General features: G+C 65.5%; 52 protein-coding genes and 5 pseudogenes (2 of these 57 only partly in view). 12 read left to right on the top strand and 45 right to left on the bottom strand.

What is annotated here, in order from left to right:
• Positions 1-629, top strand: partial view of a hypothetical protein gene (locus A3E1_RS0116715; protein ID WP_157631562.1) — the final stretch only. Its footprint begins 766 nt before the window's first position; only the last 629 of its 1,395 coding nucleotides appear in the window; its start codon lies off the left edge, out of view; its stop codon occupies positions 627-629.
• On the opposite strand, the gene priA is transcribed toward A3E1_RS0116715, so the two are convergent.
• From priA to hisD, 7 genes are read right to left on the bottom strand one after another with little or no spacing between them, the layout of a single operon-like run.
• Positions 626-1,345, bottom strand: coding sequence for a bifunctional 1-(5-phosphoribosyl)-5-((5-phosphoribosylamino)methylideneamino)imidazole-4-carboxamide isomerase/phosphoribosylanthranilate isomerase PriA (priA, locus tag A3E1_RS0116710; protein WP_020521940.1), 720 nt, complete (start codon positions 1,343-1,345; stop codon positions 626-628). The two genes, A3E1_RS0116715 and priA, sit on opposite strands and share 4 nt — an antisense overlap.
• Before the next feature lie 3 nt (positions 1,346-1,348).
• Positions 1,349-1,660, bottom strand: coding sequence for a hypothetical protein (locus A3E1_RS0116705; protein WP_020521939.1), 312 nt, complete (start codon positions 1,658-1,660; stop codon positions 1,349-1,351).
• A 10-nt stretch (positions 1,661-1,670) separates the two neighbouring features.
• Entirely contained in the window at positions 1,671-2,294 is a 624-nt protein-coding gene (hisH, locus tag A3E1_RS0116700) for an imidazole glycerol phosphate synthase subunit HisH (protein ID WP_020521938.1), read from the bottom strand.
• Entirely contained in the window at positions 2,291-2,491 is a 201-nt protein-coding gene (locus A3E1_RS0116695) for a hypothetical protein (RefSeq protein ID WP_020521937.1), read from the bottom strand. The genes hisH and A3E1_RS0116695 overlap by 4 nt, the downstream gene beginning before the upstream one ends.
• The gene (gene hisB, locus A3E1_RS0116690) at positions 2,488-3,090 is read right to left on the bottom strand and encodes an imidazoleglycerol-phosphate dehydratase HisB (RefSeq protein ID WP_020521936.1); all 603 of its coding nucleotides are present in this window, start codon (positions 3,088-3,090) and stop codon (positions 2,488-2,490) included. Before hisB ends, A3E1_RS0116695 begins: the two co-directional genes overlap by 4 nt.
• Positions 3,087-4,142 (bottom strand): histidinol-phosphate transaminase, encoded by a 1,056-nt coding sequence (locus tag A3E1_RS0116685; RefSeq protein ID WP_020521935.1) that lies wholly within the window; start codon positions 4,140-4,142, stop codon positions 3,087-3,089. The genes hisB and A3E1_RS0116685 overlap by 4 nt, the downstream gene beginning before the upstream one ends.
• Positions 4,139-5,404 carry a histidinol dehydrogenase gene (gene hisD, locus A3E1_RS0116680; RefSeq protein WP_020521934.1) on the bottom strand — a complete coding sequence of 422 codons (1,266 nt, stop codon included), beginning with the start codon at positions 5,402-5,404 and terminating at the stop codon, positions 4,139-4,141. The genes A3E1_RS0116685 and hisD overlap by 4 nt, the downstream gene beginning before the upstream one ends.
• Positions 5,405-5,530: 126 nt before the next feature.
• Here hisD and A3E1_RS46135 point away from each other — a divergent pair, with 126 nt between their 5' ends.
• The gene (locus A3E1_RS46135; protein WP_026208514.1) at positions 5,531-6,214 is read left to right on the top strand and encodes an LON peptidase substrate-binding domain-containing protein; all 684 of its coding nucleotides are present in this window, start codon (positions 5,531-5,533) and stop codon (positions 6,212-6,214) included.
• A 61-nt stretch (positions 6,215-6,275) separates the two neighbouring features.
• Here A3E1_RS46135 and A3E1_RS49170 read toward each other — a convergent pair.
• A pseudogene (locus A3E1_RS49170) lies at positions 6,276-6,839 on the bottom strand (DUF2567 domain-containing protein); the annotation flags it as partial.
• Here A3E1_RS49170 and dnaE point away from each other — a divergent pair.
• On the top strand, positions 6,816-10,364 hold the full coding sequence (gene dnaE, locus A3E1_RS0116665; protein WP_020521931.1) for a DNA polymerase III subunit alpha: 3,549 nt from the start codon (positions 6,816-6,818) through the stop codon (positions 10,362-10,364). The pseudogene A3E1_RS49170 and the gene dnaE overlap by 24 nt on opposite strands.
• Here dnaE and A3E1_RS40640 read toward each other — a convergent pair.
• From A3E1_RS40640 to mraZ, 25 genes and pseudogenes are all read right to left on the bottom strand, one after another.
• Positions 10,365-11,291, bottom strand: a pseudogene (locus A3E1_RS40640) (MinD/ParA family ATP-binding protein); the annotation flags it as partial.
• A gap of 101 nt (positions 11,292-11,392) precedes the next feature.
• Entirely contained in the window at positions 11,393-12,328 is a 936-nt protein-coding gene (locus A3E1_RS40635; protein WP_020521929.1) for a hypothetical protein, read from the bottom strand.
• Positions 12,325-13,251, bottom strand: coding sequence for an RluA family pseudouridine synthase (locus tag A3E1_RS0116650; protein ID WP_020521928.1), 927 nt, complete (start codon positions 13,249-13,251; stop codon positions 12,325-12,327). The genes A3E1_RS40635 and A3E1_RS0116650 overlap by 4 nt, the downstream gene beginning before the upstream one ends.
• Positions 13,251-13,808: a signal peptidase II gene (gene lspA / locus A3E1_RS0116645; protein WP_020521927.1), complete on the bottom strand. Its 558-nt coding sequence runs from the start codon at positions 13,806-13,808 to the stop codon at positions 13,251-13,253. Before lspA ends, A3E1_RS0116650 begins: the two co-directional genes overlap by 1 nt.
• 9 nt (positions 13,809-13,817) lie before the next feature.
• Positions 13,818-14,240 carry a TraR/DksA family transcriptional regulator gene (locus tag A3E1_RS0116640; protein ID WP_020521926.1) on the bottom strand — a complete coding sequence of 141 codons (423 nt, stop codon included), beginning with the start codon at positions 14,238-14,240 and terminating at the stop codon, positions 13,818-13,820.
• Positions 14,241-14,541: 301 nt separating this feature from the next.
• Positions 14,542-16,044 (bottom strand): potassium/proton antiporter, encoded by a 1,503-nt coding sequence (locus tag A3E1_RS0116635; protein ID WP_020521925.1) that lies wholly within the window; start codon positions 16,042-16,044, stop codon positions 14,542-14,544.
• Positions 16,041-16,340: a DUF167 domain-containing protein gene (locus A3E1_RS0116630; RefSeq protein ID WP_020521924.1), complete on the bottom strand. Its 300-nt coding sequence runs from the start codon at positions 16,338-16,340 to the stop codon at positions 16,041-16,043. The genes A3E1_RS0116635 and A3E1_RS0116630 overlap by 4 nt, the downstream gene beginning before the upstream one ends.
• A 23-nt stretch (positions 16,341-16,363) precedes the next feature.
• Positions 16,364-16,975: a hypothetical protein gene (locus A3E1_RS0116625; RefSeq protein ID WP_026208513.1), complete on the bottom strand. Its 612-nt coding sequence runs from the start codon at positions 16,973-16,975 to the stop codon at positions 16,364-16,366.
• Positions 16,976-17,082: 107 nt separating this feature from the next.
• The gene (locus A3E1_RS0116620; protein ID WP_020521922.1) at positions 17,083-17,850 is read right to left on the bottom strand and encodes a DivIVA domain-containing protein; all 768 of its coding nucleotides are present in this window, start codon (positions 17,848-17,850) and stop codon (positions 17,083-17,085) included.
• A 57-nt stretch (positions 17,851-17,907) separates the two neighbouring features.
• A complete protein-coding gene (locus A3E1_RS0116615; RefSeq protein WP_020521921.1) occupies positions 17,908-18,201 on the bottom strand; it encodes a YggT family protein in 294 nt (97 codons plus the stop codon).
• A gap of 24 nt (positions 18,202-18,225) precedes the next feature.
• A complete protein-coding gene (locus A3E1_RS0116610) occupies positions 18,226-18,978 on the bottom strand; it encodes a cell division protein SepF (RefSeq protein WP_020521920.1) in 753 nt (250 codons plus the stop codon).
• Between the two features lie 113 nt (positions 18,979-19,091).
• Entirely contained in the window at positions 19,092-19,820 is a 729-nt protein-coding gene (locus A3E1_RS0116605; RefSeq protein ID WP_407637373.1) for a YggS family pyridoxal phosphate-dependent enzyme, read from the bottom strand.
• 16 nt (positions 19,821-19,836) lie between these two features.
• Complete coding sequence (gene ftsZ, locus A3E1_RS0116600; protein WP_020521918.1) at positions 19,837-20,946, bottom strand: cell division protein FtsZ; 1,110 nt, start codon at positions 20,944-20,946, stop codon at positions 19,837-19,839.
• A 110-nt stretch (positions 20,947-21,056) separates the two neighbouring features.
• Positions 21,057-21,743 (bottom strand): cell division protein FtsQ/DivIB, encoded by a 687-nt coding sequence (locus A3E1_RS0116595; protein WP_157631561.1) that lies wholly within the window; start codon positions 21,741-21,743, stop codon positions 21,057-21,059.
• A gap of 108 nt (positions 21,744-21,851) precedes the next feature.
• Complete coding sequence (gene murC, locus A3E1_RS0116590) at positions 21,852-23,303, bottom strand: UDP-N-acetylmuramate--L-alanine ligase (protein WP_040391003.1); 1,452 nt, start codon at positions 23,301-23,303, stop codon at positions 21,852-21,854.
• A 25-nt stretch (positions 23,304-23,328) separates the two neighbouring features.
• Positions 23,329-24,489, bottom strand: coding sequence for an undecaprenyldiphospho-muramoylpentapeptide beta-N-acetylglucosaminyltransferase (gene murG, locus A3E1_RS0116585; protein ID WP_020521915.1), 1,161 nt, complete (start codon positions 24,487-24,489; stop codon positions 23,329-23,331).
• Entirely contained in the window at positions 24,486-25,757 is a 1,272-nt protein-coding gene (locus tag A3E1_RS40630) for an FtsW/RodA/SpoVE family cell cycle protein (protein WP_083929525.1), read from the bottom strand. The genes murG and A3E1_RS40630 overlap by 4 nt, the downstream gene beginning before the upstream one ends.
• A 44-nt stretch (positions 25,758-25,801) precedes the next feature.
• Positions 25,802-27,133 (bottom strand): UDP-N-acetylmuramoyl-L-alanine--D-glutamate ligase, encoded by a 1,332-nt coding sequence (gene murD, locus A3E1_RS0116575; RefSeq protein ID WP_020521913.1) that lies wholly within the window; start codon positions 27,131-27,133, stop codon positions 25,802-25,804.
• A 5-nt stretch (positions 27,134-27,138) separates the two neighbouring features.
• Positions 27,139-28,251, bottom strand: a complete 1,113-nt coding sequence (mraY, locus tag A3E1_RS0116570) for a phospho-N-acetylmuramoyl-pentapeptide-transferase (protein ID WP_020521912.1) — start codon at positions 28,249-28,251, stop codon at positions 27,139-27,141.
• Positions 28,248-29,588, bottom strand: a complete 1,341-nt coding sequence (locus tag A3E1_RS0116565; RefSeq protein ID WP_020521911.1) for a UDP-N-acetylmuramoyl-tripeptide--D-alanyl-D-alanine ligase — start codon at positions 29,586-29,588, stop codon at positions 28,248-28,250. Before A3E1_RS0116565 ends, mraY begins: the two co-directional genes overlap by 4 nt.
• Positions 29,585-31,045: a UDP-N-acetylmuramoyl-L-alanyl-D-glutamate--2,6-diaminopimelate ligase gene (locus tag A3E1_RS0116560; RefSeq protein ID WP_040391000.1), complete on the bottom strand. Its 1,461-nt coding sequence runs from the start codon at positions 31,043-31,045 to the stop codon at positions 29,585-29,587. Before A3E1_RS0116560 ends, A3E1_RS0116565 begins: the two co-directional genes overlap by 4 nt.
• Positions 31,046-31,095: 50 nt before the next feature.
• Positions 31,096-33,072: a peptidoglycan D,D-transpeptidase FtsI family protein gene (locus A3E1_RS40625; RefSeq protein WP_245571222.1), complete on the bottom strand. Its 1,977-nt coding sequence runs from the start codon at positions 33,070-33,072 to the stop codon at positions 31,096-31,098.
• A 15-nt stretch (positions 33,073-33,087) separates the two neighbouring features.
• Entirely contained in the window at positions 33,088-33,624 is a 537-nt protein-coding gene (locus A3E1_RS40620; RefSeq protein ID WP_020521908.1) for a hypothetical protein, read from the bottom strand.
• A gap of 15 nt (positions 33,625-33,639) precedes the next feature.
• The gene (gene rsmH, locus A3E1_RS40615) at positions 33,640-34,659 is read right to left on the bottom strand and encodes a 16S rRNA (cytosine(1402)-N(4))-methyltransferase RsmH (protein WP_051105050.1); all 1,020 of its coding nucleotides are present in this window, start codon (positions 34,657-34,659) and stop codon (positions 33,640-33,642) included.
• 98 nt (positions 34,660-34,757) lie between these two features.
• Positions 34,758-35,189 (bottom strand): division/cell wall cluster transcriptional repressor MraZ, encoded by a 432-nt coding sequence (gene mraZ, locus A3E1_RS0116540; protein WP_026208510.1) that lies wholly within the window; start codon positions 35,187-35,189, stop codon positions 34,758-34,760.
• 221 nt (positions 35,190-35,410) lie between these two features.
• Between mraZ and A3E1_RS0116535 the strand changes: the two genes are divergently transcribed.
• The 3 genes from A3E1_RS0116535 to A3E1_RS40610 are packed head-to-tail and all read left to right on the top strand — an operon-like array spanning position 35,411 to position 38,008.
• Positions 35,411-36,658: a Mur ligase family protein gene (locus tag A3E1_RS0116535; protein WP_020521905.1), complete on the top strand. Its 1,248-nt coding sequence runs from the start codon at positions 35,411-35,413 to the stop codon at positions 36,656-36,658.
• Positions 36,648-37,358, top strand: a complete 711-nt coding sequence (locus tag A3E1_RS0116530) for a type 1 glutamine amidotransferase (protein ID WP_020521904.1) — start codon at positions 36,648-36,650, stop codon at positions 37,356-37,358. The genes A3E1_RS0116535 and A3E1_RS0116530 overlap by 11 nt, the downstream gene beginning before the upstream one ends.
• Positions 37,307-38,008 carry a TVP38/TMEM64 family protein gene (locus A3E1_RS40610; protein ID WP_020521903.1) on the top strand — a complete coding sequence of 234 codons (702 nt, stop codon included), beginning with the start codon at positions 37,307-37,309 and terminating at the stop codon, positions 38,006-38,008. The genes A3E1_RS0116530 and A3E1_RS40610 overlap by 52 nt, the downstream gene beginning before the upstream one ends.
• A 54-nt stretch (positions 38,009-38,062) precedes the next feature.
• Here the strand turns inward: A3E1_RS40610 and leuS are convergent.
• Positions 38,063-40,231 (bottom strand): annotated as a pseudogene (gene leuS, locus A3E1_RS0116520) (leucine--tRNA ligase); the annotation flags it as partial.
• Positions 40,232-40,269: 38 nt separating this feature from the next.
• Positions 40,270-40,822: pseudogene (locus A3E1_RS49165) on the bottom strand (class I tRNA ligase family protein); the annotation flags it as partial.
• 438 nt (positions 40,823-41,260) lie between these two features.
• On the opposite strand from A3E1_RS49165, the gene A3E1_RS0116515 reads away from it, so the two are divergent.
• From A3E1_RS0116515 to A3E1_RS40605, 4 genes and pseudogenes are all read left to right on the top strand, one after another.
• Positions 41,261-42,268, top strand: coding sequence for an AAA family ATPase (locus tag A3E1_RS0116515; RefSeq protein ID WP_051105052.1), 1,008 nt, complete (start codon positions 41,261-41,263; stop codon positions 42,266-42,268).
• A 3-nt stretch (positions 42,269-42,271) separates the two neighbouring features.
• On the top strand, positions 42,272-43,573 hold the full coding sequence (locus tag A3E1_RS0116510) for a DUF58 domain-containing protein (RefSeq protein WP_020521900.1): 1,302 nt from the start codon (positions 42,272-42,274) through the stop codon (positions 43,571-43,573).
• Positions 43,570-43,938: pseudogene (locus A3E1_RS48425) on the top strand (transglutaminase domain-containing protein); the annotation flags it as partial. The gene A3E1_RS0116510 and the pseudogene A3E1_RS48425, both read left to right, overlap by 4 nt.
• A gap of 79 nt (positions 43,939-44,017) precedes the next feature.
• Positions 44,018-46,015 carry a transglutaminase TgpA family protein gene (locus tag A3E1_RS40605; RefSeq protein WP_020521898.1) on the top strand — a complete coding sequence of 666 codons (1,998 nt, stop codon included), beginning with the start codon at positions 44,018-44,020 and terminating at the stop codon, positions 46,013-46,015.
• Positions 46,016-46,079: 64 nt separating this feature from the next.
• On the opposite strand, the gene A3E1_RS0116500 is transcribed toward A3E1_RS40605, so the two are convergent.
• The 10 genes from A3E1_RS0116500 to A3E1_RS0116455 all read right to left on the bottom strand — a co-directional run bounded on the left by A3E1_RS0116500 (position 46,080) and on the right by A3E1_RS0116455 (position 55,809).
• Complete coding sequence (locus A3E1_RS0116500) at positions 46,080-46,469, bottom strand: DUF3040 domain-containing protein (protein WP_020521897.1); 390 nt, start codon at positions 46,467-46,469, stop codon at positions 46,080-46,082.
• A gap of 45 nt (positions 46,470-46,514) precedes the next feature.
• Positions 46,515-47,720 (bottom strand): DNA polymerase IV, encoded by a 1,206-nt coding sequence (dinB, locus tag A3E1_RS0116495; protein WP_020521896.1) that lies wholly within the window; start codon positions 47,718-47,720, stop codon positions 46,515-46,517.
• A 9-nt stretch (positions 47,721-47,729) separates the two neighbouring features.
• Positions 47,730-48,851 carry an alkaline phosphatase family protein gene (locus A3E1_RS0116490; protein WP_020521895.1) on the bottom strand — a complete coding sequence of 374 codons (1,122 nt, stop codon included), beginning with the start codon at positions 48,849-48,851 and terminating at the stop codon, positions 47,730-47,732.
• Positions 48,848-49,549: a class I SAM-dependent methyltransferase gene (locus tag A3E1_RS0116485; RefSeq protein ID WP_020521894.1), complete on the bottom strand. Its 702-nt coding sequence runs from the start codon at positions 49,547-49,549 to the stop codon at positions 48,848-48,850. Before A3E1_RS0116485 ends, A3E1_RS0116490 begins: the two co-directional genes overlap by 4 nt.
• An 18-nt stretch (positions 49,550-49,567) precedes the next feature.
• A complete protein-coding gene (locus tag A3E1_RS0116480; protein WP_020521893.1) occupies positions 49,568-50,260 on the bottom strand; it encodes a PASTA domain-containing protein in 693 nt (230 codons plus the stop codon).
• A complete protein-coding gene (locus A3E1_RS0116475; RefSeq protein ID WP_020521892.1) occupies positions 50,257-51,450 on the bottom strand; it encodes a chymotrypsin family serine protease in 1,194 nt (397 codons plus the stop codon). Before A3E1_RS0116475 ends, A3E1_RS0116480 begins: the two co-directional genes overlap by 4 nt.
• A gap of 116 nt (positions 51,451-51,566) precedes the next feature.
• Positions 51,567-52,916 (bottom strand): glycoside hydrolase family 6 protein, encoded by a 1,350-nt coding sequence (locus A3E1_RS40600; protein ID WP_020521891.1) that lies wholly within the window; start codon positions 52,914-52,916, stop codon positions 51,567-51,569.
• A gap of 47 nt (positions 52,917-52,963) precedes the next feature.
• Positions 52,964-53,809 carry an AEC family transporter gene (locus A3E1_RS0116465; RefSeq protein WP_020521890.1) on the bottom strand — a complete coding sequence of 282 codons (846 nt, stop codon included), beginning with the start codon at positions 53,807-53,809 and terminating at the stop codon, positions 52,964-52,966.
• A gap of 26 nt (positions 53,810-53,835) precedes the next feature.
• The gene (locus tag A3E1_RS0116460; RefSeq protein WP_020521889.1) at positions 53,836-54,744 is read right to left on the bottom strand and encodes a proteasome assembly chaperone family protein; all 909 of its coding nucleotides are present in this window, start codon (positions 54,742-54,744) and stop codon (positions 53,836-53,838) included.
• Positions 54,745-54,783: 39 nt separating this feature from the next.
• Positions 54,784-55,809: a CapA family protein gene (locus A3E1_RS0116455; protein ID WP_020521888.1), complete on the bottom strand. Its 1,026-nt coding sequence runs from the start codon at positions 55,807-55,809 to the stop codon at positions 54,784-54,786.
• Positions 55,810-55,866: 57 nt separating this feature from the next.
• Between A3E1_RS0116455 and A3E1_RS0116450 the strand changes: the two genes are divergently transcribed.
• Positions 55,867-56,469, top strand: coding sequence for a TetR/AcrR family transcriptional regulator (locus tag A3E1_RS0116450; RefSeq protein WP_026208507.1), 603 nt, complete (start codon positions 55,867-55,869; stop codon positions 56,467-56,469).
• A 12-nt stretch (positions 56,470-56,481) separates the two neighbouring features.
• Positions 56,482-57,671, top strand: partial view of an alpha-galactosidase gene (locus A3E1_RS0116445; RefSeq protein WP_020521886.1) — the 5' portion only. The gene runs 853 nt beyond the window's last position; only the first 1,190 of its 2,043 coding nucleotides appear in the window; the start codon lies at positions 56,482-56,484; its stop codon lies beyond the right edge, outside the window.

Here is a 57,671-nt window from a genome sequence, read left to right as displayed (position 1 = left end):
GGGAACTTCCCGGATTCCGGTACGGCTCAGCAACGGCCGTAGGCGTCGACGTTCACTTCGTCGCCGTCACTGACGCGGGAGTGTTTCACACCGCGCGCAGCAACGACGGGAACTGGCTCGGCTGGACCCATGTCTTGCCGCGCAACGATGTTCACCGTGTCGCCGTCGCCGGATCCGGCGATGTCCTGCACCTCAACGTGCTCGCGGGCGGACGGTTGCTGCACGCCACCCGTGAGCACAGCGGTGCCTGGAGCGGATTCGGCGATGTGCTGAACCAACTGGGCAACGGCAACCACATTGGCGTGCCCTCCGACGTCTCCAGTGCCGCGACGGGTGGTCTCATGCAACTCGTCTTGGCGACCGATGGCGGACGCCGTCAGTTCCACATCGTGCGGCGAGGCGACGGTTCCTGGGTGGGCGCGGGCGATATGCAGCTTGTCAACGGCTACATGGGGCCAGCGGCCGCCATCTCCACCGCCAATGTCAGCAGCGATCTGCACGTCACGTTTGTTTCCGTTGACGGCTCGGTCTGGCACACGATCCGGTACGGGGACGGGACGTGGCAACGGTCCGGGCAGGTGCCGGGTGTTCCCGGATCCGCCAGAACCGTTGCTACAGCGGGAAACTAACGGACCGCTTCGAGCGCTTCCTGAACCGTGAACGCCCCGGCGTAGATGGCCTTGCCGGTGATGACACCCTCGACACCGATCGACTGGAGCCCGGCGAGCGCGCGCAGATCGTCCAACGTGGACACTCCCCCGCTGGCGATCACCGGTGCGTCAGTCGCGGCACAGACGTCGCGCAGCAGATCCAGGTTGGGGCCCTGCATCGTGCCGTCTTTGTTGATGTCGGTCACGACGTAACGCGCACAGCCCGCTTTGTTAAGCCGCTCAAGCACTTCGTAGAGATCGCCGCCGTCACGGGTCCAGCCGCGGGCACTGAGCGTGCGGCCCCGGACATCGAGCCCGATCGCGACCCGGTCACCGTATTCGCCGACGATCCGGTCACACCACTCAGGATTCTCCAGGGCGGCTGTGCCGATGTTCACGCGCGCGGCACCCGTGGCAAGCGCGGCGACAAGCGAAGCGTCGTCGCGAATGCCGCCCGACAGCTCCACCTTGACGTCCAGTTTGGAAACGACGTCGGCGAGCAGAGCCGCGTTGGAACCCCGGCCAAAGGCGGCGTCGAGGTCAACGAGATGGATCCACTGCGCCCCCGCCGCCTGAAAGTCCATCGCCGCGGCGAGCGGATCGCCATAGACGGTCTGTCGCGCGGCGTCACCTTGCACCAGGCGGACCGCCTGGCCACCGGCCACGTCCACCGCGGGCAGCAGGTCGAGAGCCATCTCTTACGCACTCCTCTTGTCGAAAATCAGGATCACCAGCACCGGAAGGAACAACAGCACCAGGCACGTCAAGGCAATGGCCAGCGCGACCGACTGCGTGAAATACCAGACGATCGTAAGCAGCGCCAGGCCAAGCACGGCGATGAACACACGCTCACCACGGCTGCGGCGCGCCAGCTTGCCACTGCTGCGCTGCCTCGCCTCATAGAACGAAACCTTGCGCCACAAGGCATGCCGCTGCTTGCGCCGGGCCGCCCTCCTCGCTTCCAGCTCCTGTGCCTTGCGCGCTTCCAGCTCACGCTGGGCCCGCTTCACGGCTCGCGTCTTAGCCAAGGCCGCGTACCCAATTGCTCAGCAGCCGGGCACCAACGGCACCCGACTTCTCCGGGTGAAACTGGGTCACCGCAAGCGATCCGCGCTCGGCGGCAGCCACAAAAGTCGCGCTCTCGTGTGTCGAGGTGGTGACGAGCGCGACGCCATCGAGGTCGCCATTCGGTGTCACCGCATAGGAATGCACGAAATAGGCCCGCGCGTCAGCGTCGATTCCCTCGAAGAGCACCGACCCGGCCGGCGCGTCGAGCAGATTCCAGCCCATGTGCGGCACACGCTTGGCGGCCAGCTTCGTCACACTCCCCGGCAGCAAGCCGAGTCCTTTGGTGACAATGCCGTGCTCGTCCCCGGAATCGAACATCACTTGAGCACCAACACAAATTCCCAAAACCGGTCTTCCAGCGTGCACTCGGTCCGCTATCACCGGCCCGGCCTGAGCCGCCTCAATCCCAGCCATGCACGCCGCGAACGCGCCCACGCCAGGAACGACGAGACCGTCCGCCTGTGCTGCCGCTTCGAGATCGGGCGTCACCGTCACGTCCGCCCCGGCTGCGGCCAGCGCCCGCTCCGCCGAGCGCAGGTTGCCCGACCCATAGTCGAGCACGACTACCCGCTTCATGCCGAACCGCCTTGCGGCGCTTCGCCTGCCGACGCGGCCGCGTGGAACGTGAGCGCGGCGAAGGTTTGCGCGGGGAAACCGGCCGAGCCCAAAGCGGCCGCAGACAAGCCGGCCGCAGACAAGCCGGCCGCGGGAAAGGCGGACGCGGGGAAAGTGATCGCCGGGAAGGTGGGCGCGGGGAAGGTGGGTGTCCTCATAGGACGCCCTTGGTAGAGGGGATGCCGCCGCCGGTAATGGCGACCGCGTCCCGTAGCGCACGGGCGACCGCTTTGAACTGGCCCTCGACGACGTGGTGCGCGTCGGGGCGCTGGCCGGGGCGGGACGCGCGCAACACGTTGACGTGCAAGGTGATGCGGGCCATCTGACCGAACGACTCGAAGATGTGCCGCGTCATGCTCGTGGGGTAGACCGGCCCGATGTAGGGCGCGAGATCGAGCGGCTCCTCGTGCACGATGTAGGGCCGGCCGGACAGGTCGACCGCCGCTTGCACGAGCACCTCGTCCATCGGGATGACCGCGTCTCCGTAGCGCCGGATGCCGCTCTTGTCGCCGAGCGCCCTGGCGAAGGCCTCACCGAGCGCGAGAGCGGTGTCTTCCATCGTGTGATGCGCGTCGATCTCCAGGTCGCCTTCGGTGTGGACGGTCAGGTCAAACCCGCCGTGCCGGGCGATCTGGTGCAGCATGTGGTCGAAGAAGCCGATGCCGGTGCTGATGTCAGCCTGCCCCGTGCCGTCCAGGTCGATCGAGACCTTGACCGAGGTCTCCTTGGTGACCCGCTCAACGCTGCCTTGCCTCATCGGAGTTTCTCCATAGCCTCTAGGAAAGCCGTCGTTTCGTCGGGAGTGCCAGCGGTGACGCGCAGCCAGCCGGTGAGCCCAACGTCCCGCACGAGTACACCCTGATCCAAGAGTGCCTGCCAAGCCAGTTTCTGGTCGGCGAACTCCCCGAACAAGACGAAGTTGGCGTCAGAGTCAGCCACCGTGAAACCGGCGGCGCGCAGCGACGTGACGATCCGGTCGCGTTGCTCTTTGATCGTGTTGACAGTCCCGAGGAGCAGGTCGCTATGAGCCAGCGCGGCCCGGGCGGCAGCCTGGGTCAGCGCGGACAAGTGGTAAGGCAGCCGCACTAGCTGGATATCGTCCACAATCGACGCGTCGGCGGCCAGGTAGCCGAGCCGTGCTCCGGCGAACGCGAACGCCTTGCTCATCGTCCGGGTGACGATCAGGTGCGGGTAGGCGTCCAGTAACGACAGGGCGCTTGGCGTCTCGGGCCTTCGGAACTCCGCGTATGCCTCGTCGACGACGATCAGCCCCTGCTGCTCCTGCAACGCGGCTTCGACCACGTCGAGCGGAAGCGCTGTGCCGGTCGGATTGTTCGGCGAGCACAGGAACGTGATCGCTGGCTGGTGCTTTCGGATCTGCTCCACCACATGCTCAGCCGAGAGCGTGAAGTCGGGCAGGCGGCCACCGTCAGCCCACGGGGTCGCGGTGCCCAGGGCGAGCAAGGGATGCATTGAGTAGGAAGGAACGAAGCCGAGCGCTGTGCGGCCCGGCCCGGCGAACGCCTGCAACAGTTGCTGCTGCACCTCATTTGACCCGTTGGCCGCCCAGACCTGTTCCGTGCGCACGCCGAGGTAGGCCGCGAGGGCGTCCCTTAGCTCCACCGCGTCGCGGTCGGGATAACGGTTCAGTCCTCTGATCTCAGCTGACAGCGCTCTTTCGATCGCGGTGGCGAGCTCATCTGGTACACCATAGGAATTTTCGTTGGTATTCAAGCGAACCGGCACGTCGAGCTGTGGTGCCCCGTAGGCCGACAGCCCTTGCAGATCGTCTCGTAAGTAGGAACTCATGAGAACCTCACGGAGACGGCCTGACCGTGCGCGGGCAGATCCTCCACTGTGGACAGTGTCACGACGTGTGGCGCGACCTCGCGCAAAGCCTCTTCGGTGTAGTCGACGATGTGTACTCCGCGCAGGAACGTCTGCACGGAAAGACCGCTGGAGTGCCTGGCACAGCCGCCGGTCGGCAGCACGTGGTTGGACCCAGCGCAGTAGTCACCGAGCGAGACGGGCGAGTAGGCACCGACGAAAATGGCCCCAGCGTTGGTAACCCGCATGGCGAGCGCCCGGGCGTCGCGCGTCTGGATCTCCAGGTGCTCGGCCGCGTAGGCGTTAGCCACCTCGAGACCTTGCTCCATATTGGACACCAGGACGACACCTGACTGCGGCCCGTTCAGCGCCGCGTGAATCCGTTCCGCGTGCTTAACCTCTTGCGCCGCAATGGCTTTGTCCACCTGATCGGCGAGGTCCTCGGAGTCGGTGATGAGCACGCTGGCCGCCAGCGGGTCGTGCTCGGCCTGGCTGATGAGGTCGGCGGCGACGTGACGGGGATCGGCCGTGTCGTCGGCGAGGATGGCGATCTCGGTCGGACCCGCTTCGGCATCGATGCCTACCACGCCACGCACCAGGCGTTTGGCGGCGGTCACCCAGACGTTGCCCGGCCCGGTGATCATGTCGACCGGTGCGCATTCGTCAGTGCCATAGGCCATCATCGCGATCGCCTGAGCGCCGCCCACGGCGTAAACCTCGGTGACGCCAAGCAGAGCGCACACGGCGAGCACCCGCTCGTCGGGCAGCCCGGTCTCCTTCTGCGGCGGGCTGCAGACCACGAGCTCCTTGACCCCGGCGATCTGGGCCGGGACGACGTTCATGATGACCGTCGATGGGTACATGGCCAGGCCACCCGGAACGTAAAGCCCCACCCGGTTGACTGGGATCCAGCGTTCCGTGACCGTCCCGCCCGGCACGACCTGGGTCGTGACATCGTGGCGCCGCTGGTCCTCGTGCACCTTGCGGACGCGCTTGATCGCCTCCAGGAGCGCGGCTTTGACCTCAGGCTCCAGCGTGGCGCCGGAGGGCGATACCCGAAGCTTGGTCAGCGTGACGCCATCGAAGCGTTGCGTGGCCTCGATCACCGCGGGGGTGCCATGATGCCGGACCGCCTCCACCACCGGGCGGATGCTCTCCACCGCCTCGGAAACATCGAGCTGCGCACGTGGCAGCACCTTCCGGGGGTCGGTCGCGGAATCCCGCAGATCAATCCGGCTCAGCACCCTATCCGCCTTTCGGGGCGCGGCGGCTCGCATCACGAGGCCGCCGCGGACAAGAAGGACAAGTCTAGTTCGCGTCTGTTGGGCGCCGGGCCTGGAGCCCAGGCACTGGGACAGTACGCTTCCTTTGTGACCGGCACCCTTCCACTCTTTCCCCTGGGGACAGTGCTTTTCCCCGGTTTGGTGCTGCCGCTGCACATCTTCGAGGACCGCTGGCGGTCGCTGGTCCGGCACCTGCGCGACTTGCCTGACGGGACGCCCCGCGAGTTCGGGGTCGTCGCGATCGACAAGGGCCTGGAGGTTCTGCCTCCGCCCGAATCAGGCATCGCGGCCACCGAGGTCGTCGTCCACGAGGTTGGCTGCGTCGCCCAGGTCAGGCAGATCACCGAGCACTCCGACGGGCGCTTCGACCTCGTGACCGTTGGCGACCGGCGGTTTCGCATCACGGGCTTCCTGGAAACCCCGCATCCTTACCCCGTCGCGGGCGTCGAATGGCTGCCTGAACCAGCGCCAGACGCGCTCGCGAACGCTCTGGCCCCACAGGTGCGCGCGGCCTACACCACCTATGCCGAGCTGGTCCGCGGTGGCCTAGCGGATGATCTTCCAGAAGACCCGGTCGTGCTCTCGCACCTCGTGGCGGCCACGTCCATGCTGTCCATAGCTGACCGTCAATCGCTGCTCAGCGCGGCTGATCCGGCGAGCCGTCTTCGGTCCGAGCTGAAGTTCCTGACCCGGGAGACGGCTCTTCTGCGCGAGGTACGGGCGGTTCCGGCGTCTCTGGATCAGCTGGGTCCCAAGCCATCGACGAACTGAACTCCTCGTCGTCATCTTCTTCTGGCTCGGGCCGCAACCCGGGCCAGCGGGACCAGCCCGCGAGGACGGCATAGCTCAGCGCGGAGCCAAGGGCCGGAAGATAGACGATGCCGGCATAGGGCCAGCCGTGGAAACGCTTGACGACGGTGATCTTCGCGGGGCTATCGACCACCTGCTCGATGGCGGCGGCCTTCATCGCGGCGTCATATTTCGCCTTCTCCAGCGATTCGCCGAGTTTGATGGCTATCACTCCCGCCGCCAGCGCGCCGAGCACCAGCCCGGTCAACTGAAGCGGACCGCGAGCTTTGCGCAGAATCGCCCAAACGACGATCGTGAGCAGAATCCCGAACGCCATCGCGAGGATCGCGAACCAGCCGTCCCCGGCAATGGGCTGCTCAGGGTCTGGTTCGGTGTAGGTGTAGCCACCCTCGACTTTGCGCACAGGCAGTGGCGGCGCGATCACGTACCAGAGCCAGCCCAGGCCAAACCCCAGCACCGCGACAACGGCGGCCACCCCGCCGGCCCAGCCCAGCTCCTCGATCTTCCGCACGGGGCTGATCCTCTCATCTGTTCTGTCAGACGGCTCAAGTAGGCTGCCAGAGTGCCGGATCGGTCGTTTGTTCATCTCCACGTCCACACCGAATACTCCATGCTGGACGGTGCCGCACGGCTCAAGTCTCTGTTTTCGGAGACCGCCCGCTTAGGCATGCCCGCGCTGGCGATGACCGACCACGGCAATATGTATGGCGCCTATGACTTTTACAAGCAGGCGACCGGAGCGGGTGTTAAGCCGATCATCGGCGTCGAGTCCTACGTCACGCCCAACACCTCGCGTTTCGAGAAGTCGCGTGTCCGCTGGGCCGATGGCGGTGAAAACGATGTCTCCGGTGGTGGCGCCTACACCCACATGACGATGCTCGCCGAAAACGCTGACGGGCTGCGCAACCTGTTCCGCATGCAGTCTTACGCCTCGCTTGAGGGCTATTACTTCAAGCCAAGGGCCGACCGCGAGCTGCTTAACCGCTATGGCAAGGGCATCATCGCGACCACGGGCTGCCCGTCCGGCGAGATCCACACGTGGCTGCGCATCGGCAACTTTGAGAAGGCGTGCGAGTCGGCCGCCGAGTTCCAGGACATCTTCGGCAAGGACAACTTCTTCCTGGAGCTGATGGACCACGGCCTCAACATTGAGAATGTGATCCGCAAGGACCTCATCGCGCTCGGCAAGCGCTTGGGGCTCAAAGCCATTGCCACCAACGACTTGCACTACACCTATCCAGAAGACGCCGACGCGCACGAGGTGCTGCTGTGCGTCCAAAGTGGATCGACTCTGGCTGATCCCAAGCGGTTCAAGTTCGACGCGCGCGACTTCTATCTCAAGTCACCCGAAGAGATGCGCAAGCTCTGGGATGACGAGGTCGCTGACGCGTGCGACAACACGCTGCTGATCGCTGAGCGCATCGGTGATTACAAGGAAGTCTTCGCCTCCCGCAACCTGATGCCCTCGTTCCCGGTGCCCGAGGGCTACACGGAAGAGACGTGGCTGCGCGAGGAAGTCCACCGCGGTCTTAAAGAAAGATTCCCTCAGGGGGTACCAGACGACCGCCTGAAGCAGGCCGATTACGAGCTCGACGTCATCTGCAAGATGGGCTTCCCGGGTTACTTCCTCGTGACCGCCGACCTGTGTGCCTATGCCCGCCGCGAAGGCATCAGGGTGGGCCCTGGGCGTGGATCGGCCGCCGGTGCCCTGATCGCCTACGCGCTGCGCATCACCGAGCTCGACCCGATGTCGCATGGCCTGCTCTTCGAGCGGTTCCTCAACCCGGACCGCGTGTCCATGCCCGATATCGATATGGACTTTGACGAGCGCCGGCGTGGTGACATGATCCGCTACGCCACTGAACGCTGGGGCGAGGAACGCGTCGCGCAGATCATCACCTACGGCACGATCAAGGCCAAGGCTGCCGTCAAGGACGCGGCCCGTGTGCTGGGCTATCCGTTCGCGGTCGGTGACAAGATCACCAAGGCGATGCCGCCACCGGTGATGGGTAAAGATGTTCCGCTGTCAGGCATCTTCGACGAGAAGCACCCGCGCTACTCCGAGGCCGTCGAGTTCCGCTCGCTCTATGAGTCCGATCAGGATGTTCGCAAGGTCGTCGACACGGCCAAAGGTCTAGAAGGCCTTAAGCGCCAGGTCGGTGTGCACGCGGCTGGCGTCATCCTGTCGGGTGAACCGCTCGTTGACGTGCTGCCGATCTGGCGGCGCGATCAGGACGGCGCCATCATCACCCAGTGGGACATGGGCGCGTGTGAAAACATCGGCCTGCTCAAGATGGACTTCCTGGGCCTGCGCAACCTGACCGTCATGGACGACTGCCTGGAAGGCATCAAGGCCAACCGCGGCATCGACATCGTCCTGGAAGACCTTGCGCTGGAAGACAAACCGACCTACGAGCTGCTAGCCCGCGGTGACACGCTCGGGGTGTTCCAGCTCGACGGCGGGCCGATGCGGTCGCTGCTGCGCTCCATGATCCCGGACGGGTTCGAGGACATCTCCGCGGTGCTCGCGCTGTATCGCCCCGGGCCCATGGGTGCCAACGCGCACAACGATTATGCCGACCGTAAGAACGGCCGCAAACCCGTTGTCCCCATTCATAAAGAGCTCGAAGAGCCACTGTCGGAGATCCTCGGCGACACCTACGGCCTGATCGTGTATCAGGAGCAGGTTATGGCGATCGCGCAGAAGCTCGCCGGATACACCCTCGGCGCCGCCGACTTGCTCCGTCGCGCCATGGGTAAGAAGAAGAAGGAAATCCTCGACAAGGAATACATTCCGTTCTCCGATGGCATGCGCGCCAACGGGTATTCCGACGCGGCGATCAAAACGCTGTGGGACATCCTGGTTCCCTTCTCCGACTACGCCTTCAACAAGGCGCACACCGCCGGTTATGGGCTGGTGTCGTTCTGGACGGCTTATCTCAAGGCCAACTACCCGGCCGAATACATGGCCGCGCTGCTCACCTCCGTCGGTGATGACAAAGACAAGTCAGCGGTGTACCTGGCCGAATGCCGCCGCATGGGCATCAAGGTGCTGCCGCCAGATGTCAACGCTTCCCGTGCCCGGTTCTCCGCCGTCGGCGATGACATCCGCTTCGGCATGGCGGCCGTGCGCAACGTCGGCGTCAACGTGGTTGACGCGATTGTCCGCGCCCGCAAGGAACACGGTGCCTTCACCGACTTCTACGACTTCCTGCGCAAGGTTGACGCGGTCGCGTGTAACAAGCGCACGATCGAGTCGATGATCAAAGCCGGTGCCTTCGACTCCCTTGGCCACACGCGCAAGGGCCTGCTCGCGGTGCACGCCGACGCCATCGATTCGTTCCTGAGCCAGAAGCGCAAAGAAGCCGAAGGCCAGTTCGACCTGTTCTCCGACGTCTTTGGCACGACCGATGACGCGCCCAGCATGATCGTGACTCCGTCCATTCCGGACAGTGAGTGGGAAAAGACGGATCTGCTCGTGTTTGAGCGTGAAATGCTCGGGCTCTACGTTTCCGACCACCCGTTGTTCGGTCTCGAGCGCGTGCTGGCCAACGCCGCCGACTTCTCGATCGCCGCGCTCAACGAAGAAGGCACCGTCGCTGACGGTCAGGTCGCCAACCTCGCCGGCATTCTCTCGGGAGTGCAGCGCCGGATTACCAAGCAGGGCAAGGCCTGGGCCTCAGCCACGCTCGAAGACCTCGATGGCGCGGTGGAGGTGCTGTTCTTCCCCAACACCTATGAACTCGTCGGGCAATACATCGCCGAAGACGCGATCGTGGTCGTGAAAGGGCGGATCGACCGCCGCGACGATCAGGCGCGGGTCATGGCGATGGACATGTCCCTGCCCGACATCAGCACGGCCAGCGCCACCGACGGTGGCGCGCCGATCGTCGTCACGCTTCAGGCCACCCGGTGCACGCCGCCAATCGTCAGCAAACTCAGCGACGTCATCAACGCTCACCCGGGTGCCTGCGAAGTGCACCTCAAGCTGCTCGCCGGGGCTAAGGCGACGACTTACCGCCTTGGGCCACAACGGGTTGACGCGAGCACAGCGTTGCTCGGTGACCTCAAGGCACTGCTCGGCGCCGGCTCGGTCAACTTCGGCAAATAGCTAGGACTGCTCCATCATCGCGGTCGCGGCGGTGAGCCAGGCGCGCTTGGTCATCGGTTGCAGCGCGGCATAGTCGATGGAAGAACCCGTCTCCAGGGACGGGTCAAACGGGACGGTCACGACACTGCGGGTCCGCGTGGCGAAATGCTTGCGCAGGTCGTCGAGCATCTGCGACGGGCCAGGCGTGGCACACGACAGCAGGGTGACGGCATTGTTGGCCAGCTCGCCCAAGCCGATCTCGTGCAACAGGTCGATCATCCAGTCAGCGGTGAAAGCGGCGTCTTCCCGGGGCACGGTGGTGATCACGAGCTGATCGCAGGCCCGCAAGACGGTTTGCCAGTTGGGGCTTTCGACATTGTTGCCGGTGTCGACACACACCACATCGTGGGTGCGGCAGAGCAGATCGAGCACCCGTCGCACCGTGTGCTGGTCAAGACGCTGAGCGAACCGCGGGTTCTCCTCGCCCGCCAGCACGTCATAGGTGCCGTCTGAGGCGTGCCGAAGATAGTCATCAACCCGGTCAGCCAGCTCGGGCATCGGGATGCTTTCAATCTCGATGAGATCAGCCAGCAGGTGCCGGATCGTGCGGGCATGCCTGGCACTGCCGGCTCGAAGGCCGAGGGTGCCCCGCAATTCGTTGTCGTCCCAAGCGATCACGCCACGGCCGCGAGCGTTGCCGATCGTGGCCGCCGCCAAGACCGTCGCCGTGGTCTTGTGCACGCCACCCTTGGGGTTGGCGAACGCGATGATCCTCGGCCGGGGCAACTGCTGACGCAGGACGGACAGCTCACGGTCGGCATCGGACTGCGGCGCGGCGGCCCGCCACTCGATCTGGCCGGGCACGGCACCGGGTGACGCTGGGGCCACGCGGGCGCGGTCAAGCAGCACCCGCCAACGGGGCGTCGGCTCTTGTTGCCAGCCACGCTCCACCGTCTGCGCCCTCCCACCCCTCATTTCCGTTGCTGCCGCACCACCCTATGTGTAACTGGCGGCCCAGGCATACCCCTGTTTCGCGCCCCGTTACGGACTCAACGAAGCGGTTCGATACTGCGTGTCGGTGTGGGAGCCGGTGATGACACGGACGGGGAGGGAGTCGGGCTCGGTGCCGGTGGCGACGCTGTGGGCGAGGGCACAGGCGGGGTCGATGGCTGAACCGGTGTCGGTGAGACCGGCGTGACCGGCTGCTCCGGCAACGGCGCCAGGAATACAGCCTGGTCCAGTCGTTGCACCTCGGGCGCGGGATCGACCGCCCGCACTTCCGGCCGGCTCGCGATCTGGTCCAGGGCGACCGGAACCGCTCGCACGACAGCCGCGTAAACACAGGTGCATCCGCTGCGGTAAGCAGCCGCTTCAGCCATCGCGGCGGCGGCACCAGCCAGGTAACTATCGCGCAACTGGCCCTCGGCGGAGTCGGTTTCGCTCAGCTTGGCGGCAAGCTCACGAAACGAATCCGCCTCGGCTTCCTTGCGGTCAGCCAGCTGTCGCATGCCCGACACCACGTCCTCCGGGATGCGGAACGCCGGAATCTTGACGATCTGCGACTGGCCGTTGGGGGCACGGGCGTAAACCTCGGCCACGGCGACCCCGCCAAGCACGGGCGTCAGCCGGTCCGGCGCGAGGTAACCCTTGAGACTCACCAGCGCATACACCTCTGGCGATGCCTTCGGTGCCTGCTCGACCAGGGACTCCAGCTCGGTACGGCTGGTCGCCACGTAACCCGGGATCGATTGTCCTTGCGCCACACCGACGTGGACCACTGTCCCGGCCGGACCCTCGCCGGGGCGGGGCTTGGCCTTCTCATGTGTCGCGAGAACAGCCGTCACGATGACGCCAGCGGAGGCTATGAGCCCAGCCGCGGTAAGGAATTTGATGCGCCCAGGACGCCCGCCAACGCGAGTGAAGAACTGAGCGAGGGCCGGGATGATGGCCCGGTCCAGATGACGCAGGAGCCTGCCTGATGTCATGCCTGTTGCAATACCTCTAGTGCGTGCGCGAGATCCGGCGGGTAGTCGCTGACGAACGTCACCTCGTCACCTGTAGCCGGATGCGAAAAGGACAATTGCCGGGCGTGCAGCCACTGCCGCTGCAACCCCAGGCGGGCCGCTAACGTGGGATCGGCCCCATAGGTCAGGTCACCCACGCACGGATGCCTAACGGCGGAAAAGTGCACCCGGATCTGATGGGTGCGCCCAGTCTCCAGCTTGACATCAACCAGGCTGGCAGCCGGGAAAGCTTCAAGCGTGTCGTAGTGCGTGATGCTCGGCTTGCCGCCCGACATCACCGCGAAGCGGTAGTCATGGGTCGGATGCCGGTCGATGGGAGCGTCGATGGTGCCCCGCAATGGATCCAGCTGTCCCTGCACCACGGCGTGATAGCGCTTGTCGACCTCGCGTGCCTTGAACGCTCGCTTCAGCACGCTGTAGGCGTACTCGCTTTTCGCCACAACCATGACACCAGTGGTGCCCACGTCGAGGCGGTGCACGATGCCCTGACGTTCGGCCGCTCCGCTGGTGGCGATGGTGTGCCCCATCCCGGCCAGTCCACCTAGGACGGTCGGGCCGGTCCAGCCCGGGCTCGGATGTGCCGCCACGCCAACGGGTTTGTCCACCACGACGATGTCGTCATCGCTGTAGATGACGTGAAGGCCCTCAACGGTTTCCACCACGACGGCAGGCTCCGAAGGCGGCGAGGGCAGAGTGACCTCAAGCCAGCCACCGGCCGTGACCTTGTCAGATTTGCCCCGCGTCACACCGTCAAGCTGAGCGTCGCCTGCCTCGACCAGCGTCGCCGCGGCGGTCCGGGACAAGCCGAACAACCGTGAGACCGCCTGGTCAAGACGCATCCCGTCCAGCCCATCCGGAACCGGAAGGGACCGCCTATCCGGCATCACTTGTCCTTTTTGGACAGCCGGCTCCCGTCACGCTGCCGTCCAGTGAGTTCGAGGAGGACGAGCAGAATGACCCCAAACGTCAGTGCCATGTCGGCGACGTTGAAGATCGGAAACACCTGGCCGTGCGGATCGAACAGGCTGAAGAAGTCGACCACGTGCCCGTGGAACGGAGACGGCGCCCGAAACAGCCGGTCGATCAGGTTGCCCAACGCCCCGCCGAGCACAAGCGCCAGGCCAATCGCCCACGGAATCGAGCGCAGGGTCCGGGTCATCCACAAAATCCAGGCGGTCACGGCCAGGCCGATGATCGGGAAGATAAAGGTGGAGTCCTTGAACATGCTGAAGGCCGCACCGGAGTTGCGGGTCAGCGACAGGTAAAGCGCCCCGCCGAGCAGCTTGACCGGCTCATAGGGATCAAGCGTCTTGGTCGCGATCTCCTTAGTGACCTGATCCAGCAGAATCGCTAGGCCGCAAACAGCGGCGAACAACGCCAGAGCACGCCCGGCCGGGCGTACCTTGCCGGTTTCGTGCTCTTCTTTCTCCTGGATCTCCATCACCACGGCTCAGCGACGCTCCTCAAGTTGCTTGCACGACACACATAGGGTCGCCGACGGGAAGGCCGCCAGCCGCTCGACCGGGATGGGGTTGCCACACCGCTCGCACCAGCCATAGCTTCCCTCATCGAGACGTTCCAATGCCCGCTCCACCTGGGTGATGCGCTCAAGGATGCCGTTGGCCAGCGTAATTTCCTGTTCGCGCTCGAAGGTCTTGGTGCCGGTGTCCGCCTGGTCATCACCGGCGGAGTCGGTGAGCCGATCGCGCTGCAACTCAGCGAGCTCTGCCAACGTCTGGTCGTATTCCTCTTGCAGCTCGTCACGGCGAGAGGTGAGCGCTTGCCGGATCTTCTCGGTCTCAGCCGCGCTGCGGGAGCCCTTCTTCGCCGCCGCGGTCTTCGTCGCGGGCTTCGATTCGGCAGGTTTGACCATCGTGGCTCCAGCTTTTGACGTAGGTGGTGGTGCCGCTCGTAAGTCTTGCTCGCCAGAGGCGATGGACTTCTTTGCTGAAGTCTTCAGTGGAGCTTGGTGCTTCGTTGCGCTCTTGCTTCCGGCTGTCCGCTCTACCATGGCATCCCCCACATGCAAAACGCCGTGCGCGGCTCTCGCCGCGCACACGTAAGTAGGGTGGCAAGAATACGGAACGTATGAACGCTCCACAAACCTGCCACGCTCGGTCCGTTTTAATTGGTGTGCAAATTACGCCCAGTAATGGGCAAAACGAACATATCACCTAATTGTTTAACTCGGCACCTTCTTCTCCGAACCACCGGGCTAGGCGGCCACGACGGCTGACGGCCCGCAATCGGCGCTCCGTTTCGTCCCGGACATCCTCTGTCGCAACGATCAGCAAGCTGTCGCCCGCGATGAGACGAGTGTCTCGTACCGGCACAAAACCGGACCCATCTCGCAGCACCATCGTGACCACGGCACCGACCGGCAGGCGCAGTTCGTCGAGGTGCACCCCGGCCAGCTGTGAGCCCTCGCGGATGTCGAGCTGCAGCATGTCGGCACGCATCCGCTCCAGCGGCGCGATCTCGACCCGGACCTCCGTTGGCTCGTTCGGCGCGCTGACCCCGAGGAGCTTGGCCGCGGCTGGCAACGTGCTCGCCTGAACCAGCGTAAAGACGATCACTAGCACGAAGACCACGTTGAACAGCCATGGCGCATTAGTTACCCGTCCAGCGAGCGGAATAGTCGCGAAAACGATCGGGACCGCGCCGCGCAGGCCTGCCCACGATAAGAACAACTTCTCGCGGACGGTCCACTTAAAGGGAGCCAGCGAGACGGCGACGGAAACCGGGCGGGCGATGAAGGTCAGGGCGGCGCCAATAAGTAGGGCCGGAATCAGCACGCCGGGCAGCCCGGGCGGGGACACGAGCAGGCCGAGCATGACGAACAGTCCAATTTGGGCAAGCCAGGCCACGCCGTCGGCGAAACCCACGATCGCCTGGCGGTGCGGCAGGCGGGCGTTGCCGAGGATGACCGCGCAGACATAGACCGCCATAAACCCTGATGCGTGGGCGACGACTCCGCCCGAGTACGCGAGGATCATCAACGCCACAACCGCGAGCGGGTAAAGACCCGCGGCGGGAAGTGCCGCCCGCTTGAGCAGGGCCATGCCCATGACGCCAGTGAACACACCAATGAGCAGACCGGCGACCAGCTCGTAAATGAGCAGGAGCACCACGGACCACCACGGGCCCTGGGTGTCAGGGGTGCTGGAGAACAGGATGACGAGCAGCGCGGCGGTCGGATCGTTCATGCCGGACTCAGACTCAAGGACTGACTTGATCTTCGGCCGGATCGAAAGACGGCGGAAGACGGAGAAGACGGCGGCCGCGTCCGTGGAGGAGATGACGGCACCCATAAGCAATGAGGTCTGCCAGTCTTGCCCGAGCGCGTAGTGCGTGAAGACCGCGACAACACCCACGCTCACGAGCACGCCCGCCGTGGCCAAGGCGACCGATGACGGCAGCACTGTACGCATCCGGCTCCACCGCTCGCCCAGCCCACCCTCGGCGATGATGAGCACGAGAGCCAGGAAGCCAAGCTGGCGGGTCAATTCGGCGTCGCTGAACTCGACACCGATGAAGGACTCTCCTAATAGGACACCGATGGCGAGATACACCAGCAGTGTCGGCACCCCGATCCGGGTCGACCAGCGCACGGCCGCCACGGAAAACAGCAGCACGAGCATCGCGAACAGAAGTGTCACATCGCTGAAGGCGCTCATGACTCGTCCCGTAGCCGTGCCACGCGACTGTCCAGATCGGACGGTGGATCGGAGATGACGAAGAGTTTGTCCCGCGCGGCCGCACCGGTCTTCAGCGACACACGAGCGGCGGGAATGTCCAGGGCTGAGGCGAGCGCCCGCCGGGCGGCCTCCGTGGCCCGGCCGTCGACTGCGGGCGCTTGCACCGCAACGATCAAGGCCGGGCCATGTGGCCCGTCATAACTTCCCCCAGCACGGGTCCGCGACGCACCGGGCTTAACCCGGATCGCGACAATCGCAGAGCGTCCTGGAGGCATTCCTCATTGTGGCAGACAGTTGATCAGACCCGTCGTGCGTCGGCGAGCAGGGCGCTGTCCGGTTCGCACAGCCCGCAAGGGCTAAATCCGAGATCAACTGCTTCGGACACGGGCAACGGCTCGTAAGGGCGGCCGAGCAAATGCACGCATCCTGGTACGTGATATCGAGGCCGGCCATCAATGACCAGCACCTCGGATCCCATCCGGGCGACCCTTGCGGCGTCAGCCGCGGTCACCCGCTGGGCCACCGGCTCATCCGGCGGATCCTCATCGTCGAAGTCGTCCTGGATCGGACGCTCATGCAGAGCCTGAGCCGGCACAGAAAGGCCGGCAGGCGCAGCAGGTTCGTCGTCCCAGCTGGAAACTGGTGGGACCGTGGCCCGCGCCTCCTGGCGCACCGGCCGGTGGGCCCACTCGTCACCCTCGTCACCGTCAAACTGCTCGTCCTCGTCTTCATCATCGAGGCCGGCCGCGGCACGCGCGGCTCCTGCCTGGCGCACGCCAACCACAAGGGCGACAGCGGCCAGAAGGCTGGTGCCAATCGAACCCACCAGCAAACCGCTGGATCCGTTCAATAGCCCCAGAATAAGCAGCACGACGGCGCCGAGGATGAGCACGAGACTAGCAACAATCACAGCTCACCCCCGCCACATCGGCATCCAGGTGTCATCAATAAAGGTGACTACGTTCCTGCCGCCCGCGATGCGCTGAGGGGGGACGAGCGGCAGGGTCTTCCGGGTTATTAACGCCCGTTGTAGGCGCCGGTCGCGGCTGCGGCCAGACCGCCTCCGCCCGCACCCTCGCGGCCGATCTCGGCTTCGAGGGTTTGGCCACGGCCTTCCAGGTCGCGCAACTGGCTCTCCAGGTAGGCCTTGAGCCGGGTCCGGTACTCCCGTTCGAACTGCTTAAGCGTGTCAATGTGCTGCTGAAGCGCGGTGCGCTTGGCGTCGAGGCCAGAAATCGCCTCTTGGTGGCGCTGGCGCGCGTCACGCTCTAGCGCTTCGGCCTTGGCCCGCGCGTCGCGCGTGACCTCTTCGGCCTTGGAGCGGGCTTCACCAAGAACCTTGTCGGCCTCGCGGCGCGCGTCCGAAACGTGATCGTCAGCGGTCCGCTGTGCCATCATCAGCACCCGCAGCGCCTGCTGCTCACCATCTGGACCCGTGATCGGGCCGCCGGCGACGCCACCGCGAAGCTGCTCGAGCTCCGCTTGCATGGCGCGAGCGGCCTGCTCGGTCGAGACCTTGTCCCGCTGCACCCGGTCGAGCTGCGCCTTCAATTCGTTGAGCTCCGCGGCGAGACGCGGATCCGGGCCGCCAGGGCCGGCTGGAACGACGCGGCCGCCGCCCCGCTCGACCTGCATGCGCAGCTCGGAGTTCTCTTCGATCAGACGGGCGAGTTCGCGCTCAACCTCGTCAAGGAAGGCGTCGACCTCCTCCTCGTCGTAGCCCCGTTTGCCAATCGGGGGCTTCTTAAAGGCCACGTTATGAACGTCGGCCGGGGTGAGCGGCATCGAAACTCCTCGGGTCAGTCACGGCCGCGTTGAGGCCTCAGCCCGTAGTGGGGGTCACTACGTGATCAGGCGCCCAACGATCCACTGCAGCACAAACAAGATCAGGATTAACAATATGGAGGACAGGTCGAAGCTCACGGTACCAAGTCGCAACGGTGGGATCACACGCCTCAACGCTTTCAAGGGTGGATCAGTGACGCTCCACACGACTTCGAGCGTGGCGGCAGCACCGCGGGCGGGTCGCCAGCGGCGTCCTCTTGTCAGCACAAAGCTCATAATGAACCGGGCTATCAGCGTCAGAAGAAAAACTTCCAGCGCTAGGTAGACCAGCTGTAGCGAAATCGAGTACACGACAGTGGCGGTCCCTCGCTAGGGCTAACTGTGGTTCAGGAACCTGCCCTCAGCGATCTTCGCCTTGTCTTCCGCGGTGACCTGGACGTTGGCCGGCGAAAGCAGGAATACCCTGTTCGTAACGCGCTCGATCGTACCGCGCAACCCGAACGCAAGTCCCGCGGCAAAGTCAACCAAACGCTTCGCGTCTGCCTCGTCCATTTCCGTGAGGTTCATGATGACCGGCGAACCGTCACGGAACCGCTCCCCGATTTGCCGTGCCTCGTTGTACGTCGTGGGATGCAGGGTAGTGATCTGTGGCCTGCTGTCGGTGACCTCGGCGGCAGGAGCGTTTCGCTGCACCGGCTGCGGGGCAAGAGCAAGATTCTCCCGTGCCGGAGGAGCCGACGGGGCCGATGTCGCAACGGGCCGGGTGATCGGCCGGACTGTCGACCGCTCGGTGCGGGCCTGCTCGAGCCGGGACTCAATGCCACCATCGACGCGGCCGTCCAGTCGCGACGGCGTGCGCGGCACGGTGATCTCGCGGTCTTCGGTAAGGCCAAGACGGCCACGGCCGGTCTGCCGCGCCCGGGTCACCGGGGCGATGTCGTCTACCTCGTCGTCGTCTTCAAAGTCATCTTCGTAACGGTCGCGACGCGAATTGCGAACCTGCTCAGCACCGCTCGCCCGGTAACGCGAATGCGGCCGGTCATAGGCTTCAGCGGAGTCGTCGTACTCGAGGTCGTCTTCATCTTCGACCAGCCCGAGCCAGACCCCCGCCTTCCGTAGTGCGCCCATTGCCGCGCCCCTCCGTCCGCCGTGCGGCATTGACCCCCGCCATGTGCCGCTCTGTCGCGCGTGGACACCAAAACCGGTAACCACACCCATGTAATTCGGTGCCCGCCGCCAGGCTATCGCAGCGCGGCACGCTTTCCGAGCAACGCGCTGCCTATACGCACATGTGTCGCGCCAAAAGCAATAGCCGCGTCCAAATCGTCGCTCATTCCAGCGGACACGATTGTCGCATTAGGATGTTCCGCCTGGAACAGTGTGCTGTACTGGGCGAGCCGGGCGAAAGCCAGTTTCGGCGGTTCGCCAAGAGGGGCAATGGCCATCAGGCCACGAAGCTTCAAACCTGGCATGCTCTCGACGCTTCGGGCCAGTTCCGCGAGGTCCGCCGGGGGCACTCCCCCGCGCTGCGGGTCCTTGTCCAGACTCACCTGGATCAACACCTGCAAGGGTGTACTCCGTAAAGCCCGCGCGTGGCCGTCCAAGGTGGACGCCAGCTTCATGCTGTCCACGGAGTGGACCATGTCGGCATACGTCACCACGGAACGCGCCTTGTTGCGTTGCAACTGCCCGATGAAGTGCCAGCTGACCTTGCCTCCAGCGGCCGCGACCTCGGCCGCCTTAGGCGCCGCCTCCTGATCGCGGTTCTCGCCTACATCGGTGAGGCCAAGTTCCATGAGATGAAGCACATCCGAGGCTGGATACGTCTTGGTGACCGCGATAAGCGTGATCTCCGACGGATCACGGCCAGCCGCAGCGCAAGCGGTCGCGATGCGTTGCCGCACCGCGACCAGATTTGCCGCGATTTCGTCGCGCCGTTCTTTCTCAAGACCCATTTTTGAGACTGTAATTTCGCTTCCTTAAGAACTAGGACCCGTTCTTAAGGAAGTCGGGAACGTCGACGTCGTCGAAGAGAACCTTGCGCTGACCGCCTTGTGCGGGCGGTGCGCTGGTGGGAGCCGGGTTGCGCAGGGTCGGCGGCTCGACCGGCGGAACCGGGCGGCGCAGCTCTGCTGGCTTGTAAGACGGTGTGCCACCGTCGAATCCGGCCGCGATGACGGTCACGCGCACCTCGTCGCCGAGGGCGTCGTCAATCACCGCGCCGAAGATGATGTTCGCGTCAGCGTGCGCGGCGTCGGTGACGAGCTGGGCCGCGTCGTTGATTTCGAACAGGCCCAGGTCGGATCCGCCCGCGATGGACAGCAGCACCCCGCGTGCCCCGTCCATGCTCTGCTCCAGCAGCGGGCTGGAGATCGCCCGCTCCGCGGCTTCGACCGCGCGGTTGTCGCCGCGGGCGCTGCCGATGCCCATCAGTGCGCTGCCGGCACCGCTCATGACGCTCTTCACGTCAGCGAAGTCCAAATTGATCAGACCCGGTGTCGTGATGAGGTCCGTGATGCCCTGCACACCGGACAGCAGCACCTGGTCGGCCTGACGGAACGCGTCCATCATCGTGATGCCGCGGTCGCCGAGCGCCAGCAGCCGGTCGTTCGGGATGACGATGAGCGTGTCGCACTGGTTGCGCAGCTCCTCGATGCCTGACTCCGCCTGCACCTGACGGCGCTTGCCCTCAAAGGAGAACGGCCGCGTGACCACACCGATGGTCAGGGCGCCGAGCTTGCGGGCGATGTTGGCCACCACCGGGGCTCCACCGGTGCCTGTGCCACCGCCTTCACCGCATGTCACGAAGACCATGTCGGCCCCGCGCAACACCTCTTCGATCTCATCGCGGTGATCCTCGGCCGCGTTCTTGCCGACATCAGGGTTGGCGCCAGCGCCCAGACCCCGGGTCAGCTCCCGGCCAACGTCGAGCTTCACATCGGCATCGCTCATCAGGAGCGCCTGCGCGTCCGTGTTGATCGCGATGAACTCCACGCCTTTAAGGCCAACCTCGATCATGCGGTTGACCGCGTTGACGCCGCCACCGCCGATACCGACGACCTTGATGACGGCGAGGTAATTGTGCGGTGGTGTCATCGCAAACCCTCAACCTCTACTAGAGCCTTAGTGCTATGTCAACTACTGAGCTGCAAGGAAAACGTAGGTGCCGGCGCGGCGTGATCCAAGGACCGTTGCGGCGTGTCCTGTCACTGGATGGTGACGATGGCCGGCACGCTGACGTCGATCTGCTTTTCTTTGCGGGTCAGCAGAGCCGTCGCGACCTTCGCCTTCTTGTCGCTTTCCTCCGCGTCGCCCCAGGTAACCATACGATCTTTCTTCAGCACCAGCAGAATCCCCGCCGGACCAGAGATTTCGAGTCGCACCAATTCGGAGCGAAGTTCTGGCGTGAGCGCTTCGACGACCCTGGCCGCGGCCTTCATGGCCCGGTCAAGTGGCCCTGTGTCGGGAAGTTTGACCTCTACCAGCCCGCCCGGAAGCGATTCCGCGGTCCGGAAGATGACAGCGTTGCTGTCGAAGAGGTGAAACAGGTTATCCCGCTTGACACCCGCGACGGCGGTCCGTTCCTGGATCACGATATGCAAAGTGGACGGTAGCTCCCGGGTTACCTTTACGGCCTGCACAGGCGCCAGTGTGGCAACCTTTTGCGCGACCTCATCGGTGTCCACTCTGGCCAGTGGGCGCCCGTCAGCGAACGCCACAGCCTGCTTCACGTCGACGTCAGTGAGAATGACTACGCCGTCGACCTGGATCGTGCGCACCACGAACACCGGAGCGAAAAGCACCAGCCAGGCCACGAAACCGATCGACAGCAGCACGGCACCGACCGGGATCCACGGGACGTTTCCTAAGCGGGACTGGACTTTCTGTGACATGACCCGCCGCAGGGACCGTGGAATCGCATCGGTCCCCGCCCGCACGAGCCGCCACCGGCGCGCCGGGTTCGGCTCGCGTCCGTCGCTGTCTTCCCCCGCCACAGGCGATTACTCCGCGCCGACAGCGTGCCGTGGGGCATAGCCGCCCGGGTTCGCGGCCCGCTCGGTCAGCGCCTCAATCAGCTCCTCGCCCATAAGGGAAATGGGCGGGGCTCCCATCGTGACGACGACGTCGCCTTCGTGGACTCGCCCGGCGACCTCACCGGGAACGTCCTCCCACGACGCGACAAAGATCTTCTGCCGTGGCGGCAGGTCGATCGTCGCCGCGAGGGCGACACCACCTTCGCCCGGCTCACGGACCTCACCCGGCCCGAAGACCTCCATCACGATGACCTCATCGGCCAGCGAGAGTGCTTCTGCCAGCTCCGCCTGCATCTCCCGGGTGCGGTAGACCCGGTACGGCTGGAACACCACGAGCAGCCGCCCGTCGCCCGCGACTTCCCGCAACGTCTCCAGCGCCTTCGTGATCGACGTCGGGTGATACGCGTACTCGTCGTAGACGCGCACGCCGCCGATGATGCCCTTGAGCTCAAAGCGGCGCCGCACTCCTGGGTGCACGGCCAGCCCCGCGGCGATGACCTCCGGGTCGAGGCCGAGCCGCAGCGCCGTGAGCACGGCCGCGGCTGAGTTCAGGCCCAGGTGACGCCCGGGCACCGGCAACGAGAACTCGCCGAGCGGTTCACCGTCCAAAGTAGCCAGATAGCGTACGCCGGTGGCGTTGGAGTGAACTTCGGTCAGGCGCAGATCAGCGTCGGGGCTTTCGCCATAGGTGTAGACGGTCTTGCCCGCCGCGCGCAGCCGCTCGGCAACCGCTTGCACGCCTGGATCGTCAGCACAGGTGACGACGAAGCCATCGGAGTCGGTCAGCGTTCCAAACTCGACGAACGCGTCTTCGAGCCCGGCGAGATCGCCATAGGTGTTGAGGTGATCGGCCTCGACGTTGGTGATGATCGCCACGTGCGGCCGGTAGAGCAGCATCGTGCGGTCGCTCTCGTCGGCCTCGGCCACGAAGTATTCGCCGCTGCCGTGGTGGGCGTTGGAGCCGACCTCGGACAGCTCGCCACCGATCACAAAGGACGGTGACATTCCGGCGTGCTGCAAGATGAGCGTCAGCATCGACGTCGTGGTGGTCTTGCCGTGCGTGCCGGCGATGGCGATGGTGCGCCGCCCTGTCATCGCGGCAGCCAGTGCCTCGGACCGGTGCAGGATGCGCAGGCCGCGACGGCGGGCTTCCGCCATCTCCAGGTGGTCAGCGGGGATCGCGGTGGAGTAGACGACGGTGTCCACACCGTCCAGATTGGACTCTGTGTGCTGCATGTAGATGGTGCCGCCCAGGGCACGCAGCCCGGCGAGCGAAGGCCATTCCCGAAGCTCGGAACCGGACACCGGAACACCGCGGGTCAGCAGCAGACGGGCGATCCCGGACATGCCCACCCCACCGACACCGATCAGGTGGACCCGCCCCAGGTCCTCTGCCGCGAGCACCCCCGCGGGGATCATTTCCGCCGTCTCCACGGCTTCCTCCTCAACTCTGCTGCTGTGAGACCGCGTTCAGGACGAACCGGCGAAGTTCCTCATCACCGTCGCGACGGCCATAGGCCGCGGCCGCGGTGCTCATCGATGCCAGCCTGGCCCGGTCGGTGACCAGCGGCAGCACGTGCTGTTCGATCCATTGTGGCGTCAGCTCGGCGTCATCCACGATGAGACCTCCACCAGCCTCAACGACCGGAAGGGCATTGCGCCGCTGTTCGCCGTTGCCATACGGCAGCGGGACATAAACCGCGGGCATGCCAACGGCGGCGGTCTCGGCGCAGGTCATCGCCCCACCACGGCACAAAGTCAAGTCGGCGGCGGCGTAAGCCAATTCCATCTCATTGATGAACTTCAGCCGAACATACGGCGCGTCCAGATGGACCGGCAGATCGATGTCTTCGTTGCGGGCGCCGATCACGTGCAGGACCTGGACCCCGGCCGCGGTCAGCGCTTTGGCCGAACCGGCCATCGCGAGGTTGATCGAGCGGGCACCTTGCGACGCCCCGAAAACGAGCAGGGTCGGCCGGTGTGGCTCCAGCCCGAAGTGCGCCCGGGCCCGTTCCCGCCAGGCGTGGCGGTCAAGGTGGGCGATCGCTGGCCGCAACGGGACGCCAACGACGGTGGCCTTGCGCAGGGCAGCCGACTGGATGGGCTGATGCGGGAAGCCGGCCGCGACGTTCTTGGTGAAGCGCATGCCGAGCTTGTTCGCGACCCCCGGCGGCACGTTCACCTCGTGGATGACGATCGGGATCTTCTTGCGCCAGGCGGCGAGGTAGGCCGGCACCGACACGTAGCCGCCGAAGCCCACGACCACTTCGGCCTGCACCTCGTCCATGATCGCGCCAGCCGCCCGCGCGGAGCGCAGCATCCGGTCAGGGGTGCGCAGCAGGTTCATGTTGATCGAGCGGGGCAGCTGATAGGCGGGGATGTGCCGCAGGTCGTAGCCAGCGGCCGGGATGAGATCGGTCTCCAGCCCGCGCGGGGTGCCCAGACAGGTGATCCGGATGCCCGGATCGTGCCGGCGCAGGCAGTCGGCGAAGGCGAGCAGCGGATAGATGTGCCCGCCGGTGCCGCCTCCAGCCAAGACGACAGAGCTTATCGGTGCCCGAGTAGCCTGCCGCCAATCCGCCGGGCCATTCGCCGAGACGCTCATAACTTGGCTCCTTCCTGTGCCTTCTGCCGCTGAGAGGGAAGCGGTGGCAACGGTGCCCACACTAGCTGCACCCACTTCGCCGGTGGCCGGGCGTGCAGGGCCGCGGCCGCCTGAGGCTCGGCGCGCGCGAAGGACGCGAGCATGCCGACCGCCGCCAAGGTCACGACCAGCGCGGTCCCGCCGTCAGAAATGAACGGCAGTGGAAGGCCGGTGATCGGCAGGACCTTGACCACCCCGCCGATGTTGATCAGCGCTTGGCCAGCGAGCCACAGCGTCACGGCGCAAGCGGCCATGCGGCGGAACGGGTCGCCCACGCGACGGGCGATGCGCAGGCCACTGTAGGCAAGCACAGCGAAAAGCGTAAGCACCACAAGGCATCCGACGACGCCGAGTTCCTCAGCGATCACCGCGAAGATGAAGTCGTTGTGCGCGCTGGGCAGCCCGCCCCACTTGGCGACGCCTTTGCCGAGGCCGACACCGAACCAGCCGCCGTCAGCGATCGCGAGCAAGCCCTGTTTGGCCTGGTGACAGGTGACTTCACCCTTGCAGCCGATGATCTCGGCGTCGGACTGGAAGAACGAGCCGAACCGTTCGAGGCGGTAACCGCCTTTACCCGGGGCGACGATGAGCGCCGCGATGCCGAGCAAGCCGACCCCGAGCATGACGCCGAAGAAGCGCATCGGGACGCCGGCCGCCCACAGGAGGCCGATGAACAAAATGATCAGGCACAGCATGGAGCCCAGGTCGGTGTACCCGACGAGGATGAACAGCAGGCCCACGGCTGGGAACAGCGGCATCAGCAGCTCGCGCCAGTGCACGATCCGGTCGCCCTTGCGGGTCAAGACGTCAGCTCCCCAGAGCACCAGGGCGAACTTCGCTAGCTCTGACGGCTGCAGCTGAACCGGTCCAAAGTAGAGCCACAGCGTCTCGGAGCGGATCGGCCCAATCTGCTTGCTGTCCGTGAGGGCCAGGCCGTCCATGATGAGCAGAAGGATCAGCGTGATGATGACGAGCGTTGGCGCGAGCGCACGGAACGTGCGCCGGGGCAGCCGGTGGCACACCCAGAACGCGGCCAGGCCCACCAACGCGGCGGCGGCCTGCTGCATCGTGGTGGCATAAGCGTTGCCGCCGTCGATATAGGCCTCGACACTCGTCGCCGAGAACACCATGGCCAGCCCGATGACGAGCAGCAGGCCAGCGCTGGACAGCAGCAGGTAGTAAGAGGCGAGAGGGCGGTCGAGTAGTCCACGAAGGACCGCCAGCCACATCAGCGGATCGCGGCGTTCACCTTGCTGCTTGTCCGCTGTCGCACTCACAGTCGTCTGACCGCCGTGGCGAACGCGTCCCCGCGATGCGAATAGCTGGTGTACATGTCGAGCGACGCGGCCGCGGGTGCCAGCAACACGGTGTCACCGGGCTGGGCCAACGCGGCAGCGGCAGTCACTACCTCCCCCATGGCTCCATCATCGGTTCGCGACACCTCAACCACGGGGAGGCTGACCGCGTGTCGGGCGAGTGCGGCGATCACTTCGGCGCGGTCGGCGCCGAGAACGACGGCGCCGCGCAGCCGGGAAGCGATGCGGGCGACCAGATCGCTGATGTCCACACCCTTGAGCTGACCGCCCGCCACCCAGACGATGTTTTCGTAGCTGGCCAGTGAAGCGAGCGCGGCATGCGGGTTCGTCGCCTTGCTATCGTCCACATAGGACACACCGTTAACCGTTGCCACAAAAGCATTCCGGTGCGGTTCCGGGACGTAGCCCTCGATGCCCTTGCGGATCGCCTCGTGACTGACGCCAGCGCTGCGCGCGAGCGCGGCAGCGGCCAGCGCGTTGGCGACGTTGTGGAAACCGGACGGCTTGACCATCTCCACGGCACCGAACTCGATCGCTTCACCGTCAGCCGTGCGGTCGACCAGAAGGTCTTCCACGACCCCGAGGCAGCCCTTCGGTGGTACCCCCAAGGTGAATCCAATCTTGCGGTGGGCCGGCACCTGGGCGAGGGCCTTTTCCACCAGAGGGTCGTCGATGTTGCCAATGGCGACACCGCCGCGCCAGACAGCGGTCTTGGCCAGCGTGTACTTGTCGAAGTCCCCGTGCCAGTCGAGGTGATCGTCGGCGAAGTTCAGGATGGCCCCGGCCTGCGGCGCGAGTGTGGACGACCAATGCAGCTGAAAGCTTGATAGCTCAACGGCGATGACGTCAAACCCGCTTTGCGCGTCGACCAGTGGCAGGCCAATGTTGCCAAGTGCGGCGGTCCGCAAACCGGCGGCCTTGAGCATCGACGCCAGCATGGTCGTGGTCGTCGTCTTGCCGTTGGTCCCCGTGATAGCAAGCCAAACCGGGGCGTCCTCGCCGCGCAGGCGCCAGGCCAGCTCCGGTTCGCTGTAGACATCAAGCCCGCGGGCAATGGCTTCGACAGGCACCGGATGCGACGGTGGAATGCCGGGCGCCACGACGACTTCGTCCACTCCGGACAGCAGCATGGCCGGATCAGGCTCGCCGATGATGACCTCGATTCCAGCGGCTTCCAGTGCCGGATCGGCGCTCTGCCGGTCGGTCACGATCACTTCGTGGCCGAGGCGGTGCAACGCCAGTGCGCTCGCCGCCCCGGCGACCCGTGCCCCAAGAACGAGGTATTTCATCAGGTTTAGTTCCCCATGACGCGCAAGAAGTCGTAGTAGAAGATGCCGAGCCCGAGGGCGACGCAGATGCCGCCGATGATCCAGAACCGGATCACGATGTTGACTTCGCTCCAGCCGACGAGCTCGAAATGGTGCTGTAGCGGGGACATCCGGAACACCCGCTTACCGGTCGTCTTGTACGAGATCATCTGGATGATCACCGAGCCCATGAGGATAACGAACAGTCCGCCGATCAGTGGCAGGAGCAGTTCGGTGCGGGTCGCGATCGCCAGGCCACCGATGAGGCCACCGAGACCGAGGGCGCCCGTGTCACCCATGAAAATCCTTGCTGGCGAAGCGTTCCACCACAGGAAGCCGACACACGCACCGGCCGCCGCCGCGGCGATCATCGAGATCTCCAGCGGGTCACGGACCTCGTAGCAGTAGGGAGCCGTGTATTGCCAGTCACCGCACCAGTGCTGGTATTGCCACGCGCCAATGAAGCTGAACGCGCCCAGCACCATCACCGACGTTCCGGTCGCGAGACCGTCGAGACCATCGGTGATGTTCACCGCGTTGCTCGCCGCGATGATCATGAGGATGAAGAGGATGACCGCGCCGACCTTGCCGATATCGGCCCATTCGATGTCCTTGATGAAGGAAATCTTGGTCGAGCCCACGGTCTGCTGGTTCGTGCTCGGGTAGTAGAGCGCGACGATGCCGAACACGGCTCCGACAAGCAACTGCCCGAGCAGCTTGCCCTTCTTGCTGAGGCCACCGCTGTTACGCCGGCGCACCTTGAGCAAGTCGTCGATGAAGCCAACGGCGCCACAGAAGACAAACAGCCCGAGAAGCACCAGTGCCGTGATCGTCGGCGTGATCTGAACGATCTGCTTGTCCGGCAACGTGAGCAACGCGAAGTGACCCACGACGTAGGCGATGACGGTGGCCACGATGAAGACCACCCCACCCATCGTCGGGGTGCCCTTCTTGCCCTGGTGTGGCGGCACCGGCCCGACCGGGGCGTCGGTGCGGATCGGTTGTGCCGCTTTAAGCCTGGTGAAAATCTTGATGGCGAAGGGCGTGCCGAAAAGCGAAACGAAGAACGCTACGACTACCGCGATGAAGACGGCTCTCATGCTGCCGGCGCCCTCAGGAAGTCAGCAACGTCCCAAGTCCGGTACCGGGAACCTTTAACCAGAACCACATCGCCGGGGCGTAACCGGCGTGCCACCTCTGCCACCGCCGCCGCCTGATCGCTGACCAGCACCGACTCACCTTCCCAAGACCGCACCGAGGCCGCGCCGTCGAGGATCGGCGCGGCTGACTCCTCCACCGCGATGAGCACGTCGACGCCGAGTGCCGCTGCTAGCGCACCGACCTCGGCATGCCCTTCCCGCTCAGCCGCGCCGAGCTCGGCGTGATAGCCGAGCACCGCGATCGTCCGGCGGTCCTTGCCCGCCGCCGCCAGCGCGCGTAACGCGGCGGCGGTGGAGGCTGGGTTCGCGTTGTAGGAGTCGTCGATGACCGTGACACCATCGGCACGGTCGAAAACATCCATCCTTCGGGCCGAAATCAGTTTTAGTTCGGCCAGTGCCTGCGGCAGATCTGCCAGCGGCATCCCGCACCGCTGCGCCACAGCGGCAGCGAGCAGGGCATTTCCCGCTTGGTGCACGCCCGTGAGGGCGAGCCGCACCCGCGTGCCGTTTAGGTCAAACGACGGGCGTCCAGCACTGTCGAGCTCCACTTCGCCGGTGGTCACCAGCTTTACCGGCGCTTGTGACACGGCTGCCATAGCCGCCACGGCCGGGTCGTCTCCGTTGAGAACGGCGAATCCGTCCGCTGGGAGTGCCTGGATCAGTTCCGACTTGGCCTTCGCGATCGCTTCCACCGAGCCAAATTCCCCGAGGTGCGCCACGCCAACATTGACGACGACGCCGATCTTCGGTGGGGCGATCCCGCACAGATAGGTCAAGTGCCCTGGTCCCCTTGACCCCATTTCCAACACCAGATATTTGGTACGCGCGTCCGCTCGCAAAACCGTGTGAGGCAGCCCGAGCTCGTTGTTGAACGACCCGGCCGGCGCGATCGTCGTCCCGAGCCGCGACAGCAACTGCCCGATCATGTCCTTTGTGGACGTCTTCCCGGACGAGCCCGTGATGCCGATGACCGTGAGCTCAGGGAGCCTTCCGAGCAATGCCCGGGCTAGCAGTCCCATCGCCGCCCGAGGGTCACCGACCACGACAGTCGGCAGCTGGGGCACCGGCTTGGAACCCAGAACCGCGACGGCACCCAGATCCTTCGCCTTTCCAGCGAAGTCGTGTCCGTCTACTTTGGCGCCCTCGAAAGCCACGAACATTCCGCCCGGCAAGATTTCGCGGGAGTCGAACTCCACGTCCCCGGTCACCGTGACGTCCTGCCCGTGCAGCACACCACCGGTGATCGAGGCGATTTCGCTCAGCCGGAACGCGATCATGCTTTGGCCTCCAGGGCTCGGGCGAGTTCCACCCGGTCGTCGAACGGAAGCTTCTCCCCGTTGATTTCCTGACCCCGCTCGTGGCCCTTGCCCAGCACGGCAACCACGTCGCCAGGCTTGGCGAGCCTGACCGCCGCGGCTATCGCCTCGCGGCGCCCCGGCACTTCAAGCGCACCCGGCGCTCCACTCAGGACACCGGCGCGGATTTCGGCCGGGTCTTCGGTGCGTGGGTTGTCGTCGGTCACGATAAGGATGTCTGAGCCTTGCGCGGCGGCCGTTCCCATGAGCGGGCGCTTGCCCTTATCGCGGTCGCCGCCCGCGCCCAGCACGCAGATAACGCGGCCGTTGCTGGAATTGGCCAGTTCCCGCAAGGCTTTGAGGGCCGCGACGATCGCGTCCGTCTTATGTGCATAGTCGACGACGCCGACGATGTCGCCCGGTGCCTCTACCCGTTCCAGGCGCCCGGGCGGGCCGCTGCTGGCCGCCACGCCATCGGCTGCCGCTTGCGGGTCGACTCCGATCGCGGCCAAGCACGCGATGGCCAGCAAGGCGTTGGCCACGTTGTGCTGACCGGGCAGTCGAACCCCGGCCGCGATGGCTCCAGCGGGGCCGTTAGCGGTGAAGCGCTGGCCGAAGCCGTCTTCACGGATGCCGGTGGCATACCAGGTCGCTTCGCTGTTGCCACTTGCCGAGTAGGTGATCGTGGCGGGCTTGCGCAAAACGTCGAGTGACTTGTCGTCCAGGTTCAGGATTTCCGCGTCGGCGCGGCCGTCGAACAAGCGCGCCTTGGCCGCGAAGTAGTCCGCAGAGTCAGCGTGGAAGTCCAGGTGATCGGCGCCGAAGTTGGTCCAGCCCGCCACGTCGAACGCGACTCCACCGACACGGCCCATCGCCAGCGCGTGGCTGGAAACCTCCATGACCATGGCGGTGACACCCTGTTCGAGCGCATAGGCGAACAGAGCGTGCAGATCGGTGGCTTCCGGTGTCGTGCGCACACTGTCGACGACGGTGCTCCCGAGCCGGGTTTCTACCGTGCCGATCAGGCCGGTGACGTGGCCAGCCCGCTTTAGCCCCGACTCGGCCAGGTAGGCCGTGGAGGTTTTGCCCGCGGTGCCGGTGATGCCGATGAGGGTCAGCCGCCGGGAGGGCGAACCGTAGACCGCGTCGGCGACGTCACCGAGCACGGCCCGTGGGTCATCGACGTGCAGCACCGGAACGCCGACGGCAACGGGCACATTGGACAGAACCGCTATCGCGCCCGCGCGCACGGCCGCCTCAGCGAATTCGGCGCCGTGCCGGTGGGTACCAGGAAGGGCCGCATAGAGGTCGCCTGGCTGCACTTGGTCGCTGGCATGAGTCACGCCGGTAACAGCGGCATCGCCACCCGTTACTGATCCGCCAGTCAGCGCCGCGAGCTCCGAGAGCCGCGTGGGCTGCACGGAGGCGGGGCGGAGCATCTCGACGGACGGCACGCTGCCAGACCTTACCTTGTCGCGGAGAAAGACAGTCACGCGGTAATAACGAACTCAGGGGCTTTGGTGCTGGTCGGCATAACGGCAAAATGCCGCAGCGTGAAACCCATCATCTCCCGGAAGGCCGGTCCGGCCACCGATCCGCCGTGTCCGCCAGGTGTGTGAGCGAATACGCCGATGACAAATCTTGGCTGGTCGGCCGGAGCCATTCCGATGAAAGACGCCACTTCGCCGGGAATGTACTTACCGTCCTTGACCTGTTGCCCCGTGCCCGTTTTACCACAAACACGGTATCCGTCGAGCTTGGCGGTCACACCAGTGGCCCCCTTGACGTTGATCACCGCTTCCATGATCTCCCGCATGCTCGCGGCGTTTTCCGGGCTCATCACGCGATGCGACTTGGGCGTGGAGGCTGGCTCCTGCTTGCCGTCCACCGTGATGAACTCCTTGACCAGGCTCGGCTGGACCCACATCCCGTCGTTGGCGATCGCGGCGTAGGCGGCTGTCATCTGCAGCGGTGACACGGCGATCTCATGCCCAATCGGAATCGAGCCGTAAGACGTGCTGCTCCAGTTGCCCGGTGGCTGAAGCACGCCGTCAGCCTCAGCCATCAGGCCGATCCCCGTCGCCTCGCCGAGGCCGAACTTCTGCTGGTACTCGTAAAGCTTCGCCGCGCCAAGCTGATCGGCGACCTTGATCGTGCCCACGTTGGAGGAGAAGGCCATCAGTCCGGGCAAGGTGATCCTGGTTCCCTCAGGGAAGCTCTTGGAATCCTCGTAGACCTCGGGACCCTTCTTAATCGACGGTCCGATCTCGACGGTCGAATCCTTGTTCAGCACACCCTCTTGCAGAGCGGCGCTAAGCACGATCGCCTTGTGCGTCGAACCCGGGTCGAACACGACCGACGTCGCGACGTCGCGCCACGTGTCCTTCGGGTAGGCCGCTGGCTGTCGCGAGGAAAACGTCGGGTAACTGGCCTGTGCCACGACTTCGCCCGTCTTGGCGTCCATGATCACGGCGGCGGCCCATCTCGCGCCTTGCTTGCGCATGTAGTCGGTCAGGATGCGCTGGGTCATGAACTGAACGTCACGATCGATGGTCAGTTTCATCGACCGTCCCGGTTGCGGCGGCGTCAGCAGCTCGTACCCTCCGGGGATGCGTTGTTTATGAGCCTCGTCGGGGCCACCCGTTTCGTAGATGACCTTCCCGTCCTTGCCGCGCAGCACCTCGTCGAAGTTGGACTCCAGCCCGGCCAGCCCGTTGAGGTCGGTGCCGGTGAAGCCGATGAGGCTGGCAGCCAAATCGTTGCCAGGAAAGTCACGGCGCTCGTCCCGCTCGACCCGGATCCCGGGCAGGTTGAGTTCCTTAATCTTCTGGGCGTCCTTGATGTCCACACCACGCGCGAGATATTCGAAGCGGTTCGGGCCGCCGTCGAAGTCACGCGTCTTCTTCCGCAGCGGTGGCAGCAAAGTGGACACCGGGATGCCAAGCAGTGGAGACAGTTTCTCCGCGGTCGCGGCCGGATCCTTCACCATGACCGGGTCGGCGGCGATGAACCGTGCCTCGATGCTGTGCGCGAGCACTTCGCCGTTACGGTCCAAAATGGACCCTCGCGGCGCGGGCAGGCTCGTCGACGAGAGCCGGTCCCGCAATCCGGCCGCGGCATAGGCCGGAGCGTCGGTGATCTGAATCTGAACCAGCCGGATGCCGATGAAGGCGAACAGCAGCAACGACAAAGCCGTCGCTGAGCGCAGGCGCCGCTTGGGCTCGCCCATCTTGGGCGGAGCGACATTGCGGGCCGGCTTGACGACGGTCCGCTGGCGGCGCGGTGCCGGAATGTGCGCGGCCCGCCTGCGGGTCCGCTCCCCGGCCACCGGTTGAGGTGGCCGGGGAGCGGACTTCAATTCCGCGCGGTCGATCGCACCGGTCTCACGCGTCGTTCTCCCGCGTGGGGTGAAGGCACGTGCGTCCCCAAGCCTGCTGCGCCTTCTGCCCGTCTCGTCCCCCGGCACGTCTTCTCCCCCTTGTTACGGCTGGCTCGCGTTGCTCGGCGTGCCCTGGGCTGGCTTCGGAACACCGATGATGTTGCCGTCGGGCAGCAGGATGAACGCTGGCGAACCAGCGTCACTCAGGCCCAGCATCGCCGCGGCCGCGGCCAGGTTCCCCGGTGTTTCCTTGTCGGCGATGAACTGTTCGAGCTGCTGCTGACGGATGTTCAGGTCGTTTTGTGACTTCTGGAGGTCACCGATCTTGAACGCGTTCTCATTGATCTTCGTGTTGAGCGCGAGGATCCCCCAGACCCCAGCGATCACGACGACGATCAGGAACACGACGAACGGTGTGCGCGGCACGCTCACCGGCACCGGTGGCGCGAGCCGTAGCTTGCGCCGCGGCGCCTCCGCGACCTCCGGCTGCGGCTCGGCCACCGCCGTGGCCCGGCGCCGCAACTCTCGCACTTCTGCTTCGACAAACGCCGTCGCCTGGTTCACATCCCGACCCCCCGGCCGTGAACCCTGCTGCGGCACGGTGCTGCGCGGCTGCGCCCGCAGCGGTGTCGCTGCCATGTTTGCCCCCTCTAACTAATGTGGTGCTTTGCCCGGCCCCCCAGCTGGGCCAATGAGTTCGGCTGCGCGCAAGCGCACCGACGTGGCTCTCGGGTTCGCGGCGATCTCCGCGTCACTGGCTAGCTCCGCCCCACCCCGGGTCAGAAGTTTCAGTGAGGGCCCCGTGCCCGGCAGCTCGACCGGTAGCCCGATCGGTCCCGTGCTCTTGGCCCTGGCCGCGAAGGCCGCCTTTGTGATCTTGTCCTCGAGCGAGTGGTACGAGAGCACTACCACCCGTCCCCCGGCTTTGAGCGCCCCGATCGCGTTCGGCAGCGCTCGCTCCCAAGTGGACAGTTCACCGTTGACCTCAATGCGCAAGGCCTGGAACGTTCGTTTTGCTGGATGCCCTCCCGTGCGCCGGGCCGGTGCTGGAATCGAATCCCGCACCAGCTCGGCCAGGAAGGCCGACGAGGTGATCGGCGCCTTGGTTCGCTCCCGCACGATCGCGGCAGCAATCCGCCCAGCGAATTTCTCCTCGCCATAGACCCGCAGCACTCTGGTGAGATCGGCAGCGCTGTAACTGTTGACGATCTCCCCCGCCGTGATGCCGCGGGTCTGGTCCATTCGCATGTCCAAGGGCGCGTCCTGCGCGTAGGCGAATCCCCGGTCAGCTTCGTCGAGCTGCAACGAGGACACCCCCAGGTCGAACAGCACGCCATCGACTTTGGCTATCCCGAGCTTTTCCAGCACCTCTGGCAACTCGTCATAGACCGCGTGCACCAAGTGAATGCGGTCGCGGTACGCCGAAAGCCGTTGGGACGCATGGGAAAGCGCCTCGGTGTCGCGGTCGAGCCCGATGAGGGTGACGTGCGGATGCGCCTCTAACACAGCTTCGGCATGACCGCCGAGCCCAAGGGTTCCGTCAACGTGCACGGCACCAGGCCGGTCCAAGGCTGGCCGCAGGAGTTCCAGACAGCGCTCCAGCAGCACTGGCACGTGCTTGCCGCGAAGCTCCACCTTTTCCTCCTTAAGTCGTTCGTACCGCCAGATCCCCATCCGCTACCCGCTTTTCAGCGTTGCGCCTGGCATCGGGGAAGTGATTCCAGGTTCGGCGAAGCGGGTGGAGATCTCGCGGTACGAATGAACGCTGCCGCTTAGAGTCCGGCTGGCAGCACCCCCTCTTCAATGTCAGCGAATTGTTCTTCGCTGGCCTCGAGATAGGAGTCCCACGTCTGCGGGTCCCAGATTTCTACCCTGGTGCTGGCGCCGATCACGGTGAGGTCGCGGTCAAGCCCCGCATATTCCCGCAGGTGACCTGGGATGGTTACCCGGCCTTGCTTATCGGGAACTTCATCGTGGGCACCGGCGAAGAAGACCCGGCTGTAAGCACGGGCCGCTTTGTTTGTCACCGGAGCTTGCGCCAGTTGATCCGCGATGCGCTGGAATTCGGCTGTCGTGAAGACATAGAGACAGCGCTCTTGCCCTTTGGTGATCACGACACCTCCCGCCAACTCCTCCCGGAACCGGGCGGGCAGGATTAGCCGGCCTTTTTCGTCCAGCCGGGGATTATGGGTGCCAAGAAACACGCCCCCCACCCCCTAAGTGCCAACCCAAGTTCGCGGTCAGGTCGGCACGTACTGTGTGCCGGCGGACCCGCCAGCCCGCCATCGCGCCCCACTTTACTCCACTTCCCTCCACCGTCAATCCAAAATCATCCTTAACGCACCGGGAATGCTCCACATGTCGCAGGTCAAGCGGGGGGATACGGCCGACCAAGGTCACGTTTGTGACAGGTAACCTCTCTTCCGTGGAGGACGAGAAGAAGCTTCCGTTGCGCGCGTCACTTGCCGCATCGGTGTCGCGAACGGCGGCGGCGCTGTCCCGGGCAGCTGGCCGCGGCGACGGTTCGGTCATCGGCGGCAAGCTCGGCATGATGATCGACCCTGACCTGCTGGCTCACCTGGCCGCCGGGCGCAAAATCGCGCTCGTCTCCGGGACTAACGGCAAGACGACCACGACGCGGTTCACCACCGCCGCGCTGAGCGTGCTCGGCGACGTGGCCACGAACTCCTTTGGCGCCAACATGCCTACCGGGCACACCTCCGCTCTCGCGCGCGCTGGCAGCACCCCGTTCGCCGTGCTGGAAGTCGACGAGCACTGGCTGCCCAAAGTCATCGCCGCGACCGACCCCAAAGTCGTTGCCCTGCTGAACCTTTCGCGGGATCAGCTGGACCGCGCCAAAGAAGTGGCCATGATGGCCCAGCTGTGGCGCGACACCTTCGCCAAACACCCCGGCATTCACCTCGTGGCCAACGCCGACGACCCGATGATCGTGTACGCCGTGGGTGCCGCCCCCAGCGTCACCTGGTTTTCCGCCGGGCAGCGCTGGCGCGAGGACGCGCACGTGTGCCCCGCTTGCGGTGGGCACATGGAACGTGGCGAAGCCGACGACGCCCACTGGCAGTGCTCCAACGGCGACCTCGTGCGCCCCACGCCACAGTGGACGGTTGACGGCAACGCGGTCATCGACGCCAGCGGCACCCGTCACGAACTCAAGCTTCAGCTACCCGGCAAGGTAAACGTCGGCAACGCCGCCACCGCCTTGGCTGTGACGCACTACCTCGGCGCTGACACGGCCGAAGCGGCGCCAAAGCTGGCCGAGGTCGCCAGCGTGGCTGGGCGTTATGCGCAGGTCGAACGCGATGGCCGGAAGATCCGGCTGCTGCTGGCCAAGAACCCAGCCAGCTGGCTGGAGGCGTTCGACATGGCTGAAGACGCGCCAACACTTCTGGCCATCAACGCGCGGGACCCCGACGGCTATGACACGAGCTGGCTGTTCGATGTGGACTTCTCGCCCCTGCGCGGGCGGCAGGTGCTCATCACCGGCGAGCGGGCGTATGACTTGGCTGTCCGCCTTGAGGTCAACGAAGTCCCGTTCACGCATGTCGCTTCGTTTGCCCGGGCTGTGCAAACGGCACCGCCCGGCCGCCTCGAAGTGATCGCCAACTACAGCGCGTTCCAGGACATCAGAGCGGAGCTTGACCGTGTCGTCTAGTGCTTTGCAAATCGTTTGGGTGTACCCCGATCTGCTGTCGACCTATGGCGACCGGGGCAACATGCTCATCCTCGCGCACCGGGCCCGGGCCCGCGGCATTCCCGTGCAGACACACGAGATTCACGTCAACGAGGCCCTGCCCGAAGGCGACATCTATCTCATGGGCGGCGGTGAGGACGGTCCGCAAGCCCTTGCGGCGGAACGGCTTCTGGCTGACCGCGGGCTGCACCGCGCGGTTGACCGCCGTGCTGTCGTGTTCGCGGTGTGCGCCGGATATCAGCTGCTCGGCAGCAGCTTCTTCGCCAAGGGTGCCAAATTTGGCGGGCTCGACCTGATCGACATCTCGTCTGACCGCGGCGAAACCCGTGCCGTGGGCGAGCTTGGTGGCGAGGTCGACCCGGCGCTCGGTCTGCCGACGCTCAGCGGCTTTGAAAACCACGGTGGCAGAACGCATTTGGGCCCCGGCGTCAAACCGCTCGCCACCGTTAAGACCGGCATCGGCAACGACGGCAGGACCGAAGGCGCCTGGGCCGGAACGGTTCTCGGCACCTACTGCCACGGCCCGGCCCTGTCACGCAACCCCGCCCTCGCCGATCTGCTGCTGCGCTGGGCGACTGGCGAAGAAACACTGTCCGATATGGACGACACATGGCCGTCGCGTCTGCGCAAGGAACGTCTTACCGCCACTGGGCTGGCGTGAAACGGTTCGTCTCGCTAGCCATCACCGTCGGGGCGCTAGCCTTGGCGGCATGGCTGCTTCCCTTGCGGGAGTGGGCATTTGAGATCAGCCCCGGGTTAGCCGTGCCGCTGGGTGTTTTCCTGCTTTGCGCGCTCGTTCCGCGTACCCCCATATCTTTGGGATTTGGGGTGTTGTTCGGCGCCACCAACGGCGCGATGTGGGCCTTAGCGACGGCCGTCATCGCGTCGGTCATCACGTTCTACGCCGGGAAGTGGGCCGGGCCAGATCTGTTGTCCCAGCGCGCTGGGCAACGCATCCGCAAGATGGACGCCTGGCTCGCCGAACGCGGTCTGCTCGCGGTCATCGTGGTCCGGCTCATTCCGGTCGCGCCCTTCGGCCTAGTCGGTTACGCCTACGGCACATCGTCTGTCCAAAAAAGACATTATTTCGCTGGTACTGCCATAGGCCTCACCCCCGGCGCGATTAGCTACGCCGTGATCGGTGCGGCGGCGGTGAACCCGGAAACCCTTAGCTGGCTAACGTTTGTGCCTGCTGTCTTCAGCGCGCTCATCTCGTCAACGGCCGCGATTGTCTGGCGGCGCCAACATGTTCGTCAGCGCACGACGGCGACTCCGGCGTTGACCAGCCAGCTGCGCAGTTCCGAGGCCTGACACGATAGCCACGCCGGGACCATATGACATGGTCCCGGCGTGACGGAACAGCCGTTAGGCCACAACGCTTACCAGGCGGCCGGGGATGACGATGACCTTCTTCGGGTTGTCGATGCTGACCGCTGCCAGGGCGGCCTGGCGAACCTGCTCTTCGGACGCGTCAGCGGGCACCTCGATGCGGCTGCGCACCTTGCCGTTGACCTGCACCGGATAGGTGACGGTGTCCTCGGTCAGCAGGGACTCATCGGCCACCGGGAAGGTGGTGTAGGTGATGGTTTCCTGGTGTCCCAGCCGTTCCCACAGTTCTTCGGCGATGTGCGGCGCGAACGGTGACACCATGACGACCAAGGGCTCGGCCACCTCGCGGGGCGTGGCGGGCAGTTTGGTCAAGGCGTTCGTCAGCTCGATCAGCTTGGCGATGGCCGTGTTGAACCGCAGCTCGGCCATGTCCTCGCGGACGCCATGGATCGTCTTGTGCAGTGCGCGCCTGGTCTCGTCGTCGGCCGGAGTGTCGACGACGTTCGTCTCGCCCGTCGTCTCATCAACGATCGCCCGCCACGCGCGCTGCAGGAACCGTTGCGCCCCAACGACCGCGCGGGTTTCCCATGGGCGCGAAACATCCAGCGGGCCCATCGACATCTCGTAGACGCGGAACGTGTCTGCGCCGTAGCGCTCGCACATTTCGTCTGGCGTCACAACGTTTTTCAGCGACTTGCCGATTTTGCCGAACTCACGGTTGACCTTCTGGCCGTTCCACGTGAAGACGCCAGGCTGTTCCTCGACGACCTCTTCGGCTTGCACGTAGGCGCCACGCGAATCGGTGTAGGCGTAAGCCTGGATCATGCCCTGGTTGAACAGGCGGTGATACGGCTCGGGTCCACTCACGTGACCCAGGTCGAACAGAACCTTGTGCCAGAACCGGGCATACAGCAGGTGCAGCACGGCGTGCTCGGCTCCGCCGACGTACAGGTCGACGCCGCCGGAATCGCCTGCGTGCTTGGGCCCGACCCAGTAGTGCTCGTTTTCCGGGTCGACAAAAGTCTTGTCGTTGTTGGGATCCAGGTAACGCAGCTGATACCAGCACGATCCGGCCCACTGTGGCATGACGTTGGTCTCGCGGGTGTAGCGCTTGGGCCCATCGCCCAAGTCCAGCTCGACTTCGACCCATTCCGTCGCGCGCGACAGCGGAGTCTCCGGATTGGACTGTGCGTCATCGTCAGCGAACGTGCGCGGCGAGAAGTCTTTCACCTCAGGCAGCTCAACCGGCAGCATGCTCTCGGGCAGGCCGATCGCCCGGCCGTCCTCGCCGTAGACGATCGGGAACGGCTCGCCCCAGTAGCGCTGACGGCTAAACAGCCAGTCCCGCAAGCGATACGTAATGGCGCCCTCGCCGATGTGGGAGGATTCCAAGTGCTCGATGATTTTCGCCTTGGCTTCCGCGACGTTCAGCCCGTTCAGGATGCCGCTGTTGATGGCGGGACCGTCACCGGTGAAAGCCTTGCCCTCAAAGCCTTCTGTAGGGCGGACCGTGCGGATGATGGGCAGCTCGAAGACTTCCGCGAACTCCCAGTCCCGCTCGTCTTGCCCCGGCACCGCCATGATGGCGCCGGTGCCATAACCGGCCAGCACATAGTCGGCGATGAAAATTGGGATCGGCGTGTTCGTCAGCGGGTTGGTCGCGAACGCTCCCGTGAACACACCAGTCTTCGTCTTGGCATCAGCCTGACGCTCCACATCGGACTTACCCGCGGCGAAAGCGCGGTAGGCGGCGACCGCCTCGGCCGGCGTGGTGTGACCACCCGTCCACTTCTCGTGCGTCTCCAGTGGCCAGATCGCTGGCACCAGCTTGTCGACCAGCTCGTGCTCCGGGGCCAGCACCATGTAGGTCGCCCCGAAAACGGTGTCAGGCCGGGTCGTGAACACGCGAATCTTTTCGTCTTCGGCCGGGAAGTCAATGTAGGCACCCTGCGACCGGCCGATCCAGTTGCGCTGCTGCAGCTTGATCGGCTCGGGCCAGTCCAGCATTTCCAGGTCGTCGATCAAACGGTCGCCATAGGCGGTGATCCGCATCATCCACTGCTTCAGGCTGCGCTTGAACACGGGGAAGTTGCCGCGCTCACTGCGCCCGTCGGCCGTGACCTCTTCGTTGGCCAGCACGGTGCCCAGGCCGGGACACCAGTTCACGGGGGCCTCAGAGATGTAGGCCAGCCGCTTGGCGTCAACCTCCCGAGCGCGCTCCTCGGCCGGCAGGTGCGCCAGCTTGGCCTCCAGCTCAGCGATCGGGCGTGCTTTGCCGGCTTGCTCGTCGTACCACGAGTTGAAGATCTGCAGGAAGATCCACTGCGTCCAGCGGTAGTAATCAGGGTCGATGGTCTCGACCGAGCGCCGCGGGTCGTGACCCATGCCCAGCTGCCGGAACTGCTGACGGTAACGGGCGATGTTGGCCACGGTGGTCGTGCGCGGGTGCGTGCCGGTCTGCACCGCGTATTGCTCAGCGGGCAAGCCGAAAGCGTCGTAGCCCATCGCGTGCAGCACGTTGAAGCCAGCCATCCGCTGGTACCGCGCGAAGACATCGGTGCCTATGTAGCCCAGGGGGTGCCCGACGTGCAGGCCGGCTCCCGACGGGTACGGGAACATGTCCAGCACGAATTTCTTCGGTGCTCCTGAGCGCGGGTGGGCCGGATCGGCCAGGTCACCCGTGGGGTTGGGGGCGTAGAAGGTCTTGTTCCGCTCCCAGAAGTCTTGCCATTTGCGTTCGATCTCGTTGGCGAACGCGGCTGTATATCGCTGGGCCGGTATGTCCTGCGTACTCATGCCGAGCCTCCCTTCGGTCGCCTTCGTCCTGAGGCACGCGCGACCCTGCTGTCCTGATTCGCTCGGGCAAGCCCTCGCTCATGTGTCCTGTCCTCATCACATCGAAGTCTTAGGGCAACAAAAAACCCCTCGCGCCGAGCGCAAAGGGGTCTGCCGTGCTCACGCCACCTGACTGGGCACTAGCACGGCTCACTAAGGAGCAGGGTTACCCGACTCATACTCGGGATAATACCCCCAAGCCCCCGGACACGTCATATCGCAATACGCGGATTGCCGGAACTGGGCGCGCTGCGTAAGACTCCAAGAGCGCAGCATGCTTCGACAAAGGGGCAGAGCAACCTTGACGCAGGTGTAGAGCGTCCAGTCGCCGGACGCAACATAAAAACTAGGGAGGCGGGCGTGACAACCACGCAACGCGGAAGTGAACTCGGCGAGCCCATGTCGGTCGAAGAGTTCAAGGCCACCACCAATGCCATCGTGGCCAACATCGAACAGGTTATCGAGGGCAAAACCGCGACCGTGCGGCTAGCGCTCGCTGTTCTGCTGGCCGAAGGGCACCTGCTGATCGAGGATGTCCCCGGCGTCGGTAAAACCAAGCTTGCTAAGGCGTTAGCCCGGTCCATTGACTGCTCGGTGCGCCGGATCCAGTTCACCCCAGACCTCCTGCCCAGCGACGTCACCGGCGTCAGCGTCTATAACCAGGAGACCCGGGAATTCGAGTTCAAGCCCGGTGCCGTTTTCGCCAACCTCGTCGTTGGCGACGAAATCAACCGGGCCTCGCCGAAGACCCAGTCGGCGCTGCTGGAGTGCATGGAAGAGCACCAGGTCACCGTCGATGGCGAGACCTACATCCTGCAGGTCCCCTTCATGGTGGTCGCGACGCAGAACCCGATCGAAATGGAAGGCACCTACCCGCTGCCCGAGGCGCAGCGCGACCGGTTCACCGCCCGCATCGCCATGGGCTACCCGGACGAGCGCGCCGAGCTAGCGATGCTCGATGGACACCAGTCGCACGACCCGCTAGAGGACCTGCGCGCGGTAACAGACGCGGCCGCGGTCCGGCGGTGCATCGCGACGGTCCGTAACGTGCACGTGGCTGACGCGGTGAAGCAATACGCCGTAGACCTCGTGACGGCCACCCGTGAGGCACCTGAGCTTCGCCTGGGCGCGTCGCCACGCTCCACCCTGCAGTTCATCCGCACCGCGAAGGCCATCGCCGCCCTGGACGGCCGGGACTACGTCGTGCCCGATGACCTGCAGCAGCTCGCGGTCCCGGTCATGGCACACCGCATCATCCCGACCGCTGACGCTCAGCTGGCCCGCCGCACCACCGACGCGATCCTGTCGGAACTCGTGCACCGGCTGCCGCTGCCACACGACCGGCGCTCGCCCTTCGACACCCGCCCGCCCGCGCCGCCGAGCAACTACAACCACCGGCAGAGCTAACTCATGCGTGAAGCATTGCGTGGATTGACCACCCGGGGCCGAAGTTTCCTGGCCGCTGGAGTGGCGGCGACGATCTCGGCGCTGATCCTGGGTGAGAAGGACCTGTTACGGGTGGCCGTGCTCTTGCTCCTGCTGCCGTTGCTTGCCGCCGCCTACGTGGGCCGCTCCAAGTACCGGCTGGCGTGCACCCGCAGCCTCGACCCCTACCGGGTGCAGGCTGGCGGCAACGCCCGGGTGCTGCTGCGGTTGCAGAACATCTCGCGCTTGCCCACCGGCACGCTGCTCATGGAGGACAAACTGCCCTATGCCCTGGGCAGCCGTCCCCGCCTGGTGCTGGACCGGCTCGGCCCGCAGCAGGCATCGTCGGTCGCCTATACCGTTCGGGCCGAACTGCGCGGCCGCTACGAAGTAGGCCCGCTCACCTTGCGGATGACCGACCCGTTCGGGCTGTGCGAAATGACGCGCTCGTTCCCCAGCTCCGACAAACTGACCGTCATCCCCCAGGTCACCCCGTTGCAACTGGTGCGCCTGGCAGGCGAATACGCGGGAACCGGCGACAGCCGGGCGCGGTCCGTCGCGGTGCACGGTGAAGACGACGCGGCGACCCGTGAATACCGTCGCGGGGACGATCTGCGTCGTGTGCACTGGCGCTCGACCGCACGCGTGGGTGAGCTGATGGTGCGCCGCGAGGAGCAGCCATGGGAGAGCCGGGCGACCGTGGTTCTCGACACGCGAACCATGGGCCACCGTGGCGAGGGACCGACCGGTAGCTTCGAGTGGGCCGTCTCGGCGATCGCGAGCATCTCTGTCCACTTGCGACAGGCCGGATACCGGCTGCGTCTGGTGACCGAGGCGGGCGCCGACCTGGACGCGACCGAGATCTCCGGTGACGGCCTGATCCTGGATCACCTGGCGGAGGTCAAGACCTCCACCCGGGGCGACATCCAAACCCTGCTTGAGCAGGTGCGGCGGCGCTCCGATGGCGGCCTGATCATCGCGGTGACGGGTTTGCTGTCCGTGCCCGAGGCACGTCAGCTCGCCGCTTTGCGGACCGCCGGAACGATCTGCATCGCCTTCGCCATGGACACCCAGAGCTGGCTCAACCTCGCCGCACCAGCGCGCGCCGAGGCCGACAAGGAACACGTCGCCGCGAACCTGGCCATGTTGCAGGCCGGCTGGCGTGTCGTGGGCGTGAAGCACGGCGACCGCTTCGCCTCACTGTGGCCGCAGGCCGCCCGCGGACATCAGGGTCACGCCCTGCGGGCCGCGATGGCTGAGACTGTCTCGATTGGAGGCAACCGATGACCTCCCGCCGTCAGCTCACGCTCGTGGCCGCGGGCGCGACCCTCCTGGCCTCCGCGCCGATCGGGTCTATCTTCGCCAGCTACAAGTGGCTAGTACACGCCGTCTTCCTGGTGGGCCTGATCGCTGGGGCCGCCTTCGGCGTACGCAGCATGCGTGGCCGGTTGTGGGCACAGATCGCCGCGATGGTGGGTGCCCTGCTCGTTGGCCTAACCATGTTGCACGGCAACGGAACCGGCATCATCGGCCTGATTCCCGGACCGGAAACGTTTGAGCACTGGTCCACTTTGCTCGCCGCGGCGGGCCCGGAGATCCAGACCGCTTCCCCACCGGCCGGGGATTACGCGAGCTTGCTGTTCATCACCTCGCTCGGCATCGGTGTCGTCGCCGTCATCGTCGACATCTTCGCTGCGGGGCTCCGGCAGCCCAGCCCTGGCTGGGCTGCCCATGCTCGCGATCTACTCGGTTCCAGTCGCCGTTTACGTCGAGTCGACCTCGTTCCTGCCCTTCATCGTTGGCGCACTGGGGTTCCTGTGGCTCCTCGTGACCGACAACGTCGACAAGGTACGCCGCTTCGGCCGCCGGTTCACCGGAGACGGCCGCGGCGTCGACTTGTGGGAGCCGTCCCCGCTTTCAGCGACCGGCCGGCGGCTCGCCGTCACGACGGTCCTCATCGCGGTCTTGGTGCCGATGTTCATCCCTGGCATGACCGAGGGCTTCTTCACTCAGATGACCAGCGGTGGCCAGGGCGGGCCCAACTCCGGCAAGGCAGGAGCGGGCGGATCGGTCGACCTGGCGGCCTACCTGCACGGGCAGCTCAACAACACGGAAATCAAGCCGCTCGTGACGATCAAGACCAACGACCCGTCACCGCTTTACGCCCGCTTCGGGGTCGCCGATGACGTCAACATCAACGGTTTCCGGCACCGGGCTCCGGCGGGAAGGCCGGTGGGCAACGATCTGCAACGCCCAGCCGGGATGGACATGGAAGGCGTCAGCGGCCAGCGCTACTCGGCCAGCGTCGAAGTGGACAAGAACTTCGACATGCCCATGGTGCCGGTTTATCCCGGTCCACTGACGACCAAGGGACTGAACGCGACGTGGAGCTACGACGCGGATCAGCAGATCATCTTCTCGCAGCGGTCTCGTTCGGGCGGCGTGAAATACGAGTTCGAGTTCGTGCACCTGGAGTTCACTCCGGAGGTGCTGCGCAAAGCGAAACCGTTGTCGCCCAACAACATTAACCAGAAGAACTTCACGGCTGTCCCCGAGAACACCACTGTCCGCAACCTCGTGGCGACCCTTACCGAGGGCAAGCCAACGGTTTACGACAAGGTGCGCTCTCTTTACGACTACTTCTCCACGAAGAACGGCTTCTCCTATGACCTGTCGGTGCCGCAGGGCACCACGGGCGACCGGATCACCGATTTCCTCACCGGCAAGAAGGGCTTCTGCCAGCAGTACGCGGCGGCTCTAGCGTGGATGGTTCGCCAGGCCGGGATCCCGGCACGGGTCGCCTTCGGGTTCACGAAGGGCAGCAACTACAACACCAACGGCACCTACGTGCTGACCAACCACAACCTGCACGCGTGGACCGAGGTCTACTTCGAGGGCTACGGCTGGATTCCGTTTGACGCCACGCCAAGTTCGTCAGTGGCCGGAGCGGTCAACCCGGCCTGGGCACCGGACCCGGATGCTCCAGCACCGACCGACCCGTCAGCGGACCCCTCGGCGAATCCGAACGAGGATCCGATCGCGGGCCGCACGCCGGAGGGCGACAACGGGGCTGATCCTGAAGACGGCGACCCGGGCGTGTCCGCCATCGAGCAGTCAACGCCGCCGTGGATGTGGTGGAGCATCGGTGCGGGAGCGGCACTGATCATCGCGTTCTTCGTGCCGGCCATGCGCCGCAACGCTTTGCGGCGACGGCGGCATCGGGGCCAAGGCAGCGTAGTGGTGCAGGACGTCACCGGAGACCCAGCTATGTCCATTGTGGCGGTCGCCGATCCTGACGCCGCCCGGCGGCAAGCCCACGACGCGTGGGACGAACTCCTCGACACGATGACCGACTACCGCGTCCTCATCGATGTTTCGGAGACCCCGCGCGGGACAGCCGAGCGGCTGATCAAAGTGGAGAGTCTGCCTCCATCCGCGGCCGAGCAGGTGCGCCGGCTCAGCCATGCCGAGGAGAGGGCGCGCTACGCCTTGTCCCCTGCGGCCAGTGACGGCTTGATGAGCGCGGTGCAGGTGGTTCGCAAGATCCTGGCTGGAAACGCGACCCGGTGGGTACGCTTCGTGGCCGTGATCCTGCCGCCATCGGTGACCCAGCGCTGGCGCGCGGCGGTCACGAACGCGACCGCTCGGGTCTCGGCGAAGTTCACCGAGGCGGGTTACCTCATGCGGCGGCTCACCCGGCCGCTGCGGCTGAGGCGGGCCACCCGCTAAGGCAGCTGAAAGCAGGGCGGGGCCGCTCCCTTGAGGGAGCGGCCCCGTTTCGTTTGCTGAGCGTCTAGTAGTAGTCGCCGCGGTCGCGCCAGCGAGCTTCCAAACGATCGATGATGCCCAGGCCCTTGCGCGTGCGCCGGGTCGCGGTGCCCCCGACCGAACGCAGCTGGCCCTTGGCCGCCGGTGCGGCGGCGCGTTTCTGTGCGAGCATGCCTAGCGCAGCGGCAACCAGCATCACGACGAAACCAGCGACGCCGAGCCACGTGTTGCGGCCGACGGTCCCATAGACGACTAGTGCAAGCCCCAGCACGATCACCACACCGGCAATCACCAGCCGGCGCCGAGCGTGGAACTTGGGATCGCTATGGCGCACCGCCGAGGCGAACTTAGGGTCCTCCGACAGCGAGCGTTCGATCTGCTCGAACAACCGCTGTTCGTGCTCAGATAGCGGCACGGCACCCCCTCCCCGGCAGAACTACAAGACGGATATGCGTTCAGTCTACGAGGGCGCACGCCGGTTCGAAAGCTCATCTGGCGGGCGCCGCCGCACGAGACTCGCCGGACCCACGACGCCCTTGCCAAACTTGGCCGTCACAGCGTCTGTGGCCAGCTCAGCGTCCCGCCAGCTGTGCTCGGGCTCGCCCAGGACGGGCTGGCGCGTGCCTGTCGTCACGAGATTTTCCAGCCGGACCCCGGCCAGGCGGATCTTCTCGCCACCCCGGGCGGGCTCAAACAGCTCCCAGGCGACCTGAAAGATCTCGTGCGCCACGTCCGTCGGGCCGGGAAGAGTCCGCGAGCGGGAGATCGTGCGGAAGTCGCCAAACCGCACCTTCACCGCGATCGTCCGCCCGGACATGCGCGCTGAACGCGCCCGGACCGCGACCTCCTGCGCTAGGGCCAGCAGGGTGCGGCGCAGCCGCGAAACGTCATCTACATCCACGTCGAACGTGGTTTCCGTGCCGATGGACTTTTCCACCCGCTCGGTGCTGACCCGACGCGAATCCCGGGCCCAGGACAGCTCATGCAGGTGCGCCGCGAGAGCCTGGCCGACCGCGCCACGCAGCATGCCGATCGGGGCCGCGGCGACATCGCCGATCGTGCTCAAACCCAAGCGGCGCAACGTCTCCGCCGTCCGCTCACCGACGCCCCACAGTGCCGAGATCGGCAGGGGGTGCAGGAATTCGAGGGTCTTGGCGGCCGGGATGACCAGCATGCCGTCTGGCTTGGCGCGCGTTGAGCCCAGCTTGGCGAGAAACTTGTTGGGAGCCACGCCAATCGAGCAGGTCAGCCGCAGTTCTTGGGTCATGCGCCGCCGGATGTGGGCGCCAATCTCGGCCGGTGACCCAAAAAGCCGTTGTGCCCCAGCGACATCGAGGAAGGCCTCGTCCACGGACAACGGCTCGACCAGCGGCGTGACATCGCGGAAGATGGCCATGACCGAGCGGGAGGCCTGGGCGTATTCACGCATGTCGACCGGCAGGAAGATCGCATGTGGGCACTTGGCCCTGGCCTGCGCACCGGGCATGGCACTGCGGATGCCGAACTTGCGTGCCTCATAACTGGCTGACGAGACGACACCGCGTGGGCCGGCCCCGCCCACGACCACGGGCTTTCCGCGCAGCTCAGGACGACGCCGCACCTCGACCGACGCGTAAAACGCATCCATGTCGACGTGCAGGATCGTGCAGCCCGCGTCGTCCGCCATGTCCGCAGGCTACTGCCCGCGTACGACAATGAGCGGAATCTCGCGCTCGTCCGGCTCGACCCCGCCATGCATGGCCACCAGCGCCGAGACGGACACGTGCTCACGTTGCGAGGCCAGCACGGCCCAGTCGTTGCGGCACAAGACGACCACGTCACCGATGCGCCCGGCGAACTTGGGGTCAAACGGCCCGAAGCAGCCGGAGTCTATGACCTCATCACGGGTGGCCACGGTCGTGTTTGGCCCGGTGATCGCACGCCAGGCGGCCACGACGTCGTCGGCGGCGCCGGGAGTCGTGTGCAGGTAACGCAATCGCGGCTCTCCGGCGAAGACCTCGACGCCAGCGGACAGGCCCGGGTCGGTGTCGATGTCGTAGCGGTGATCTGACGGAACGTCCAGCTGACCGTGATCGGCCGTGACGACCAGCGCCGCGTCTTGCGGCAGCTCCGTCACGAGCCGGTAGATCAGGCGCTCCACATCGGACGCCGCGACATACCACTCCGCTGTGTCCAGGCCATACATGTGCCCGGCTTTGTCCAGGTCGGGGTGATAGCCGTAGACCAGCCCTGGCTTGTCCCGCAATGCGGTGAGCATCCGGGTCGCGACTTCGTCCACTCCCGACGCCGGCTGATAGACCGCGCCCCGCGACGTGACCTTCGTCAGCCCCGTGCCCACATACTCGGGCCGGTTCACCACCGTCACGGGGATCCCACTGGCCGAGGCCGCGACATACAACGGCGCCACCGGCTGCCACGCTTTAGGCTGCGGCGAGTCGCGCCACAAGACATGGTTCAGCACTTTTCTGGTACCAGGTATGCGCACCGTGAACCCCAGCACCCCGTGCGCTCCCGGCAGCGACCCGGTCGCCAGGGACACCAGCGAAGTCGGTGTGGTGGAAGGGAATCCCGCCTCGATGCGACGGCGTGGCAGTCCACTGAGGATCGGCGCGACCGGCGCCATGGCGGCGACCTGAGCCCAGCCCATGCCGTCGACGAGCAGCACGGCCACCCGGTTTACTCCATCGAGGTCCCGCGCGATGCCCAGCGGATCGGACAGGCCCCGCATCCCGAGAGCAGTCAGGCACCCGGGCAACACGGCGGCGAGGTCGCCGGTGACCGTGCCCGGGAAGTTCACCTGCGCGCCAGCAGGTGCAGCTGCGTGGCCACGTCCCGATAGGGCGCCAGCGCCGCGGTCGCCAGCTCGAACGCGGTCAGTGCCTCGGGGTCGTTGTCAGCGACGACACCGGGAACCAGGTCGGCCACAACGCGTACGCCGTGGATCTTCTCGGTCGTCAGGCCCGCCTGGCCGAGCAAGGCACTGGCCTCGTCAGCGGTGAAGAACCGCCGTCCCCCGCCCGCCAGGAGCTCCTGTGCCGCCTTGAACTGCCCGCCGATGGCCCGTGACAGCACGGCCGCGGCGCGGTTGCCCACGAGCACGCTGGCCGCCCCGCCGGGCCGCAACGTGCGGGCCAGCGCCGAAGCCACCGTGCCCGGATCGTCAACGACTTCGAGCACCGCGTGACACAGCACGAGATCGGCACTGTCCTCCGGCACCAGATCGGCGAGCGAGTCAGCGTCGCCTTGCAATCCCTTGACCCGGCTGTCGACGCCGGCGTCGGCGGCGCGGCGGAGCAAAGCCGCCAGAGCGTCGGGGCTGGGATCGACCACTGTCACGGTATGCCCGGCTTCGGCCAGCGGGACGGCAAAACCGCCCGTGCCCCCGCCAACGTCGACTATGGTCAGCCCGGCCCGGCCTTGAGCGGCCAGCTCAGCACGCAAAACCGCCCAGATGACGGCGGTCCGGGGTCCGGCCGCCCGTGACTGCACACCCACTCGCTCCACGCCGCGAGACTACCCGCCCCGGGTTCCGGATCCCTTCTGGATTACCAGCGCGCCCTGATAACGGGCGGTCAGCGTGGCGATGACGGCCTCCGGCAGGTCTGCCGTCAGCCGGACCGCGCACGCGAGCGGATCGATCGCGGTGGCGAAGCTCAGCGACGCCGCGTCAGGGCTGAAGTCGCGCCGGCCCAGCTCCAGCTGAACGCGCTGTAGGTCTGCCCACGACCGCGTGCACTGCTGAATCCGGTACGACTTTCCGTGCACCAGCGTGGTGATCTTGGCAAGCAGGCTGCTCATGTCTGCCGACGTGTGCACCCCGACGATCAGGACGCCGTTCTGGTCTGCCCCGATGCCGATGAACATCTCGCGATGGGCCGTCGCATAGTCCTGAAGGGACGGACCGTGGTTACCCGCGACGGTCACCGTGACGACGCTGCCGCTCGGCAGCCGGGTGCCAACGGCTGGGTCGACCGCGGCCACCAGCCCGACCTCGGTCAGCAGTGCCGGTTCGTAGTGCAGGATCGGCACCAGCCCGGCCTTGGCGGCGGTGAGATCGACCTGCTCAGGTGTGAGGTTCAGCAACGGCGGAACAACGGCGTCGGACACCGCGGCCGGTGAAACGGACGGCGCAGACGGCGTTGCCACCGGTGCCGGCGCGCATGACGCCAGAAGACCGATGGCAACAAGAAAAGCGAAACCTCTCATGACCACGTCAGTAGAGATACACCAAGGTGCGAAGTGATCGACGACAGGTGCTCCCCATAGCCGATGGTGTTGTTGCCCGCGGCCGCGATCAGCATGCCCACGGCGAGGGCGTTGTTGGATCCTGACCTGGTGTAGATCGGTGCGCCCGAGTCTCCTGTGCGATAAAGGACGCCGCCACCGCGAATCGCCTCAATCAGCCCTGGCGTGCAGCCGTAGGAGTCGCAGAACGTGCCGTTCGTCGACGTCACCGAGATGCTGCAGATCGCCCGCGTCGTCATGCCGCTGAAGCAAACCGACTGCCCGACCCAGGCCGGGTCGTTGCCGACGACGGTCCGCTTGACCGGGCAGCACGAGTCGGTGTGAATGACGTTGGTGTAGGCGTTGGCGTCTCCCGCGACAGCGATCATGTCGTACGCGGGAAAGTTGTTCTTGCCGAACGTGTGTCCCCAGTACTTGGGACCGGAGTAGATCGGCCGCCCGTTGGAGAAACAGTGCCCGGCGGTGAATCCGCCGCGCAGCCCGTCGGTGGGGCGGTAAAAGATAAAGCCCGCTGTGCACGTATTGCTGCTTTGACTGCCGTCACGGATGCCGGAGCCGCCGAAGTGCAGCCGCCCGTCGTCGAGCCGGCCGGTGCGGTGATTGTCGGCCAGGGTGATCACGGCCCGCTTACCGAGCAGATCAGCAAGGGCCTTACCGGCTTCGGGATACCGGGCGTCAAACGAGATGTGATAGCGGGAGTCATTGGCGCGCAAGGAATAGCTAAAGGCGGCTTTCGCTGCGTCCGGGTGCCAGGAGCGCGCGAACAAGATATCGTCGGCCTCGATGAGTTCAGCGCCGGTGAAACAGCCTGTCTCCACGTAGACGTTGGGAGCCGACAGTTCCTTGTCGCGCTTGAATTCCGGTGTCGTGACCACCGTGACGCTCGCTCCATCGGAGGTCGTTGCGATGACACCGCGGCGAAGCTGATCGGCGATGCGTTCCTTGACAGCGCTCGCACGGCCAGTGACTTCCTCTACGCGCCGCTGCACGGAAGCGTTGAGCGAACTAGCCGCGGCGTCGGCACCATCCAAGGTGGACACCTGGGCGGAGCTGACACCGCAAGTGGCAAGGGGCGGCTCGGCGGCGATTGCCGCGCCCGCCGGAGTGAAAGTCAGGACCATCACCAGTCCGGCGAGAGACGCCTTCTTCATTGAGGACCTCCGATATGTAAATATCCTGAGAGAACCTAGCGTCTCGTAGCGTTCCCACACAAGGCACGGAACGTGACGGTGCCGTCCAAAATAGCTGGACGGCACCGTGCAAATTTTCAACTACACGCGATCCCGTTGAGGCGGAAACCGCCTGGTACCGCGTTTGTTCCGGCATATGTGGCTTGGAAGCCGAAACTGGCCGTGCCCACGGTCCCGTTCCACCCAACGTCACGGGCCGTCACCTGAGTGCCCGACTGAGTCACCTGAGCGTTCCAGGCGTTTGTAATCTGCTGATTGCCAGTGAAACCAAAGGTCAGCGTCCATCCGGTCACCGCCGGAGCCGACTTGGTCAACGTGACCGTCGCGGTGAATCCGTTGTGCCACTGGCTGTCGATCCGGTAACTGACCGTGCACGCACCAACAGGGTTGGACGGGGTTACGGACGGTGACGGTGAAACACTGGCCGACGGGGAAGGCGAAGAAGTCGGCGACGTCGTCGGTGAGGACGTCGGCCCGATTCCGTTGAGCGCCAGCTGATACGCCAAATCCGGGACGAAGGTGCCCGCGGCGGCGGCACAACCGTCCGCTTCGCCCGGCGGTTTCGCCCACACGAAGGCGTCCACAGTGGACTCATTCGTCGCGGTTGTCGCGGCGACACCGGTGCCACGCCCGCTCGGATCGCACCACTCGCTCCCGAGCGGACCGCGGCCGTTACGGCTGACGTCGATAACCTGGTGCAGTGCTGAGTTCCCTAAGGCGTTCAGCACATTGCGCCCAAAGTTGATTTCGTCGGCCGTCCAGCGGAAGTTGGACAGGTTCGTGTAGAACCCGGCCGAATTCGACACACCCGCGGCACTCAGACGCGATGCCGTTTCCCCGGCGCTATTCCACGCTGAGTGACCGGCATCCAAGTACACCTTGGCATTGGGGTTTCTGCTCTTCATGGCGCTGATGGCGAAGCTCAGCGCCGAGTTGCGCTCAGCCTTCTCCGAAGCGGACAGACACGTCTGCAGCGCCAGGGAGTCCGGCTCCAGCATAACCACGACGGTCTGTGAACCGAGCCCATTAGCGAAGCTTTGCGCCCACGTGCGATAGGCGGTGTAGGTCGGGGCTCCGCCGGCACTGGCACCACCGCAGTCGCGGTTGGGCACCATGTAGGGAATCAGGAGCGGAATCTTGCCAGCGGCGTTGGCGGCGGAGACATAGGCCGAAACGTCGGCCTGGACGGTGCTCGGGCTGTAGTAGGCGAACCACTTGCCCTGTGGCTGGCTGCCGATCCGGGCCGCGATCAGTGCGGCACGGGAGTCGTTCGGGTTGGCGGCGAGCCATTGCTTCACTTTGCTGTTCGGGTCGGCATAGAACGACCCACTGAGAGTTCCCGCCTCTGCTGGGCCACCAATGAGGAGCAGGCTGGCTAGGCCGGTGGCAGCGAGGGCTAGGGAAGCGGCGGCGATGCGTTTGAACACACAGGCTCCTAGAGACGTTGCGGTAAAAGCAACGTCGCGCGCCCGGCTCAGCTGCCGATCATACCAAGAATGACCGAAAGCGACAGTAGGGAAAGGACACTCGTGACCAGCACAGCGTCGCGGCTCAGCCCATTGGGCACCTTGTACTGGCTCGCGTAGACGAAGGTGTTCTGGGCCGTGGGCAGCCCGGCGAACAGGGTGACCGCGAGCAGATCCAAGCCGTTGAGGCCGAACAAGAACTTGGCGGCGGCGAAGGCGATGAGCGGCTGCGCGACGACTTTCGCCGAAGTGGCTAGCCAGAGCGAAGGGTTTGCCAGGTTCGGCTTCTCCGCCGCGTGCAGCGACATGCCCAAGGCGAACAAGGCGGCCGGTGCCGCCGCCCCGCCGATGATGTCCAGGGGCCGGGTCATCACCTCGGGCAGGGTGACGCCCGTGGCCAACACCAGCACCCCGGCGAGCGAGGCGAGAACTACCGGCACGCGCAACGGCAACGACCACAAGCGTTTCGGTGCCGCGTCGAGCAGTCCCACGATCAGCGGCGTCACGATAACCGTCTGGAACGCCACCACGATGACGACGAGGGACGCGTCTCCCAAAACGTAGATAGCCAGCGGAATCCCGAGATTTCCGGAATTGACGTAGGCACCGGCCATGGAGTTGATGACCTTTTCGCCATGGGTGCGCGCGGGCGAGAGGAGGTAAACGAGCACGCCGACGACCACGGTGCTGACCGCGAAAGCTGCCAGCGGGATGACGGGCACGTCATCGAGACGCACGATCGTGGTGAAGACGACGGCCGGAATGGCGATCGTGAAGGCGAATTCGCCGAGTCCCTGCTGCAGAGTCGGACTAAGAACCCCGAACCGGGCACAAGCCCACCCGGCCAGGGTCACTATCCAAAGTGGAGCAAAAGCAGAGATCACTCGCCATTATCACGGCGCTGATGCTCAGCGAGAAATCGCTCTAGCTCAGCTCCCAGCTCATCAGCCGTCGGCAACGGCGCCGAGTCGGTCAGTAAATTGCTCCCGCGCCCCCGCATGAACGCGTCGTATTGCTCCTCAAGCGCGTGCACCACCGCCGAGGCCTGCTGGTTGTTGGTCAGCTGACGGTCGACCTCTTCGCGCACTCGCTCCGCCGCGTCGGACAGATCCGAGACCGGAAGCAGGAGCCCGGTCGCCCGCGACACCGAGGTCACGAGCAGCTCGGCGGCCTGCGGGTATTCGCTTTCGGCCAGGTAATGCGGCACATGCGCGGCGAAGCCGATCGCGTCGTGGCCATTTTGGCCCAGGCGGAACTCAAGCAGATTGGTGATGCTGCCCGGCACCTGAACGTTGGCGATCCACGGCTCATAGCCCTGGATCAGGCCGGGGTTGGTCCCGTGCGCGGTAATGCCCGAGGGACGGGTGTGTGGCACAGACATGGGGATGGCGTGAATGCCGACCGTCAGCCTGACGTTCAAGTCCCTGATGATGGCCGTCACCGCCGCGACGAACCGTTCCCATTGCAGGTCGGGCTCAGGGCCGGTCAGCAGGAGGAAGGGCGTGCCTGAGTCGTCGTCGACCGCGTGCAGCTCCAGCTTGGGCTCGTCGTAGCTCTCCCAGTGGTCAGCCGCGAAGTGCATCAGCGGCCGCCGTGAGCGGTAGTCGTAAAGCTGATCGATGTCGAACGTCGCGATCACGCGGGCGTCCAGGGTCTGCAGCAGGTGCTCGCGCGCCAGCCGGCCGGCCGCGCCGGCGTCGATGAACCCGGTCAGCGCGTGCAGCAACACCGGCCTTCCCAGGTCAGGGAGGTCTGTCGCTAGTTCGTAAAGCCCACGCGGGTCAAGCACGGAAGTCTCCTCACCGATACGTCTTCCGGGCCAACAAGGCTATGGGGCAGGAAATTCCGTCAATCCCGCACAGGTGCGCAGCCGATTCTGGTCATTGAGGATGCGTGCCGCGTTCTGTCCGCCAACGGGATAAGGCTGTCCGGTAACGCGATCGATGTAAGCCGGGACCAGGCCTGCGGTTTTGACTTTCCCCGCCCGGATCGTGACCCACAGCACACCGGTGTCATTGCTCATCGCGTCATTGCGCCACCAGAGAAAGTTGCCCAGTCCGTAGGCCACATATGACTGCCCTTGCCATCCGGCTCCCAGCAGCAGGTGCTGGTGTCCCCCGGCGATGACGTCAGCACCAGCCTCGATGAGTGCGCTAGCCAGGCGCTTCAGCTCGCCGTTGGGGCACTCCTGGTACTCAGGACCCCAGTGCACGGCCACAATCACCACATCGGCCTGGCTGCGAGCTGAGCGCACCGCGGCCAAGGCGCGCTGTTCGTCACGCAGCATGGCCAGGCCCGGGCGGCTGTCCGTCGCTTTCCACGACTCCCACAGCTCGTTGACATGGGTCAAGGCGACAACGGCGATCTTGGTGTTCTCGACGGTGTAAATCCAGGGGCGGTACGCGTCGGCGGCTTCTCCACCGCCAAGGGCCGGGATGCCGGCCGCGCGAGCCGCGTCGAGAGTGTCCGCCAAGCCGACTCTGCCGTAATCGAGAGCATGGTTGTTGGCGATCGACACCGCGTCCACACCGGCCGCCTTCACCGCCGCGAAGGCTGACGCTGGCGCCCGGAACAGGAACTCTTTCGGCTCCGGCGTACCCCGCTCGGTCACCGCCGTCTCAAGGTTCACGATCGCGAGGTCAGCCCGCGCGAGTACGGGTGCGATCTTCCCGAACGCGGTCTCCGGACGCTCCAGTAACGACAGCGTGCGGTCCGCGAAGTGGACGTCACCGGCGATGGCCACGGTGATGTCGCGCGGCGGCGTTGGAGATAGCGAAGTCGAAGGTGCCGCGACGGGCTCTACCGCCGCACAGCCCGCTACCAGAATTGGCAGGATAAACAGGCCTAACCGCATGTTTGTCCACTTTAGGCCAGTCGACACAGTGCCTTGAAACTGGGTTAACGTATCGCGGTGACCAGACGATCCGCCCAGGTGCGCCTCGATGACCTGCTGCGCACGGCGGTCCAGGTGATCCTGGACAAGGGCTTCGCCAACACCCGCACGGCCGATGTCGCCAAGGCGGCCGGGGTTAGCCAGGCGCTGGTCTTCTACCACTTCAACACGAAGAACGCGTTGCTCACCAAGGCTTTCAGCTACGCCGCCGAGCAGGATCTCGCCAAGCTCGACGCTGTCCGGTCCACCAAGGGCACCCCGCTGGAGAAGCTGCGCAAACTGCTGAAACTCCTTGCCCCGCAAGGGCGTTCGACGTCCTGGCTGATGTGGATCGACGGCTGGTCAGAGTCACTGCGCGTGCCCGAGCTGGAGAAGGTCTCGCGGCGGATGGATCTGCACTGGAAAGAAGCCCTGATCGAGGTCATCACGGCCGGTGTCGAGGACGGATCGTTCAAGTGCGAGGACCCCGAGGGCGCCGCCTGGCGGATCAACTGCCTCATCGACGGGCTCGCGGTCCAGCTCATGGTGCACGACAAGGTCATCTCACGGAAACTCGCATCTGACTGGATGCGGCTGGGAGCAGCCCGCGAAGTGGGCCTGGATCCCGAGGACCTGTTGTGACAGACTCCCACGGTGCCCGACACGATCCAACAGATTCACACATTGGCGGCGGACGGGGCGGCGCTAGTCTTCGCACTGTCCAATGACGACACTCTCCCTCGCATCGTGCACTGGGGCGCCGACCCGGGCTCGGCGACCGCGGCCGATTACGGTTCCAGCGCCCTGCCTTTGCTCGCAGGGCAACACGACGGCTGGCAGGGCCGCCCCGGCATCGTGGCCGGGCCGTTCCCGCATGTGCGCCTGCGCCTGACCGAACCGCCCACGTTCACCGCCACCACACTGACCGTCAAGGCCAGCGATGCTGGCATCGAGGTCGTGGGCGAGTACGTGCTGACGCCGGAGGGTGTGCTCAGGATTCGTTACACGGCAACGAACACGGACAGCTCCGCTTGGAACATTAGCGACCTAAGGTGTCTGCTTCCCGTGCCAGACGAGGCACAGGAGATCCTCGACTTCACCGGGCGCTGGGCGCTGGAGCGTGTCCCGCAACGGCTTGCGTTCGCCTTCGGCACGCACGCCAGGGAGAATCGCCGCGGCCGCACCGGTCACGACGCGGCGACCGTGCTCGCCGTGGGCACACCAGGATTTAGCCATCGCGCCGGCCAGGTCTGGGCCGTCCACATCGGATGGAGCGGGAACCACGAGCACCTCGCCGAACGGCTTCCTGACGCGACGGCGGTCATCGGCGGCGGCGAACTGCTGCACCCGGGTGAGGTGACGTTGCGGCCCGGACAGTCATACACGAGCCCTTGGGCCTACTTCGCTTGGAGCGACACGGGACTGGACGGCATTAGAGGCCGCTTCCATCGCTATCTGCGCTCGCGGCCGCAGCATCCCCGCAAGCCCCGGCCAGTCGTGCTGAACACGTGGGAAGCCGTCTACTTCAACCACGACCTCGGCAAGCTCAAAGCGCTCGCGGACCAGGCCGCTGACGTTGGCGTGGAACGGTTCGTGCTCGATGACGGCTGGTTCCGGTACCGGCGAGACGACCACGCGGGTCTTGGGGACTGGTTCGCTGACGAGACCGTCTGGCCTGACGGACTCAAACCCCTCGCGGATCACGTCCACGAGCGCGGGATGCAATTCGGCCTGTGGTTCGAGCCGGAAATGGTGAACCCCAACTCCGACCTCTATCGCGCACACCCCGATTGGGTGCTCGCCGATCCGGGCCGCCTGCCGTATGAGTTTCGCCAGCAGCACAC

Source organism: Catelliglobosispora koreensis DSM 44566, assembly GCF_000379685.1.
Lineage (GTDB): Bacteria > Actinomycetota > Actinomycetes > Mycobacteriales > Micromonosporaceae > Catelliglobosispora > Catelliglobosispora koreensis.
This window is presented reverse-complemented; position numbering and strand designations above follow the sequence as displayed.

Coding starts and splice junctions, on each gene's coding strand:
- priA (WP_020521940.1), bottom strand. CDS start 1,345: ATGGCTCTCGACCTGCTGCCCGCGGTGGACGTGGCCGGTGGCCAGGCG.
- hisH (WP_020521938.1), bottom strand. CDS start 2,294: ATGAAGCGGGTAGTCGTGCTCGACTATGGGTCGGGCAACCTGCGCTCG.
- A3E1_RS0116695 (WP_020521937.1), bottom strand. CDS start 2,491: ATGAGGACACCCACCTTCCCCGCGCCCACCTTCCCGGCGATCACTTTC.
- hisB (WP_020521936.1), bottom strand. CDS start 3,090: ATGAGGCAAGGCAGCGTTGAGCGGGTCACCAAGGAGACCTCGGTCAAG.
- A3E1_RS0116685 (WP_020521935.1), bottom strand. CDS start 4,142: ATGAGTTCCTACTTACGAGACGATCTGCAAGGGCTGTCGGCCTACGGG.
- A3E1_RS40635 (WP_020521929.1), bottom strand. CDS start 12,328: ATGACATCAGGCAGGCTCCTGCGTCATCTGGACCGGGCCATCATCCCG.
- A3E1_RS0116650 (WP_020521928.1), bottom strand. CDS start 13,251: ATGCCGGATAGGCGGTCCCTTCCGGTTCCGGATGGGCTGGACGGGATG.
- lspA (WP_020521927.1), bottom strand. CDS start 13,808: ATGGAGATCCAGGAGAAAGAAGAGCACGAAACCGGCAAGGTACGCCCG.
- A3E1_RS0116640 (WP_020521926.1), bottom strand. CDS start 14,240: ATGGTCAAACCTGCCGAATCGAAGCCCGCGACGAAGACCGCGGCGGCG.
- A3E1_RS0116635 (WP_020521925.1), bottom strand. CDS start 16,044: ATGAGCGCCTTCAGCGATGTGACACTTCTGTTCGCGATGCTCGTGCTG.
- A3E1_RS0116630 (WP_020521924.1), bottom strand. CDS start 16,340: ATGCCTCCAGGACGCTCTGCGATTGTCGCGATCCGGGTTAAGCCCGGT.
- A3E1_RS0116620 (WP_020521922.1), bottom strand. CDS start 17,850: ATGCCGCTCACCCCGGCCGACGTTCATAACGTGGCCTTTAAGAAGCCC.
- A3E1_RS0116610 (WP_020521920.1), bottom strand. CDS start 18,978: ATGGGCGCACTACGGAAGGCGGGGGTCTGGCTCGGGCTGGTCGAAGAT.
- ftsZ (WP_020521918.1), bottom strand. CDS start 20,946: ATGACACCACCGCACAATTACCTCGCCGTCATCAAGGTCGTCGGTATC.
- A3E1_RS0116595 (WP_157631561.1), bottom strand. CDS start 21,743: ATGTCACAGAAAGTCCAGTCCCGCTTAGGAAACGTCCCGTGGATCCCG.
- murC (WP_040391003.1), bottom strand. CDS start 23,303: ATGATCCCCGCGGGGGTGCTCGCGGCAGAGGACCTGGGGCGGGTCCAC.
- murG (WP_020521915.1), bottom strand. CDS start 24,489: ATGAGCGTCTCGGCGAATGGCCCGGCGGATTGGCGGCAGGCTACTCGG.
- A3E1_RS40630 (WP_083929525.1), bottom strand. CDS start 25,757: ATGTGGCTGGCGGTCCTTCGTGGACTACTCGACCGCCCTCTCGCCTCT.
- murD (WP_020521913.1), bottom strand. CDS start 27,133: ATGAAATACCTCGTTCTTGGGGCACGGGTCGCCGGGGCGGCGAGCGCA.
- mraY (WP_020521912.1), bottom strand. CDS start 28,251: ATGAGAGCCGTCTTCATCGCGGTAGTCGTAGCGTTCTTCGTTTCGCTT.
- A3E1_RS0116565 (WP_020521911.1), bottom strand. CDS start 29,588: ATGATCGCGTTCCGGCTGAGCGAAATCGCCTCGATCACCGGTGGTGTG.
- A3E1_RS0116560 (WP_040391000.1), bottom strand. CDS start 31,045: ATGCTCCGCCCCGCCTCCGTGCAGCCCACGCGGCTCTCGGAGCTCGCG.
- A3E1_RS40620 (WP_020521908.1), bottom strand. CDS start 33,624: ATGGCAGCGACACCGCTGCGGGCGCAGCCGCGCAGCACCGTGCCGCAG.
- rsmH (WP_051105050.1), bottom strand. CDS start 34,659: ATGGGGATCTGGCGGTACGAACGACTTAAGGAGGAAAAGGTGGAGCTT.
- A3E1_RS40610 (WP_020521903.1), top strand. CDS start 37,307: ATGGCCGTCGCGTCTGCGCAAGGAACGTCTTACCGCCACTGGGCTGGC.
- A3E1_RS0116515 (WP_051105052.1), top strand. CDS start 41,261: ATGTCGGTCGAAGAGTTCAAGGCCACCACCAATGCCATCGTGGCCAAC.
- A3E1_RS0116510 (WP_020521900.1), top strand. CDS start 42,272: ATGCGTGAAGCATTGCGTGGATTGACCACCCGGGGCCGAAGTTTCCTG.
- A3E1_RS40605 (WP_020521898.1), top strand. CDS start 44,018: ATGCTCGCGATCTACTCGGTTCCAGTCGCCGTTTACGTCGAGTCGACC.
- dinB (WP_020521896.1), bottom strand. CDS start 47,720: ATGGCGGACGACGCGGGCTGCACGATCCTGCACGTCGACATGGATGCG.
- A3E1_RS0116480 (WP_020521893.1), bottom strand. CDS start 50,260: ATGAGAGGTTTCGCTTTTCTTGTTGCCATCGGTCTTCTGGCGTCATGC.
- A3E1_RS0116475 (WP_020521892.1), bottom strand. CDS start 51,450: ATGAAGAAGGCGTCTCTCGCCGGACTGGTGATGGTCCTGACTTTCACT.
- A3E1_RS0116455 (WP_020521888.1), bottom strand. CDS start 55,809: ATGCGGTTAGGCCTGTTTATCCTGCCAATTCTGGTAGCGGGCTGTGCG.